The organism is Streptosporangium sp. NBC_01755, assembly GCF_035917995.1.
GTDB lineage: Bacteria > Actinomycetota > Actinomycetes > Streptosporangiales > Streptosporangiaceae > Streptosporangium.
In genome coordinates this window covers 1,321,805-1,376,612 of sequence record NZ_CP109131.1, presented here as the reverse complement: position 1 = coordinate 1,376,612, position 54,808 = coordinate 1,321,805, and the positions used below count along the sequence as shown (strand labels likewise).

Below are 54,808 nucleotides of genomic sequence, written 5' to 3'. Positions count from 1 at the left end.
TACGCCTCCGCTGATGGCCTGACCGCGAAGCGCGCCTTCGCCCGGGACGTTCAGCAGTGGTGCGCGCCCCGCAAGATCAAGGTCACGCAGCAGCAGGTGTTCAACTTCCTCGGACACATCGGGCTGATCATTCGCTCGGCTGGCAGCGAGCACGACCAAGCCACCGCCCAGGCGATCAAGGACCTGCGAGCGGAAAACGCGACCAAGAAGGTCGAGATGCCTGACGGCACGATCCTCAAGGTCAAGTACGGCAAGCTCACGTCCAAGGGCGAGAAGTACGCGTGGGACCGGATCTACAAGGCGATCGGTGAGCACGGCACCTTGGACCTTGACGTGATCAAGGGTGTAGTCGTTGTTCGCTGATCGGCTCAACGCTTTCTGACGTCAGGAAGCGTGCAGGTAGGGACCATTTCGTTGCTGTCAACGGAATGGTCCCGCCCACGCTCTTCGGCTCGCTCCGTTGTCCACGGGGGAGCGAGCCGAGCAACACCCGGGCGGGCGGCTTCGGCCTCCTCATTCGAGACGCGGCCTCCTGGGCCGCCCGCCTGGCACCACCACCGAACCCATGGAGCTTCATGACACCCGAGGGCACCGCCGGAGACGATGACTGGAACTGGCCGGATCGCGATTAATCCTTCCTCCGGCCGCCGCCGACCTGCTCACGGAGACCGACCCTGCCCAGATCACGGCGTGCGCCCACTGCGCACACGACCTTTGACCGGGAGGGCCAGTGCCTCTCACGCCTGAGCAGCACGAAGCGGATGCTCAGCTTCGCGCCGCGATCGAAGCGGTCGTGCGGGCGTTCGAGTTGGCGCCAGACCATGAGCTGATCACGGACTACGTCGTCGCCGGGGTCGCTGTGTCGATGGCTGATGAGCATGAGGGTGAGACGCAGATGTTCTGCGCGATGCCCGGCGGGAGCCTCCCGCACTACAAGGTCCTCGGGCTGCTGCGGCAGGCGCAGATCTTCTACGAGAACGACATCTGACCCCCGACCCCCTGGAGATCTCCATGAGCCAGCGTGTTCCCCAGGTGAGCGACCTCGTTCACTACACGTCGTACGGCACGCCCAATGGCGAGTACCCGAGCGTCTGCCGCGCTGCCGTGGTCACTGAGGTGCCCCCGCATTCCGTCGGCGTGGGCGAGGCCGACGGCTGGACCGTCAGTCTGTGCGTGCTCAACCCCGAGGGCATGTTCTTCAACCGCGCTGTTCAGCAGTCCGATGGCGCGGAGACTCCCGGTTCGCCCGAGTGCCCCAATGCCTGGTCGCACGGCAACCCGTTCCGCTACTGCGCATGCGGGTGGATCGAGGCGTCGCACCGTGGCGGCACCTGGCATTGGCCTGAGCGCGTCTGACCTTCCCCCTTCCCGTCCCCCAGGGAGTACGCCCATGACCGCCGAGAGCCCGATCGTCGCGTTCCTTAAGGCGCGCTGGGACGAGATCAGTCCTGATGACGTCCATCACCGCCACGAGTGCGACTTCCGCCAACTGGAGTTCTTCGGGGACTGTAGCTGTCGAGTCCCAGAGTTAACCCGCCGCGACATCGAGTCCAAGCGGCGCCTTTTGGAGGACATGGTTCCGGTCCTCGATGACCTCGAAGATCTCACCGGGAGCGAAGGCCAAGCCGCCCGCCACCCTCGTCGGCCCGGCGAGCACCTGTCGGAGGACCGGGAAGCCACCCTCTACTTCCTCAAACTGCTCGCCCGCCCGTTCTTCGATCACTCGGACTTCGACCCGGCATGGGGCACCGACTGATTGTCGGCGCCCACCCCTAGCTTTCCCTCTCGCGCTCCGCCCGCCTTCGCCTCTGCCAGTACGTCTCTGGCACGAGGTTGAGATCTTGGTCGAAGACCCACTGCCCGTCTGGTGCGGGTTCTGGCTGATACCCGGATCCAAAGTCTCGGAGAAGGCTCACCCCGTCTCCGGCAGGCTCCTGCTCGCCGATGCCGTCCGCGTCGAGATCGCTCATGCCCTCATCATCGCCCAGAGCCGCGCTCCTGACCTGACCACCACCTGAAGGGCCGTCCACCGGACGGCCCTTTCCGTATGCCCGTAGGAGGTTTCGCCATGCCGTTCAACATCGCGGCGAAGAACGTCATGCTCGATGCCCTCGACGAGTCCGCAACCCAGATAACGCACATCGGCGCCCACACGGTCACGGATCCCGGAACAGGCGCCGACGCCAACTCTGGTGAGGCCACGGGCGGCTCCTACGCCCGCCAGGCCGTCACCTGGGCTGCTGCCTCCGGGGGGCAGAAGTCGAACTCCGGCGCCCTGTCCATCCCGGTCCCCGCGGGCAGCTATGCGTTCCTGACGTTCTGGAATGCCTCGACGGCGAACTCCGGCAACTACCGCGGCTACGCCCCCATCAACTCCACGGTGAAGGGCTTCGGAACGGTCGACACGGCGGGCATCACCTCCGACGCCATCCAATCCGCCGGCCACGGCCTCGCCGACGGCGACCGCGTCATGGTGTTCAACGTCCTCGGCGAGAGCCTCCCAACCGGGCTGACCGAGGGCACCATCTACTACGTCGTGTCCGCCACAACCGACACGTTCGACGTGTCCGCCACCCTGGGTGGCTCCTCCGTCAACGTGACGGGGCAGGGCGAGCTGTTCTTCCAGAAGGTCATCCCAGAGACGTTTGGCGCGGACGGCACCATCACCGTCGCCATCGACGCCCTGGTGCTCGACAACACTGGCATCTAGCGCCACCCCCATCACCAGCCACACCACACCCTCGAAGGACGCTCTGTGTCGTTGCCGCGCATCCGCCGCCTCGCCATCGCCGCCGTACTGGTGCTCATCGTCTCCGCCGTCGCCTCGCCGAGCCCCGCTCGCGCGGACTCGGAGTGCCCGCCGCCGACCGTCACCGTGGCCACGCCCGGCCAGCTCGCCGCCGCGCTGGCCGCCGCCCAGCCGGGCGACGTGATCAGCGTGGAGGATGGCACCTACGACGGGAACTGGACCGCGACCACCCCGGGCACGGCTGAGGAGCCGATCTGGCTGTGCGGGTCCTCGGCGGCTGTCCTCACCAACGACGGGATCACCGGCGGGTACGGGCTGCACCTGGACGGTGCGGATTGGTGGCACCTGTACGGCTTCACGGTCGCCGACGCGCAGAAGGGCGTCATCGTCGACGCCGCCGAGCAGGTGACCGTTGAGGGGCTGACCGTCCACGGTGTCGGCGACGAAGGCATCCACCTGCGCACCCACACCGTCGACAGCCTCGTCACCGGCAACACGATCCACGACACCGGGAACCGCAGGGAAAAGTTCGGCGAGGGCGTCTACATCGGCAGTTCGGACGCGAACTGGGGTGTGCTGACCGGCGGGCAGCCCGACCGCTCCGACCGCAACACCATCGTCGGCAACACGATCTACGACACGACCGCCGAAGCGATCGACATCAAGGAGGGCACGTCGGACGGCGTCGTGTCCGGCAACGTCATGGACGGGGCCGGCCAGACCGAGGAAGGCGCCGACTCATGGGTGGATGCCAAAGGCAACAGCTGGACCATCGTCGGCAACACCGGCACCCACAGCCTGCTCAACGGATATGAAACCCACCACCGCAACCTCACCAAGAACGGGCTCGGCAACTGGGGCCTGAACAACGTCTTCACCGGCAACGTCGCCGACGTGCAGGGGCCGGGCCGCGGCTTCTACGTCCACGACCCCTCCACCACCGGAAACGTCGTGCACTGCGACAACACAGTCACAGGTGCGGCACTCGGGTACGCCAATCTCACCTGCGCTCCCTGACCCTTCGCTAGGAGCCGGTCGGAGTGGTTGCGCCCGCGACCTGAGGTGTGAGGGGGCATGACGTGGCCGCCCCTACCTTCCGCGCCGCAGGCCTCGGCGGCACCTCCACCACCACCTCCACAACGATCGCCAAACCGCCCGGGACCGCCACCGGCGACACCCTGTACGCCCTGGTCGGCAACGGCGGCGCCTCGACCGCGCCGACCACGGTGCCGTCCGGGTGGGAGCTCGTCGCCTCTGGCTCGATCTCGACGACGTTCTGGGCGGGCGTCTATGAGCACAAGGTCACCGACGGCACCACCGAGCCATCGGGCTACACCTGGTCAGGGTTCACGGACTCGTGCGCCGGGTCGATGGTCGGCGTCATCGGCGCCGACACCACCACTCCGGTCCACGCCTCCCGCGCCCAGGCCACCGCCGACGGCCACCCTGCCTGCGCGAGCATCACGACCACGGCGGCGGACTGCCTGATCGTCGCCGCCGTGGCCACCGACGACAACCAGCTCGTGGGCGACGTGTCGTGGGCGTGCGCCACCAACCCCACCAGCCTGACCGAGCGCACGGACCTGCTGTCGTCCGGCGGAGCCGACGCTGCGTCCGCCATCGCCACCGCCCCCCAAACCGTCACCGGGGCGACCGGGAATTTCACGGCGACGCTGGCCGGGTCACGCGACAACGTGTCGTTCCTCCTCGCGATCCAGCCTCCTCAGGCCGGCGGTGGCGGGACCGCTGTCACCGCCTCCGCCCGGTCGGCCGCCACGACGTCCGCCACGGTGGCCAAAACCGTCAGCGCCACCACGGCCTGCTCCGCCGCCGCCGCGGCGGCCGTCGCCGTATCCAAGACCGTCAACGTCACCGCGGTCTGCTCAGCAGGTACGGTCGGCCGCGCCTCGGCGTCCAAGAGCGTCCCCGCGGCGGGGGCGAGCACGACGGCCGTCGTAACGTCCGTTGTAGCCGCCAAGCAGGCGCCGGCCACCGGCGCGAGCACGGCTACGGCGACAGCGACGGCGACAGCGGCGAAGTCGGCCCCCGCGTCCAGCCGGTCCGTTGCGGCGACCGGGGCGTCTTCGTCGGCCACCAAGAGCGCGACCGCGGCGGGCGCCGCCACCTCGACCGCGACTGCCCACGCATCGGCGTCGAAGTCAGCCACCGGCACAGGCGTCGCCTCCACCCTGGCGCTCCCCTACGGCACGGCAGCCAAGTCAGCGCCCACGTCTGGGGCGTCCTATACGGCGGCGTGGGCGTACTACTCCCAAGTCGACTCCAGATCCGTCACCGCATCCTGCACCGCAGCCGTACACGCGTACGGGGCCGCGTCCAAGACGGCCACCGCGTCCGGGATGTCCCCGACCGCCGCATGGGCATACGGAACCGCCGGGAAGACCATCCCGGCGACCGGAACCTGCTTCGCCCCGCCTGCCGCCTACTCCACCACGGCCAAGACCGCCCACGCCGCACCGCGCACCTACGTCGCCGCCGCGGCCAGGAGCGTCACAGTCAAGCATGCAGCTGCTACGGGCTCCTGCTACGGCCTGGCCTACGGCCACCATTCGCAGATCATCAGCCGCCCTGTGACCGCCTGGTGCTGCACTCTGAGCGCGCCCACCGCGCAGGCGGCCAAGACCCTCCCTGCCACCAGCCGGGCCCACACAATCCCGTACAGCCACGCCACGGCCGCACACCTGGCCGCAGCCCACGCCACCGCCACCGCCACGCCCTGGGCGGCCGGCAGCACCGGCAAGACCGCCTCGGCCACCAGCCGGGCCGTCCTGGCCGTAGCCGCCGCGGCGACCGCGCGCCGGGTCTCACATGCGACCGGCACCAGCTACGTCCTCGCTTTCGCCCGCGCCGTCCTCGCTAACCCCGACGAGGGCAACGGTGACATCACCATCCGCCTCGGCGCATCCCGCCGAGCCTGGTCTACGGCCACCTCACGCAGGGCATGGGCTGGCCGCTCGACTCGCGGTTGGTCCGCCGACAGTCAGTAAGGGGGAGCGGTGGCGATCGAGCACTACCCGCGTGAGACGTCGGAGTATCTGCCCGTCGTCGTCGACGGAGACGAAGACCTCAACACGCTGGTGGTGGAGATGTCCGTCGTCGCGTACGGGATCCGCCCCACGATGTGGGTGTCCGCCCAGTGGGATGTCGACGACGACGGCGCGACGATTGCGAAGGTGAAGATCGGGCCGGGCAGCTCGTTCGACTTCAGTGCGTCGCCGGGCACGAAGGTGCCGTGGGTGCGGGTCACCACCTCCGACGAGGTGCCCGTCCTTGAGGGCGATCCGATCCAGATCACTTGATCTGGGCTCCTCGATACCCCATTTCGTCACTCTCGGTATAACTTCTAACGGGCGGGATAAACCGAGGTGGCTACCGTCCGTAGTTTTGCCAGCAAACGGAGATCAGCATGAGCATCCCCGACATCTTCACGCTCCTCGCGCTCGTCCTCTTCGGCGCCGCTTCCGTCGTCGCTGTCATCCATAAGTCGTGGGTCGCCGCGCTGTTCTGCGCTGGGGTGTTCTGCCTCGTTCTCGCGGGCGCCGGTCTCATCGACACCTAGGACTGCTGATCGCCGGGGATTTGGTTCTTCGTAGATTGCTGAGCTATAGCCCGGCGAAGCGGCCCCATCGTCGAGCGCCTGAGATCTGCTCGCACCACGCAACCGCATCGCTCCACCAGAAGCTCAAGAAGCTCCGAATAGTTGGGCAGACCTTCCAGTCGCCCCCGAGTGCCCACGAATTGCATGATGGCGCGGCGAAGACCCCTATCGGTCACTCGTACAGCCAACCGTGAAATCTCGTCGTTGAGCTCCCCCTCTTCCTGTTCCCGCACCATGAAAGAGCGCCGATCTTGCCGCTCGTGCGGATTCATCATGGTGTCCAGATTGTGCGCCGACCGCATCCGGCTGAACACCACGATCAACTCCTCGCACGCTGCGACCGCTGCTTCACGCCGCCGCAGCCGGGCTTGAGCCCGCGCCGCGTACATCTGACCGAGCAGCCCGCCGATCGTCGCGAGCACACCGCCGATGATCACACCAATCAGTTCTGCTGACACGTCTCCACTATCCGCCGCACAGCAGAACACGCCAGCCGAATGAGGCGTTTGCCTCATCAAGAACCCTCCGGCCAGCTACCGGAGGTAGAGGACCCCGAGCCTTCCCGGACCCGGGGTCCTCGCCCATCCGGGAGACCTCATGAATCAGCGCAAGCTCAGCATCTTCGGCGGACCCCGCCAGCTCGGGACGCCTCATGAACGATGAGAACCTCCAAGCTGAGATCGCCCGCCTCCGAGCCGGTGAAGCCGACACCCCGCCCCCCGAGGGCACCACACCAACCCCCGCCCAATGGATCCGCCTTTGGAACGACCTCCCAGCAGAGCAGCGTCTCAAGTGGGCGGAACGCATCCTCGGCAATGCCGAACAGGCAAGCCGTTGTTTCCTCATGAACCACGACGTCGAGATAGAGGAACTTCACGAGCGCCTCGAAGTGGCCTCACGCCGTCTGACGGATGCGCGCCCCAAGCCCACCTCGAAGTCCAAGCGGGCAGCGGTCACGGGTGAACCGCGTATGTTCGCCAACGAGATCCAAGCCATCCTCAACGACTTGGGGCTGACCCACGTCGTCGCGAAGATAAGCGCCACCACACGCCCCGAGCCTGACTCTCACAACGCCATGGTCTTCCTCTCCGACCAGGCCACAGAGGACACCACCAATCAGCTGGTAGGCGCCTTCACGGAACGAGGCTGGGCCGCATCTCCCACCCGCAGCAACACGAAGATCTACGTCTACGTCCGGCGCGTACCGGATGAGATCTCTGCCCCATCCGGGGAGACGCCGTGACCTCCACCTCCGACGATCTCCGCAGTGACGTCGAGACAACACGCGCTGCGATGAACGATCTACTGATCTCGCTTCGGGCAACCGGCTGCATCGAGGACGAATCTGCCGCGTCTGCCTCGGATCACACCTTCCCGACACGGCCATCAACCACCCGGTGCACCCATGACAGTGCCGTTCCGGTCCGCTCGGTCGTTGATGACGCACTCCTCGCCGCACTCTGTCCCGACTGTGGCGAGCAGCTACCCGCAGAGTGGCTCACCTGCGAGCACCTCTACGAATCCGGTGTGGACATCACTGGTCTCGGCGAGATCCCTGGCCGAAGATCCTGCAACGAGTGCGGCGTCACCTACTGGCCACCACCACACCGCCCCTCGACGGACACACACGACGGGGAGGCCAAGCCATGACGACCACCCCCGGCGATCCCTCGACCAAGGGAACCGCCAAGGCCAAAGGAACACGCGGCGGCACACGTGGCGGCAGAGGGCGCTTCGAGCGCAGCCTAGAAACCGCCACTCGGGATGCCGAAGCCGCACGTCTCCGTACCCGTGGTCTCACGTACCGGCAGATCGCTGACGAGCTCGGTATGGCAGGCCCAGGCAAGGCGCACGAAGCCGTTCGCCGAGTGCTCGCGGAGACGACGCAAGAAGCCGCCGACGATCTCCGCATGGTCGAGCTGGAGCGTCTCGACGAGATGTATCAGGCGGCACTGAAGGTGCTGGAGACCGAGCATTACGCCGTTTCACACGGCCGCGTGATCTACCTGGAAGAGGGCGGTCCGCCGCTCACAGACGACGGGCCAGTTCTCGCGGCCATCGACCGCCTGCTGAAGGTTCAGGAGCGACGGGCGAAGCTGCTCGGCCTGGACGCGCCGACGAAGGCCAACGTCACTGTCTCGGACGCGATCACCACAGAAATCGAGCGCCTCGCCGCCCAGCTCGGCATCGCCGACGAGGCGCCGGAGATGTCGGAGACGTAACCCCCCGCGAGGTGCCCATGACCGTTGCGACATTGCCTCGCGGCTGGCAGGACTGGCCGGTGGCTGCGCAAGAGCGACTGCTGGCGGCTCTGCGGAACGCGGCGCTGAACAAGCTGGGCCATCTCAGGCCGCGGTGGGGAACGCCGGGCGAGCTGGCGAAGGCGCTTGACCCCAAGACCAGGCAGACCCCCGCTCTTGACCTGATCGACGCCGAACTGGTCCGGCTGCTCGATACCCCTGATGGCCGGCTGGTCATCTCCATGCCGCCCCAGGAAGGAAAATCCCAGAGGGTCTCCCGCCGGTTCCCTCTCTGGGCCCTCACCCAGCGCCCCGACACCCGCATCGCCATCGCGTCCTACGAGCACGGTGTGGCCCGCCGGTGGGGCCGTGCGATCCGTGACGACATCACCGTCCACGGCGCCGAGCTCGGCCTGACGGTCCGCGATGACCTGTCCGCTCAGCACGAGTGGCAACTCGCCGGCCAAGAGGGCGGCGTTTATGCGGCAGGCATTGGCGGGGCTCTGACTGGCCGCCCGGTTGACCTGATGCTCATTGATGATCCGATCAAGGACCGCGCTCAGGCTGACTCGCCGACCTACCGGGAACGGGCGTGGGACTGGTGGACTGACGTCGCCGCGACCCGCCTTGCCCCCGGCGCTCCCGTGGTCTTGATTCTCACGCGCTGGCACGAAGACGACCTCGCCGGTCGTCTCCTCGCCGCAGAGGACGGCCAGCTGTGGCGGGTCGTGAACATCCCCGCCCAGGCCGACCACGACCCGGCCAAGGGGGAGACAGACCCGCTCGGCCGCGCGCCGGGCGAGTTCATGGTTTCCGCCCGGGGCCGCACCAAGAAGCAGTGGGAAGCCATCAAGGTCCGCTCCGGATCCCGCACTTGGGCGAGCCTCTACCAGGGCCGCCCCGCCCCGGCGGCCGGCGATATCTTCTTGCGCGAGTGGTGGCAGGAGTACCACGGGCAGCGGTGGATCGTCCGCCCTGACGGCTCTCACTGGGTTGCGGGCGCTGATGAGGTTGCCATGTCGTGGGACATGGCGTTCAAAGCCACCGACGGCTCTGACTACGTCGTCGGCCAGGTGTGGGCCAGGTACGGGCTGGAGCTGTTCCTTCTCGACCAGGTCCACGCCCGACTGTCGTTCACCGAGACCTGTGCTGAACTCCGGCAAATGGCCGCGAAGTGGCCGCAAGCGTCCGCGAAGTACGTGGAAGACAAAGCCAACGGCACCGCGGTCATCAACTCGCTGTCCCGCCAGGTGCCCGGCCTGATCCCGGTCGAGCCTGACGGGTCGAAGGAGTCGCGGGCCCGCGCGGTCACCCCGTTCATCGAGGGCGGCTCCGTCTACCTGCCAAGTCCGGAGGTCGCGCCGTGGATCGGCGACTTTCTCCAGGAGCACAGCGGGTTTCCGAACGGCTCCCACGATGACCAGGTGGACGCCTGCACGCAGGCGATCAACCGGATGCTGCTCGCCCCGATCCTGTCCGGCTTGCTGATCATCGATTCCGATGACCTCGATGATGGCCTGGGCGGATACGAGATATCTCCGTATTAGCTGCTTGAGGAGGCGTTGTGGGCTTTGCCGCCTCCCTGCGAGAGTCGTTCACCGCTCCGGTCCGGGAAACCTGGTACCGGGCTACCGGGCGGGCTGAGCAAGCGGAGATCCTTCGGCAGGAACGCGCCACTGTGGAGCACCTGCAGGAGTCGATAGCTGACCTCGAAAACCGGATGAACGAGCCAGGCTGGCAGCACCTGACCTCGATGGCTGACCAGGAGTTCTCCCGTGAGGGGTTGCGGCAGATCACCGCCGTAGTCCGGGTCATGGCCTTGAAGAACACCCTGATCAAGCGGGGTCTCGCGCTGCGCACGGCGTACGTGTGGGGCCAGGGCGTGCAGATCAGCGCGAGGGCCAATGGTAAGCAGCGCAAGGGCAAAGCTGTCCGCGCTGGCCAGGACGTCAACGCGGTCGTACAGGAGTTCCTCGCCGACGACGGCAACCGGCGGACCCTCACGGGCAGCCAAGCGTCCGAGGAGAACGAGCGGGCACTCGGCACCGATGGAAACCTGTTCTTTGCCCTGTTCACCTTGCCGGTGACAGGGAAGGTGCGGGCTCGGTCGATCCCCTGGGATGAGATCGCCGACGTCATCACCAACCCGCGTGACAGCAGCGAGGTCTGGTTCTACAAGCGGGTCTGGTACGAGTCCGCTGCCGATGAGATCCTCGGCGGCTACTCGGCGAACCTGCGCACCGCCTACTATCCGGCGCTCGGCTACCGGCCTGCCCACCGCCCGAAGGCCGTCCCAGGGCAGCTCGGCGGCGACGCCACCATCTACTGGGACGCACCGGTCTACCACGTCAAGGTCGGCGGTCTGAAGGGCTGGAAGTACGGGGTTCCCGACGCGTATGCGGCGATCGACTGGGCTCAGGCGTACAAGGAGTTTTTGACCGACTGGGCAAGGCTGATCAAATCCTTGTCCCGTTTCGCGTGGAAGCTCACCTCGAAGGGCAGCAGGCAGGCCGCGGCCCGGTCCCGCATCGCTGCTGGACCCGCCGCCGACCGGTATTCGGGGGAGCCGCAGCACGCCGGCGCGACCGCACTCATGACGCCCGACATGGCGTTGGAGGCCGTGCCTAAGAGCGGTGCCACGATCGACTCCGACTCGGGTCGGCCGCTCGCCGCGATGGTCGCCGCTGGCCTGGATGTGCCGGTGACGATGTTGCTCGGCGATCCCGGCACCACCGGAGCCCGAGCGACCGCGGAGACACTCGACACGCCGACTGAGCGCACCATGGAGCTCCGCCGCGGCGTGTGGACCGAGATGTACCGGGCGATCCTCACCTACGTCATCCACGAAGCCGTGCGAGCACCCAAGGGAGCGCTGAAAGGCGCGATCACCCGAGACGAGACCGGCCGCGAAACCATCACCCTGGACGGCGACACCGAGCAGACCCTCGAAATCTCGTGGCCCGACATCGACGACGTCGACGTCACCGTCTTAGTGAAGGCCATCACCGAAGCAGACGGCCCCCAGTACCTGCCGCCGCTCGTCGTGGCGCGTCTCCTGCTGGAGGCGTTGGGGGTGGAGGACATCGACGAGATCCTCGACGAATTGACGACAGAGGACGGGGCCTTCATTCCGCCAGGGGAGAGCGCCGGGCAAGCCGCGGTGGACGCATTCCGCAACGGCGGAGATCCGGCGGCGCTCCTCGCGGGCGAATCCCCTGATGAGGTCGTCGACGAGGAACCCGTAGACGAAGAGCTGGAACCAGCCGAGGCGTAGGCGGGGGTGGTCATGCCGATCACTTCCGACACCATCCGCCTGGTTGAGGAGATGCGGCGCGCGGTCGGCTCGATCCTCGCCGACGTCACCAGATCCCTGGTGCAAGCCTGGGTGAGGGCCTGGGACCAGATGGCGTTAGAGGTCGCCGCGGGCATCACCGAGCTTCTCCAAGTAGGGGAGGGCGGGTGGCCGTCCCGCCGGCAGGTCGAGCAGACCGCCCGCGCCATGTCCGCCCTCGACGTCATCGCCGCCGCTCTGACCCGTCTCGCTGACCTGGTCCGCACCCAAACCGTGGCCGGCGCCCAGGATGCGGCTCGTATCGCACTGGATGGCCAGGGTGACCTGATCGCCTCCCAACTGCCGTACGGGTCGACGCTTGCGGCAGCAGCCCGGTATCGCAGGCAGCTGCCCGACACGATCGACGCGATCGTGCGCCGCACAGCGGAGCAGATCAACGCCAAGCATTGGCCACTCGCCGACGAGGCCACCAAGCGGATGAAGCAGGAGTTGATCCGTGGCGTCGTCGTGGGGGACAACCCGCGCACCGCGGCAGCCAGGATGCTCCGCAACTTGGAAGGCGAGTTCAACGGTGGCCTCACGAGAGCCTTGAACTTGGCCCGCACCGAGATCATCGACAGCCACCGCCGAGCCGCTGAGATCGGCCAGGAAGACCACGCCGCCGTCCTGGACGGCTGGATCTGGCATGCGGAACTTAATGCCAGCCGCGGCAGGACGTGTCCAGCTTGCATTGCCCTGCACGGAACCATGCATCCGCTGTCGGAACCAGGCCCATACGGGCACCAGCAGTGCCTAGTCGCGGGCGCCTTGGTGTCGGGGCCCCGGGCGCTTGCGTCCACTACGCGTTGGCATAGCGGAGAGGTCGTCGACATTCAGACCGTTGGAGGTCGACTCCTTACCGTCACCCCAAATCACCCGGTACTGACCACGGATGGATGGATCCCGGCGGGTGAGATCCGCGAAGGCTGCGATGTAGTCTGCGGCCTCGGCCTTGAGGGGCCAGCGCTGAGTGACAACCCACATGATCACCAGGTTCCAGCCCTGATCGAGGATGTAGCGGAATCGCTCGGCGGATCTGGCCCGGTGGACGCCATATGCATGCCAACCGCCGCCGAAGATTTCCACGGCGACGGAGCCGGTAGCGATGTCCACGTTGTACGGACCCACGGCCTTCTGGGGCGTGACCTCGCAACCGCGATCGGTCAGAAGTTCGGCCAGGTGGCGTTCTGTGGGCGTCACGAACACCTGATGGCGTTCGCGCGTGGCGGCGCTCTTGGCCTTCCGCTCGAAGGTCATGGGGACACCGCGCGTGGCGGCGTGGGCAGCGCGTATGAGGCGGGCATTTTCCTCCGGCGTGCGCTTGGAGGCCAGGAGTCGGTTGGCGTCTTTGATGGATCGCAGTTCGACTCCAGCGTTGACAAGCCGCAGCTCGATCGCTCTGCGGGATACGTCGAAGGCTTGGGCGAGAGCGTTGACGGACTCGCCGTCCTGATACCGCCGAACGATCTCAGATGTTGGGAGGTCGGATCGAGCGAGCAGTCCGGCGCTAGTCCTTCGGGCCCTGAAGGCGTTGGTCTGCTCTCGCGTTCGCCATTGGCCGCACTCGACGAGGATGGCCTTGAGTCGGGACTGGCTGGTCCCGTGCCGAGCGGCGACAGCCTCAGCGCCTTCGCCGGCGAGGTAGTCAGCGACCGCGTTCTCGATGTCCGCCGCAGAAGCTTTAGGGGGCATGTCTACAATCTCCAGACTTCGACCGGCTGGTACCTGGCGAACGGGATCGTAGTACATAACTGCCGATGCTCACGGACTCCTAAGACAAAGGGTTGGGCCGACCTCGGCTTCGACATCGACGAGCCCGACGATCACATCCCCACCGGGCCGGAGGTATTCGCCGGGCTGTCCCGGGCTGAGCAGCTCGCCATCATGGGGCCTCGCCGCTTGGAACTCCTCGACTCCGGCGCCATCGACTGGGCCGACCTTCCGCAGCTACGCACCACCTCCGGGTGGCGTGACTCCTACGGGGCGAGACCTGTCCGCGACCTGGAACGCATCGCCAAACAACGACGTACCTGACCTGCCAGAAAACCTCCGCCGCATATCGGCTCACCAGGGAGGGAGTGTCGACATGTACGAGGGTCATAGCCTCGTTGAGGCGTGGGACCTGGTGGAGCGCATCTGGCGCGAGGATCTGCACCCCAGAGCGAAGGACGGAAAGTTCGGGTCGGGCGGGTCGTCGCCCAGTGCCGGCGCGGCCAAGCCTTCGGCGTCGGCGTCGGCGTCGGCGAAGACGACCGGCGGTAAGGCTGCCACGCCCACGGCGGCCAAGCCCGCCGCCGCTAAGGCCGCTGCCAGCAAGCCCGCCCCCGCAGCGAAGAAAACTCCTGCGGCGAAGCCGACACCCGTTGCGAAGAAGGCGCCTGCGGTCAAGAAGGCGCCTGCTGTGAAGGCCGCCTCTCCGGCAGCGAAAGACCAGGCGTGGCTGGACAACCACTACGGGGAATGGCGGGGCTCCCTCACCCCAGCGCAGCGTAAGGCTCTTAGCGGCTACCAGGACGCCGACTACGCACTGATGAACGCCGAGCTGCGCAGCAAAGGCAAGAACGGCGTCAAGGACGACAAGTACAGCGCCGACGAGATGGCCCGCGCCGCCCGAGCGAACCGGCAACTCAACGACGCTCTACGTAAGGCTCCGCCGACAACTGAGCCGATGACGGTGCACCGGACGATGACCGCGGCTATGGCTGCTGGTCTCAAGCCGGGCGACGTGATGGGAGACAAGGGCCACGTGTCCACGTCCCTCACGCCGAAGAAGACGTCCAAGGGCGCGACGGTGGAGGTCACCCTCCCTGCTGGCACGAAGGCCGCGGTGGGGAACGGCGGAGAGATGATTCTCCCGGCGTCAGGCAAGTACCGCGTCGTCTCCGTAGAGGACAACAACGGCGTCCCGCATGTGCGGATGGAGTTCGTGCCGCACGGATCCAAGGCCGCATCCAAGGCTGACGCGACTGACTCGGCGCCGAAGACTCCGGCTACGAAGGCACCGGCAGCGAAGACAGCGGCCAAGAATGCCCCGGATGCTCCGTCTAAGCCGAAAGCCGCCGATTCCAAAGCGGCCCCGAAGCCACCCGAGGCGCCTGAAGCACCAGCACAGGCATCCCCCGGGGAGCCACGCCGGCCCGGCATGCGTGACGCCACCCGCCACACCACGAGCCTTGAGGGCACCGACTGGCTCAACGAGCGGATGGGGTCGCCGAAGAAGAAGCCGTTCACCGCTGCTGATCGGGCAGCGGTGAAAAACTACACCGGCGAAAACTACCGGGCCATCAACTTCGCTCTGCGTAACCCCGACGAAAAGCGCGACCCTGACGTTCAGGCCCGTATCGACGGCATCGACGCGGCCATGGCGAAGTCCGTGGTGCCTGAGGACGTCATCGTGCACCGCGGCGTCGGCGCCGACTACGTGAAGCGGCTCGGCGCTGATACCAAGGACCCTGCCAGCATGCGCGCCCTGATCGGCAAAGTGGCCAGCGAGGACGCCTACGTCTCCACCTCGGCGGGCGGCAAAGCGGCTTTTGACGACAAGCCGATCAGGTTGATGCTACGTGTCCCTGAGGGGCATCACGCGATCAACGCCATGCCGATCAGCCGGTACCCAGACGAGCGGGAACTGCTCCTCGACCGCAATACCTCCTGGGTCGTGCACGACGTGTACGAGTCCGGCGGCAAATGGCATATGGAAGTCGAAGTCGTCCCCGCCGGCTGGCAGTCTGAGGCAGACTGGAAGCCCGACCCGGCCGGTGACGCCGCAGCTGGATACGCGCCTGGCGCCGAATGGGGGATCCCCTCGGCTCCCGCCCCGTCCGTCGGGGACGTGGACTTCGGTGACTTGTCTGGTGGCGATCTCACCGCCGAGGACTATGCCGATTACGCCAACTACCTCGCCAGCGGCGGCGATGAGGAGCAGCTCTGATATGGCAAGGGAAAAGGATGAGCATCCGCGGTGGGGTGACGACGCCCTGTCTGGGCGCGTCACTCATGTGCCGAGCACCTACGACTACCAGGCGGCTGGCCCGGTCCGCCGGGCCGTGTTGAACACTCCTGGCGGCAACCCGCTGGGTCATGTGTGGACCGATGACCTGAAGGCGGCGGGATTCGAGCCCGCCGAGGTGGCCGGAGCCGCCGGGCGCAAGGCGGGTAGCGCTGTGTGGGCGATCCACCGCGACGCCTACCGGGACAAGACGCCCGCCTCCGACCTGCTCAACCCGGAGCTGTACAAGGCCGTCGGCAAGCTTCAGGAGCCGACCACAGAGCAGCCCGACGCCTAACCTTCACCGCACCACCGAAAGCCCCGAGCCGCTACCGGCCGGGGCTTTCGCATTTCCGCATGCCTTCGCGCCCACCTGATTGGAGCTGAGCCCGTGGTTGACCGATTCGCGTGGGGCGCGGGCGAGCTCATCCCCGGCGACGACCTCGACGACGAGGCGGACGTGCAGGAGGGCCGCCACTCGGCGCCGTGGCGTGAGGACCTGTACCACCGAGACGACCACGGCAAGTTCAGCTCCGGCGGAGGCGGATCATCCGCTGCCGGCTCTGGCCAGCCCAGCGTAAGCAGCTCAGCGGCCCGCGGTATGCCTGACACCATCGCCTCCTCGAAAGTCACCCTCTCCGGAGGTGGCGCCGCGACCCTAGCTCGGCACGCCGACGGCGGCTTGTCCATCGGTGACGGCACCCACTCTTCCAAGCCCCTCACCACCCAACAGAGCAAGAAGCTTCTCGACACCTTGGCTGTCGCCGATGACTGGGATTCCGGGGACAGCGAAAACCTGCCAGGTGTCGGCCGCATCACGAGGGAGCGCGGCGGCTACCAGTTGGATCTCGATGACGGCCCATCCCTGAAGCTTTCCGGGCGAGACGTCACCCGCATGGAGACGGCGAACGACCAGCTCGGCAAGTCTTCCCGGCTGGACACGGGCAACGGCGACCTCGACGTTTTCAGCGACGGCAAGAAGATCGGCTTCCGCCACCTGGGCGACGACGGTCACCCGGTCGAGGTGACGTTCAACCGCTCCTCCGCCAACAAGATCAGCCGAGTCGTCGATGGGTTCATCGACGACATCGACGATCCCGACACACCCACCAAAGCCACCTACACCAAGGACGTCACCACCAACGCTGGCAAGGTCCGCGTCACCATGCACGGCAACTGGGGAGGCACCAACCTAGGCGATCGACTCACGGTCATGCCGGTCGATGGGGACGACTGGGGCATCGTCGTGGACGGCCCCCAACAGCAGGATTGGGGGAACGCAATGAGCAAGCTCCTCGACGAAGCCGAACTCGCAACCGCGTGCAACCTCGCCGAGCAGGTACCTCTTGCCGAAGCCGCTGGCGGGGAAACGCCGAAGAGGCGCCGTTTCCGTGCCCGTCTGATCGCCGGAGACGTCCAAGGATCGTGCGGCTACTACCCGGCGGGCATGCTCCGCCAGCACGCCGCTGTGTTCCGCGAGGGCCTTCCGGTCTACCTCGACCACCCCGGAGTCACCGAAGCGTACGAACGCCCCGAGCGGTCCGTGCGTGACCTCGCCGGGCGCCTCGCTACCCCCGCCACCTACCAGGGCGACGGTTTGTACGCCGACGTCGAGGTGTACCCGCATTGGGCGCCGGTCATCGAGGCCATGGCCGACGACATCGGCATGTCGATCCGGGCTACCGGCACCGTCGAGGCCAGTACCCAGCAGGGCATTCGCGGACCGATCGTCACATCGCTGACCGAAGCGACCTCCGTCGACTTCGTGACCACGCCAGGAGCAGGAGGCCGCATCGTGGCACTACTGGAGTCCGCCCGAGCCGCAGGGAACTTGGCCCCGCCGTTCAAGAAGAAAGGCGAGGACGAGGACGAGGAGCCGGAGGACCTCGAAGACGAGGACGACGAAACCAGCGAAGACGACGACGAGGACTCCAAGAAGAAGGACGGGAAGAAGCTGCCGGCCTTCCTCAAGGCGAAGTTCGCGGCCAAGGAGTCCGACCTCGCCGAGGCCGCGACCGTCGGCACCTGGTTCGAGTCCCGCATCCACCTCGGGTTCACCGAGATGGCCGACGAGATGTTCGGCGGCGGTCTCCTCACCCGGGCCGAGCGGATCGGCTTGTCGTCCGCGATCGGTGAGGCCCTCGCCGCGTTCAACAGCCGCGTCGAGGCTGACCATCCGCACCTGTACCAGCGCGACCTTTGGGCGGACCCCGCCAAGGACGCGGACACCACCATCACGAAGGGAGCCCCGATGAGTGAGGGCACCAACAGCGAGCAGGCGCCCCCGGAGCGGGGCGCCAACGTCACCGAAGCGGCTCGCGATACCGCTCTTGCCGAGGCGCTGGCTGAGGCGCAGAGGGCCTCGATCGCGTTCGCCGAGGCGCAGGCCGACGCTGCCCAGCGCATCAAGGTGCTGGAGGAGAAGCTCGCCCAGGGCGACGCCGAGCGGCTGCGTCTGGCCAACGCCCAGACCGCTCGCCTGCGCTGCGAGGAGGCGCTGAAGACCTCCGGTCTGCACGCCGCCTCCTACGCCCGTGTCACCGAGTCGGTCGTGCGGGACCTGCCGACCGATACCACCGGCGCCCTCGACACTGTCAAGCTCGGCGAGGCCATCACCGCGGCCATCAAGGACGAGGCGACCTACGTCGCCGCGCTCGCGGAGGCTTCCGGCGCGGGCATTCCCCGTGGCCTGGGCGCCACCTCCGAGCGTGAACTGTCCGAAGCCGACGTCGACAAGGCGCTCGCCAACGTCTTCACCAGCATCGGCATGCACGAGCCGGCCGCTCTGACGGCTGCGCAGGGAAGGGGCTGACCCAGCATGGCTACCAACATCATCTTCGACGAGGGTGTGCAGCTTCAGCTCGCCGCCACCGACCCGACCACGCCCGTATCGGGCGACCCTGTCCTGGTCGGGCAGCTTCCCGGTGTGGCACTCACCAACGAGGGCAGCGACGGCCTGACCACCATCAAGACCGACGGCGTGGCCACCCTGTCCGTAAAGGGCGTCGACGGCTCCGGCAACTCCACCGTCTCGGCCGGCGACATCATCTACTACGTCACCGGCGACACCCCGAAGCTGTCGAAGAAGGCCACGGGGGTGCGCTTCGGCTACGCCCTTGAGGGTGTCACCAGTGCGGCGACCGCGACCATCCGGGTGAAGATCGGCTACTAGCCCGCCCGGGCGCCCCGTAGCGGGCGCGCCCACTCCTCTTCTTTCAGCCCCCGAGCCACACGGCCGGGGGCTTTCGCATGCCCCGGCGCGGAGCGCCTGAGAGCAAGGAACAACGATGCAGCTCCTCGACCTGATCGAGACCTACAACGCCCAGGACGCCACCGCCGAGCGGCTGTACGCCCGCGAGGGCCGCCGGGTCCGCGGCGGACGCAACACCCCCAACTACAAGCAGTCCCTCCTGGAGGCGGCCCGCCTGTACGAGGGCGTCGTCAACGGCCGAATCCCCGGGTGGCGGCTCCAGGAGGCCATGACCACCTCCGACTTCTCCTTCCTGTTCGGTGACATCATCGACCGGCAGATGCTGGCCGCCTACCAGCACACCGCCGTCATGTGGCGCAACGTCGCCCGCCGCGGCGTCGTCCGCGACTTTCGGGCCGTCGACAGGTTCACCCTCGATGGCGGTGAGGCGATCCTGTCGGAGGTCAAGCAGGCCACCGAGTACCCGGCCGCGGCTGTGCAGGACGGCCGCTACCAGTACTCGGTCAAGAAGTACGGCAAGCGGCTCCCGTTCAGCTGGGAGTCGTTCATCAACGACGACCTGGGGGCGCTGCGGGACCTGCCGACCCGCCTCGCGAACTCGGCCCGGTTCTCGGAGGAGAAGTTCTTCACGTCCCTGTTCGCGTCCTCGACGGGCCCGAACTCGACGTTCTTCTCCGTCGGCAACGCCAACCTGGTCACCGGTGCGCCCGCCCTGTCCGTTGAGGGCATCACCAGCGGATTCAACACGCTGGCTGCTCAGGTCGACACCGACGGCAACCCGATCTACGTCAACGCGGTGTGGCTCGTGGTCCCGCCCGCGCTGGAGATCACCGCGATGAACATCGTCAACGCCACCGAAATCGTCGCTGCCGACGGCGGCGGCGACGGCACCGGCAACAACCAGTTGAGGGTGACGAACTGGATGCGGAACCGCGTCCAGATCCTCGTCGATCCGTGGCTGCCGATCGTGGACACCACCACCGGCAACAGCGCGTGGTATCTGTTCGCTGACCCGGGGGTGGGCCGGCCCGCGATGGAGATCGGTTTCCTCGCAGGCCACGAAACCCCCGAGCTGTTCATGAAGTCCCCGAACGCCACCCGGGTCGGCGGTGGCCTCATCGACCCGATGGACGGAGACTTCGACACCGACAGCGTGGACCACAAGGTTCGCCACACTTTCGGCGGAACGCTGATGGACCCGAAGAGCGCGGTCGCCTCGCTGGGCACGGCGTGACCGAACGTCCCCTGCCGGGGCCGATCAACGGGACCGAACGGTACCTCGCCGCAATCCACGCACGGCTTGGGGAGGTCCTGGACCGTCTCCCCGAGCCGCCAACCGCACCGCAGGAGCTGGCTCCCGAGGTTGGGCCGGAAACGGTCGAGCTGCGGGAGCCCGCTACCCCGGCCGAAGAGCCTGCAGGCGAGGCGCTGGCAGAACCGGCCACACCTGCCCGGACCAGTACCGCGCGTAAGCGCTCAACCAGGAAGGGCGGCACCTGATGGGTAGCACCGCCAAGGGCGTGGCCGGCGGCCTCGCCACACTCAACGCCTCAGGCCGCATCCCGGCATCGCAGAGAATGCTGGTCACCACGGCGACGCTGGACTTCGCGTCCATCGCCGCTGGCGCGGTGGGCACACTCACCGCCACTGTGACCGGCGCTGCCACTGGCGACTTCGCCCTCGCCTCCCCACCTGGCAACCTGACTGCGGGCCTGGTCCACTCCGCGTTCGTCAGCGCGGCGAACACGGTGACGATCCGCATCATCAACGGCACCGCTGGCGCGATCGATCCGGCGTCGGCGACGTGGGGGATCGCAGTCATCCCCGCCACGTAGGAGGTGCGCTGTGGCGATCGACTACAGCACTGACGTCGGCATGGTCCGGCTCCTCGTCGCTGATACTGACCCTGCCAGCCAACTGCTGCTCGACCCGCAGATCGAGGCGTTCCTCGCGATGGAGGGCTCGGTCAAACGCGCTGCAGCTCAGGCGCTGGACGTGATCGCTTCCTCGGAGGCGCTCGTGTCCAAGGTGATCTCGATGAACGGGCTGAGCATCGACGGCACGAAGGTCGCCGCGGAGCTCCGGTCAAGGGCATCGGAGCTCCGCCGACAGGTCGACGACGGAGACGGCGACGACTCCGTGGGCTTCGACATCGTCGACTTCGACCGGCACACCGGCTACCTCGGCTACGTCCCGTAGAGGGGAGGCGCTCGTGTCTCCTCTCGCAGGACATAGCCCGATCCCCGCCCGCTGGTCTGAGCATCACCGCCGCACCGCGGTAGGCACTCTGACCGGTACCTGCCGCATCACCCGACCCGGCGGTGAGGGCGTCCTCGACGACGACGGCGTCTGGCACCCGCCCACGTCGACCGTGGTCTACGTCGGGCCGTGCCGTATCACCGCACCCGCCGGTATCAGCAACCCCGTCGTCGGGGACCAGCCGACCGGCGTCACTGACTACCAGGTCGCGATTCGGTGGGACGTGGCGGAGATCCTCGAACACGACATCGTCGAGGTCCTCACCGCCAAAGACCCGCAACTGCCAGGCCGGAAGTTCGAGGTGAAAGACACCTTGGGCGGCGGCGGAACCGAGCAGTGGGAGCGCGTTCTCACCTGCACTCAGGACATCACCAACCGGGAGGTGCGGTGAGCGACTGGGACACCTCTGAGCTAGATGACCTCATCGGTGACTTCGCCAAAGCGGGGCCGAAAGCAGAAGCCTCGACGAGGGTCGTGGTCGCGAAGGTCGCGTTCGACACCGTAGCTGGAGGCCAGGACCGAGTCGCTGTCGATACCGGCAACCTGAAGAACTCGATCGGCCAGGACTTCGACGACGACGGCATGGGCTTCGAAGCAGGGCCCACAGCGAACTACGGGGCTGCGGTGGAGTTCGGCTCCGATCCGCATGTCATTAGGGCTCGGAACAAGAAGGCGTTGTTCTGGCCTGGTGCTGAGCACCCGGTGAAGCAGGTCAACCATCCCGGTAGCGCGCCGCAACCCTACATGCGGCCGGCGTTCGAGGCGGCCATCCGGTCCGTCGACAAGGTGATGGGGCAGGTTGGGAAGAAGGCCATCACATGACCATCCCCATCGCCCCGACCGCGCCGCACACTGACGCCGTGGTAGCCGCGATCGCCGCGATCCCCATGCCAGTGGAGCGGGCGAAGAAACCCGCAGGCGGAGGATGGCAAGGCGACCCCGGCACCTCCGACTACGTGCCCTACGCCGTCGTCTATCCCTCCCCAGGGGTGCCGGACGGCAACGAGGCCGAACCGCTGGAGTACCTCGACTACTCGGCGCAGATCAACATCTGGGGCATCACCGAACCCCAGGCCGAACGGGTCGCCGACCTCGTCCGCGCAGCCCTCATCGGCCGGCGCCTGACCGTGGCAGGCCGCTCCACGTACCGGGTCCAAACACCCGGCGGGCCACCCATTCGGCGCGACGACTCGGTGCAGCCCTCCACATACCTGGCGGTCGTTGAGATCGCGTTCCGCTCCCAACCCGCTTAACGCCCACTTCGTCTAGCCCGCCACCTTTCGGTGACCGGGCTCTTTGGCATTCCTGGAGGAGCCCGAAATGGCTACCCGTACAGCACAGGCGATCGTCGTAGGCGGTCTGACTGCCACCTATTACGCGGCGACCGCGACGACCGGAGACAAGGTCAAGGCTGCGCCGAGGACGTGGATCACCGTCAAGAACGGATCCGTCTCCCCGATCACCGTAACCCTTAGCGGCGTCGGCCAGACCAGTTACGGCGTGGACCTGCCCGACAAGGCCATCACTGTTGCCGCCTCCGGTGAGGTCGACATCCCGATCCTGCCCGAGTACGGCGACCCGGAAGACGGCGGGCTGGCCACTTTCGTCTGCTCGTCGGTGACCACGGTGACCTTCGCGGTTCGGAGGGTCTGATGGCCATCCGAAAGGTCGCTGTCCGGTCCAAGACATCCGGGCTCGTCACGGAGGTCGCTCCGCAGACGCTGCGCTACTTCCCCGATTACGAGCTTGTCGATGCGCCCTCTCCCACGCCGGTCGTCGAGCCGCCTGTACCCGTCACGCCGGACAAGAGCGCACCCAAGCGCCCGGCCACCACCTCAACAGAAAAGGAATAGGCCATGTCTGGCGCCGACCTTTTGGGCGACGGTAACGTCAAAGTTACGTACCTCCTGACGCTTTCGTCTGTTTCGAGCCCGCCTGCGAGTGAACTCAACGCGGGCGTGGACCTGCAGGAATACATCACCAAAGACGGCCTCGGTATCGAGCCAGACCAGTCACCGGTGGACAACACCAGCCTGGCCAGTCGTAGCGAGACGGAGCGAGCAGGCACGTCCAAGTTCGCCATCGAGCTCACCTGCAAGCGGAAGCTCCTCTCGATCAACGACGTCGCCTATAACACCTTGGTTCCCGGGCAGGACGGCTACCTTGCGGTCCGACGGAACCTGCCGCACGAGGACGCTTGGGCGGCTGGGCAGGACGCGGAGATCCACCCGATCCAGAACGGCATCAGGCGCAGCCAGCCGCCGGTGCTCAACGAAGCCCAGAAGTTCATGATCAAGCTGTTCAACCACACTGACAGCGACACGGACGCGGTGGTCGCGTAGCCATGGCCAGCATCGACGACATTCTCGGGCAGATGAAACTGCCCGAGCGGATCTACAACCTGTGTGTCCGGGCAGACCTGCGCGCGGAGTGGGAGCAGGCGGAGAAGGCTCTCGCTGTTGCGGAGGCGGAGTCGCGCGACTCCCTCGCTGGCCTGTCCGCCGCGGGGAAGTCTCTGGCGAAGCAGCTCCGCGACCTCGAAGCGGAGATGGAGAAGTACGTGGCTCCGCTCCGGCTGCGGGCACTCACACACCGGGGACTGTCGGACCTTCAGGCCGCGCACCCGCCGCGGGAAGACAAGGATGAGTCGACGTTCAACGTCGACACATTCGGAGTCGGTCTCCTCTCGGCGTGCGCCGTTGATCCCGTGATGAGCGAGGAGAAAGCGGGCCAGCTCATCGACGGTCTCACGCATGGCCAGTGGGACGACTTGTTCAACACCTTGTGGTCGCTCAACCGGTCCTCGGTGGACGTCCCAAAATCCAGGAGAGCCTCCGCAACTCTCCTCAGCACGAAGAAGAAGTAAGCCTCGCCGCAGCGTACGGTGTGCCTCGGTCGATCCTCCTCGGCCGGCAGCGCACCAGCGTCACGACGTACGAGTACGACGACAAGGACCGCCTAGTCCGCTCGGTCACCGTGCATGACGCGGAATGGGCCGAAGAGGATCTCGCCTACGCTCAGGCGAAGCACCGCAACGACATAGACAAATGCCCTGGCGGTTGCGGACTGCCCTTGTCAGAAACGACCGACCCGGACAACGAGGGCGCGTACGAGTCGCCGCTCCCGGTGCGCTGCCATGCGTGTACTCCGATGGGGCACCGCCAGCAGGAGTACCGGGAATCGCCGTCTGGCCTGCTATTCCGCGTCATGAAGCGCATCAAGCACGCCGTGTCTAACCCGCGATCTGGTTAATGACAATCGCCGCTGCGATCGCCGCGATCCCCAGCCCGAACGCGGTGATCGACACGACCATGTTGTTCGCCTTGCGGAGCGCTACCCGGGTGATCGCGACGAGAGCCACGATCACCGTCACGATGCCGAGCATCCCGCCCAGGCTGGCGATGGGCGGGATGAGAGCACAGATCAGGGCGAGGCCGCCGATTGTTACCGCTGCTACGCCGACCCTGTTACGGGATCCCGAAGCGGCAGTCGCCTCAGTCACCGGCCGGCGGCGACTTCGCGTACTGGGCTGAGTAAACGACGGGCCCTGCGGCGTGTCGGGCGGATAGCTCATTGGGACTCCTATCGCTGGGGTGACGGGGCGTAGGACGCCCTGCACTTCCTGTTGGTTGGCACCGTCTCACGACATCACCTGACGCACCCGAATATTCCGCCCTTTTGGGCTCCTTCCATAGGAGGTGAGTCCGACGGCGGATCGTTCGGTTACCGTCCGGCTTTCGGCCGATGTCAAGCCGTTCATCACCGCGATGGCCAAGGCCGAAGCGGCAGCGAAGAAGCTCCGCGATGGGCTCGGCGACTCGTGGGAGCCGTTCGGGAAGGAGACACAGAAACAGCGCACCCGCGCGCCACGGCAGGCCGAAGAGGTCGCTGGTGCTTTCACGAGGTCCTTCTCTCGCAGCCTGGAATCGGCGTTCAAGGCGCTTCCCAAGGCCGAGATCACCGCAGACTCCACTGACGCCCAGATCAAGCTCGGCTCGCTCCGGCAGGCCATGCAAGACCTGTCCGGAAAGACAATCGGCGTCGATATCAACGCCGCTTCCGCGCTCGGCGAGCTGCGGGCGATTCAGGGCGAGCTGGATCGACTCGGCACCTCGGCGGACATTGACGTCCGCGCTGACGCTTCTGCAGCTCTGGCTCAACTTCAGTCCGTCCAGCGGGAAGTCGACCGGCTCGGCGGGGAAACCGCCCGAGTTAACGTCGATGCCGACACGGGCGGCGCGCTGTCGCGGCTCGCCGCCGTGGGCGCAGAGGTGTCCCGTCTGAATGGGCGCAACGCCCGCGTGCGTGTGACCGCTGACGTGTCCAGCGCGCTCACGGGGATTGCCATGGTGGGCGCCGCTCTTGCGTCCCTTCCAGCAGCAACGTCGATCGCGGTGGGCGTGGGCGCGCTCGGCTCCGCGTTCACCGCGGCGGGTATCGGCGCGGCTGGCTTTGCCGCCGTTGCCGTACCGGGCATGACCCGAGTCAACGAAGCCCTGGCCGCGCAGGAGAGCGCGGCGAAGGCGGCCGGTGGCGCTACGGGTGGGGCTGGCCAATCTGCCGCTCAAGCAGCTCAGCAGATGCTTCAGATGGAAGCCGCGCAGAAGCGGCTGAAGGACGCTCAAGTCGACGCTCGGCAGGCTCAACGGGACCTCACCGCGGCATGGGAGGAAGGCCGCCGCTCCCTGCAGGACCTGAACTTCAACCTGGACCAGTCGATCTTGTCGCAGGAGGACGCCGCTCTTGCCGTACGGGAGGCCGCTCAGCGGCTGGCAGAGGTCAACGCCGACCCGAACGCCGACCAGCTGGATCGGGAGCGCGCCGAGCTGTCCTACCGCCAGGCGTTGCAGCGGTCCGAAGAGCAGGAAGTCAAAACTGCTCGCGCCCGCAAGGACACCGCCGCAGCGAACAAGGCAGGGGTCAAGGGCACCGAGGAGTATACGAGCGCCCAGGAGAACCTGAAGGACGCACAGGCCGAGGTCGCCGAAGCCGAGCAGCAGCTCAAGCTGCTGCGCCTTCAGCAGCAGGAGGCCATGGCCGGTGCAGGTGGTTCGGCTGGCGGACTGGCTGACGCGTTCGCCAAGTTGAGCAAGCAGGAGAAGACCCTCGCCGGGGATGTGAAGGCCTTCAATAAGGCCTACCTCGACTGGCAGCGCGACCTTCAGCCCGACGTGTTCCCCGTCATCTCCAAGGGCTTGGACCTGCTCACCGTCGGCATGAACAAGGCGACACCGCTGATCAGGACCAGCGCGGGTGCTTTCGGTGAGCTGATCGACAAGACCAAGGAAGGCCTCGAAGGGGAACAGTGGACGTCCTTCTTCTATGACCTGACCACGCAGGCGCCTCGCGCCATCGAAGGCCTCGGTACTGCCGCCGGGAACGTAGCTGGTGGTCTGGCTGGGATCATCCAAGCCTTCCTGCCGTACACGGGCGACCTGATGACCTGGATCGAGAACGTCAGCCAGGAGTTCGAGGACTGGGGACAGGGCCTCCAGACCTCGGAAGGCTTCAAGAGCTTCGTCGCCTACGCGCAAGAAAACTTGCCGAAGGTCGGAGAGGTTGTCGGAAATCTCGGCATCGCCATCGGGAAGATCCTCGAAGCTGGTGCCGGCCCCGGAGCTGGCGCTCTCGACTTCCTCGTCACCTTGTCGGAGAAGCTTGCGGGAATGAGCCCGGAGCAGGTCGAGGCCATCGCTAAGGGGGTCGCGGCGATCTTCGCCGCGATCAAGCTCGGCACGAGCCTCCAAGTTGGCGCGTTTGTGCTGCTTGCCGAGGTGCTCGGCCAGATGTCGCCTGGCCAGATCCAGGGCGTCGCCCTCGCTATCGCCGGTTTGGTCGTCGCAGTCAAGGGCTACCAGGCAGCCAGCGCGGCCATCGGCTTCTGGAAGAGCCTCGGCGGTGGGATCGGCGCGGCAGGTGACGCAGCCAATGGGGCGAAGGGCAAGTTCGCGGCCCTCGGCAAAGCTGCGCTGGGTATCGGCGTCAGCGTGGTCGCACTGGAAGGCGTTGGTAGCGCGATCAACTCCTTGGCAGGTCAGTCCAAGGGTGCAGACAAACTAACTCTGGCGCTGACTGAGCTGGGCCAAACCGGTAAGTGGGCTGGGGACCTCAGCGACCAGTGGGCGGGAGGCTTCCATTCCGCTGATGAGGCTGCGGCGCTGTTCCGCGACGGACTGAAGGAATTGCAGGACCCGAGCCTATTCCAGACAGTGGTTGAGCATCCGTTCACTGAGCTCTCCGCAGTGCTGCCAGGCATTGACTCGGCAGTCGACCGGGTGGAGCAAAAGTTCTCCGACATGGACGCCACCCTCGCGGGGATGGTTTCCTCGGGGAACCTCGATGGCGCTAACGCGGCGTTCGCTCGACTGAAGGATGAAGCGGTCAAGGCGGGTGTGCCCGTCGAGAAGCTACAGGAGCTTTTCCCCACGTATGCGCAGGCGGTACGCGTGGCGGGCACAGCCTCATCCGAGGCGGCGGTCGGTATCGATGCGGCCAAGCAGGGCCTCGATGGGTTCCAGTCCTCCCTGGACACCTTCAACGCCACGACTGACGCAGCCAAGGCAATCCGGGAGATGGACCTCGCCTACCAGTCCGCGAAAAAGGCGGTTGACGCTTCGGCGGTCGGGCTCGAAATTCACAAGGCGAAGACGGATGAACAGCGGGATGCTGCGATTCTGGCCCGGGACGCTTTCTCTGGCTATATCGAGAAGGTTGACGGCATTGGGAGGGCTCAGCAGGTCGCGGGCAAGAACACTGCGGACAGCACCCTGTCGATCGCTGAGCAACTACCGAAGTTGTTTGATCTGGCGGGCTCCTCCAAGGAGGCCCAGGCCCGTGTCTACGATCTGGCCAAGAACTTCGGCATCAGCCGGGAGATGGCAGACAAGGCGCGCACTGGCTCTAAGGAATTCAAGGAGGAACTGGAGCGGCTCAAGGACAAAAAGGTCAAGATCGAGCTGGAGACCAAGGAGGCGCTCGAAAAGGCTTACGCCTTTGCGAAGCAGCTCCTCGGCATCAAGCTGGAACTCCCTATAGGCATCCGGGCGCCAGCAACGCCGAAGGCCTATGGCGGCATCTCGCACGCTGACGGCCGGCAGTACATGGCGTCCGGAGGTATCCGTTCGGTGGGGTCGAACCCGGCGGCGATGATTGCCCGTTCCCCGGCGCTGATCTCCGGTCGAGGCGGCCCTGACGTGGTGTTTGGTGAGGCGGGCTGGGAAGCTTTCATCCCGCTCGATCCTGGCAAGCGGGGCCGCGGCTTGCAGGTCCTTGGTGAGGCCGCATCCGCGATGGGCATGGCTGTGGTGCCGCAGCAGACCGCGGTCAATACTGCAGGCGGCTCCATGGCCGGCGGGGGCGGTATTCCGCTCCCGGCTGGTGGGGCGATGGTGACCGTGACCGGTATTGGTGCGCTTCGCTCCTCCCTGGACACCACGACCATGGACCTGACCGCTGGTCTCGGCGGGGCCACGTCCACCCTGGACGCGACTCTCGGAGACGCCGGCACCCTCACCCAGTCGCTGGCCGGTGTGGGGGAGGTCGCCGGGCATCTCGCTGGTGAGGTGACCGGGTGGGGTGAGGTCATCGCTGTGCAGGTGCCTCCGCTGACGGATGCGGTGACCTTGCTGGGTGAGGCGATCTCCGCCGCGGCGTCCGCCGCCGACGCCAAGGGCAACGCGGGGTCCAAGGGCGACGAGCGCAGCCCCCGCGGTGGGAGCTCATCCAAGGGGTCGACCGGATCCAAGGGCGATGAGCGCTCGCCCCGCGGCGGGACGGCGCTGTCTGCGGTCAGGAGCACGCAAGCGTTGAAGCAGCCGCCGCCGACTGAGATCAAGGGGGCAGCCAGGGGTACGGCCGGGGTGGCGATGTCGGGCGGCAGCGTCAACTGGTCGCGCGTGTCCAAGCCAGTTCAGTCGTCCCCGTCGTGGTCGTCCAGCGGGTCCAGTGCGGCGCCCAGTGGTCAGGCCGGGCAGGGCGGTTCGTCTGGCGGGTCGTCGGGCGGTGGCCCGCTGGTCGCGCTCAACGGCATGACGGTCCGCTCCGAAGCCGACATTGATCAGTTCGCGGCCCAGGTCGCGATGCGTATTTCAGGGCGCGGCTAACCGCCCCTTCACGAGCAGGAGGGGCGGTTTCGCCATGCCTTGGGATCCCGATGTCGATGGCCCGTTCGGGGCGTGGCTACGCGGCGGTGCTCCGCTCGGCGAGGGCCGCACCGCGGACGTGGTTGTGGGTGATCGCACGTGGGTGACCCGCGACCAGGTGGTGGAGGGCCGAACCGAGGACGGCACCCGCTGGCAGCGGCGTCGTGACCAGCTCGGCAACGACGTCATCCGTGAAACCGCCCGCGGGCGTGAACGCCAGCACGTCAACATCAACTTGCCTTAGGAGACGCTGTGGCGCTCACGCGTGATGCCGTGTTCGTGGACCCTCAGGTCCAGCTGCACAACGGCAACCTCACCCTCGACCTGGGAGACACCACCCCGGGAGTGTTCGTGGGGGCTTTGTGGACGGGGTCGGTGACCCCGAACTTTTCCCAGACCTCCCCGGCCTATGGGGCGGCTCCATGGGACGCCGGGGAGTCCTCTGGGCCTGGCTACTCGGCGGGCGGCCAGGCCATCGAGGTGGTGTCGTTCGCCGAGCTGGTGAGCACGCCCGGCAAGTCGGGGTGGCTGATCAACCCGCTGGAGTGGACGGAAACCACCCTCACCGCTGAAGGGCTGCTGATCTACCGGGCCAGCGACGATCTGGCTCTGCTACTGCGTTACTTCGGCCAGCAGTACACCACCGCCGACGGAGTATTTTCAATCACTCCACATACGGATGGGATTTGGCGTCGAGCCCACCTGGGGCAGGTCGCCTAGTGACATACGGAAGGCCCGGAGGGATGTCCTCCGGGCCTTTGCATGCACCCCTCTTTTCGTCTTTTCGACCCCGCCAGCGTGCGGGGTTTTCGCATGTAAGGGGGCCGATTGTGGCCAAGGCTGGATACAGCGTCGTTACCGGCGCCGCCGTTTCTCTCGTCGCGAGTACCGCTAAGAGCGTGCTCGGCATCAAGTCAGGGGAGGCGTTCGGCCTCGACCTGAAGAAGGTGTGGTGGGGGTTCACCGGTGTGGATGCCACGGACGCCTCCGTCGTCTGCGAGCTGTGCTACTGCACGTGGGCCACCAACGCGCCCGGCACCAACTCCACCTCCGTGACCCCAGCTCAGGTGTACGGGCGAACCATTGCGCACGGCGTCACGGCCGCCCGGAACTGGACGACCGAGCCGACCGTCCTGACCGTCATCGGGGAGATCCCACTGTCGCCGAACGGCGGCACCCTCCTGTACGACATCCCGCTCGGCGACACCCCTGACTGCGCCCCCGACCACGGGTTCGTGCTGCGCTTCACCGCCGTTGACACGGTCAGTGTGAGGGCGACCATGTTTTTCGAGCGGGCATAGGTGCCTGCCGCATTGCGGGCGGTGGCGACGGGCACCCTCAATGCCACCGGCTCAGGCAACATCACCAAACCGGCGGGCACGGCGGCAGACGACATCCTGATCGCGTTCCACAGCACGGACGAGGGCACGCTGGCCAATATGGGCACCCCTACCGGGGGCGCCACCTGGCAGTCACTGGCTACCCGCGGCAGCGGCGGCAGCTTCGACCTACGAAGCAAAGTGTGGTGGAAAGTCGCAGGCGGCTCCGAGCCGGCGAACTACACCTTCACGCAAAACTCGGCCGGTCGAGGATGTGTGGCGATCGCGGCCATTGTCGGAGCGGACATCACGACGCCGGTGGTTGCGCAGACCGGCAACGACGCCTTCTCCGCGACCGCCCCCACCCCGGGCATTACCCCGGCAGGATCCAGCGACCTGGAGCTGCGGTGGGCTGCCGCCTACCCCGACTTTGAGGCCGGCACCTGGACGCCGCCGCCGGGGTACAGCGAGGAAAGCGACCAGCAGGCCGGTGGAAACACCATGGCGTCCCTGGCGGTCAAGGCTCTCACCTCGAACGTGGCGACGGGCACAGTCAACTTCACCGCCAGTTTGACGGTCGGTTACCGGCACGGGATCACCGTCGCCGTCGCCTCCCTCCCGGCCCCTGCAGGGCGCCGCGCTGTGCTGTCCACCGCTGCTGTCCACCGCGCCGCGTCCTGGTAAGAGAGGCGGTGGCCGGTGGCTCGTCTAGGCCGCAGCAGACCAAACCGTCCGGTGGTCGTCAAGGGCCGCTACACGCTGCAGGTCAACCTGTACCTGGCGGCGTTCGAGACCGCAGACGAGTTCCCGCCGCTGCAGGTGGTCACCCCAAACGCGAACCTGTACCTGGCGGCGTTCGAGACCGCAGACGAGTTCCCGCCGCTGACCTTGGCCTATGGGCAGAACTTCACCCTGGCGGCGTTCGAAACCGAAGATGAGTTCCCGACTCTCGTAGCCGCTGTGCCACCTTTGCCCGGCGACCAGATCACCCAGCCGGGACAGGTCGAGTGGGCTCTCACCACCCTGTGGGGAGCTGGCACAGACATCGGCGTGCTGGTGCCGGTCGACGGATGGCGGAGTCTGCCGGGCATCGACAACCTCAACGTGTCCAGACCCGCTCAGCATGGGGCGTGGGACGGGCGGAAACTCGCCCAGCAGCGCCTGGTTACGATCCGCCTGCAACCCAACTCGGCCACGGATCCGACGCTGATCGATGATCTGCTGACGCAGATCGACGCCGTCACCGGCCTCCCCGAGGACGAAACGCCGCTGCCGCTGGTCATCCGCGGGCACGGGGATCCGCAGCTTGCGTACGGCCAGGTCATTGACCGCGCCGTGTCCATGGACGGCGACTACAACGCTGGTCTGCCGACGGTGTCGGTGCTGATCGCGTGCGCGGACCCGCGCCGCTACGCCCTGGCACGCACGGGTGTGGATGTCCCGGTCGGGGTCGTCACAGCCTTGGCCAACGCGGGCAACATCTCAACCCACCCAGTCATCAGGTTGGACGGGCCGGCCACGAACCCGACCTTGGCGAACTCCGCGACGGGCCGCACCCTGGCGTTCTCGCTGACCCTCGCCGACGGGGAACGGCTGCTGATCGAGACGGCGGATGGTAACGCGACCGTGGGCGGCGTCAGCGTCATGTCCACCCTGACCGGCGCCTCAGCCCCGGTGAGCGATTTCGTGCTGGCGCGAGGCAGCAACCCGATCACCTACACCACCGGCTCTGGCGGCGGCCGAGGGGCCGTCTTCCTGTACCGGGACGCCTGGATCTGACCTGCGACGACCCGATTGGGGGTGAGTCGTGGCGATCAGTGTGCGCTCTCAGTCGATCGGCTCCGCAACCGCGCCCACCATCAGCGTGACGAAACCGTCCGGGGTTGTCGAGGGCGATGTGTTGATCGCCGTCTACTTCGGCGACTCGGGCCTGTCCGGGGTGTCCGCGAGCGGCTGGACAACGATGGCCAGCCGCAACCCTGACGATGAGCTTGCGACTCGGGTGTGGCGGCGCACCGCCACCGGCGGCGAGGGCACGAATTTCAGCTTCTCCCAGCCGGTCAACGCTGACGGCATCGTCCACATCATCTGTGTCCGGGACGCCTCCACCACCATCCCCCCCAAGGTCGCTACCGTGATCACGTTCGCCGGCGAAGTGGTGACCCCGCCGGTCACCGCAGCTTCGGCCACGCACCTGGAGATCCGTGCGGGAGCCATCACCGGCGGCATCACCGGCACCGTCACCTGGACGCCGCCGCCGGGGTACGCGCTGCGCGGCAGCCGGCAAAGCGGTGACCTGCTCACGTCCGCGGCGGCGTCCAAGCAGATCGCCTCCAGCACGTCGACCGGCGCGAAGTCCTTCACGCTCTCCCTTCCGGCGGGGGAGCGGTACGGGGTCGGCGTCTCAATCAGCCTCGCAGAGGGCGACGCGGGGCCTGCCCCGGAGCCGCCTCCGCCGTTCACACCGGGCCGCGGATCCGCTCTGTACCGGTATGTGCTGCGCAGGTGGGACGGCACCTACCTGGACGACCTGGATCTGCGAGGCGTCAGCCTCGACAAGCGCATCCTCCAGCCGGGCACGTTCAGCGCGACGATCCCGATCCCGTCCCGCAAAGTCGCCGCCCGGGTCGCCCGGGTCATCCCCCGCGATGAGGAAGGCGTGGGCGGCATCACGGACCTGTCCATCGGCCCCGGCGTCATCACGTGTGAGGTCTACCGGGGCGGGGTCTGCTGGGGCGAGTACTGGATCACCGCCACGCAGCTGTCCCGGTCCCGCCGCGGCACTCCGGCGATCCAATTGCGCGGATCCACGATGGATGCCTACCTGCTGCATGTTGAGCTTCAGGAGGCGCTGGAGTTCGTCTCCGAGGACCAGATCGATATCGCCCGCAGCCTGCTGCAGCACATGCAGGGGCAGCCGCACGCCAGCCTCAACCTCGCCCTCCAGAGCGGCAGCTCGGGCGTGCCCCAGGACCGCGCCTACGCCGCGAACGAGGCCACCTACGGGCAACGGCTGACCGAGCTCGCACAGGTCGAGTCCGGCTTCGAATGGGCCATCAACATCGTCGCCGGACCCGCCGGGTTGGAGCGGCACTGGGTGTGGGGCTACCCCACGCTCGGATCGGATGCGGTCGCCCATGTGTTCGTTGACAGCCCGAACGGCGGCGACATCCTTGAGCTGGGTGAGCAGGTCGACGCGCTGCGTGGCGCCACCTCGTGGCGTGCCCGCGGAAGCAGCATCTCAACTGACGCCTCGACCAGCAGTGTGCCGCTCATGTCCGACCCCCATGTGGCGGAGGCGCATCTCGCGGCGGGCTGGCCGCGCATCGACCGCACCCTCACCTACTCGTCGGTCACTGAGCTGCAGACTTTGGAGGACTACGCGGCGTACTGGGCGGCGACCGCGCCGGGCGCTTTGCGCGTGGACTCCATCACCGTCGCCTTGGGCGCTGAGCCGACGTTCACCCCCAACAGCCTGGGCGATCAGGCTCGGATCTTTCTGAACAACGAATGGCACCTCCCGCACAGCCGGGTACGGCGCATCATCGGCATCGGCGTTACCCCGACCTCCCGCGAGTCCGGCAAGGAAGAAGCCGACTTGATTTTCGAAGGAATCGAGGTGACCGGTGGATAAGTTTCCCGGCGACCTGTCCGCTGAGATTCGCCAGCTGCGCGCCGAGGTGGACGAGCTCCGCGCTCTGCTTCGCCAGCAGTCGCCGCTCACGTCGGCGTCTGCGGGTTGGAAGATCGGCAACATGGCATCGCCGCCCACCCCCACCGGTGGCGGGCACCTGTTCGCGTCCGGCGGCGACCCGTATTGGAAGGACAGTGGCGGCGTAGTACACGAGCTGATCACCCCGCCGTTCCCGCAGGGCGTAGCAGTGGCGAATCCCGCGAACACGTTGACGAATGCCACCGGCACCTACATCCAGGGGCAGGCGCAGACCGTGGTCGACAGCGTTGAGTCACTGTTCATCGCGCACAACGCGCTGGTGGCGTCTCTGCGTGCAGCACCCCTCATCGCCACCTAAGACGTGCCGTCCGGCGGATCCGGCCATTTTTCGCCATCTGCCCTCTTTGGAAACGGAGCCCCTGTGTGACCGACATTCTTGCCATCTGCGTGGCCTTAGCCGTCCTGGCCGGTGGTGGCGCCGTCGTCTTCAAGTTCCTCGCCCTCATCAAGAAAGGCCACGACGCCTTGGACGACTGGAAGGGCGAACCGGCCCGCCCCGGGGTTCCGGCCCGTCCTGGGGTGATGGCCCGGCTGGAGGCCATAGAGGCGCAGCTCCTGCCAAACGGTGGCCATAGCGCCCGTGACGCGGTGGACCGTGTCGAGCGGTCCGTGCAGCGCGTGGAGAACACGCTCGCCGTCACTCTCGACCAGCGCAGAGAGGATTGACCATGGACATCATCCCCCGCAAGAAGTGGGGTGCTCGTCCGCCCCGCAGCCGCTACACCGTCACCTGGGGGCAGCGGACCGAGTTCTTCGTCCACCACAGCGCCGGGCCGAAGACGCAGAGCATCCAGGCCATCCAGAACTTCCACCTCGACGGCAACGGCTGGTCCGACATCGGTTACGGGCACCTCGTCGACGAGAACGGCGTCATCTATGAGGGCCGCGGCTGGTGTGTCGTCGGCGCGCACTGTCCCGGCCACAACACATCCGGCGAGTCGGTTGCCTACATCGGCAACAACAACCCCACCGAGGCGGCGAAGCGGTCGATCCGCTGGCTGTACGGGGAGGCGTGCCGCCGGGCCGGGCGCAAGCTCAAGCTTCTCGGTCACGGCGAGCGATACGCCACCAGCTGCCCTGGGTCGAAGTTGCAGGCCTGGGTGGACGCTGGGATGCCCATCGACGCCGCCCCGCCGAAACCGCCGGCCAAGCCGAAGCCCGTCCCGAACTCTACGGAGGTCATGGTGAAGAAGCTGCCCACCCTGAAGCTCGGCGACGGCAAGGACGACAAGGACCCGATTCGCTGGCACGTGAAGACGCTGCACTACCTGCTGCTGGCCCGCGACTACGGAGGATTGGACGGGCTCAACGACACCGTGTTCTCCGAAGAGCACGAGAACGGTGTGAAGGGCATCCAGGACGCCGCCGGGAAGAAGCCGACAGGCATTGTCGACAAGGACACCTGGGCTTTGCTGCTCCGCGTCGCCTGACCATGGACGTCCTACACGCCTTGTTGTGGCCGTACCTGGCTCGGGTGGCTGCTCTGTGGCCTGACACGCCGGAGCCCGGTGAGGACGACGGGCCTCTCCCTGGACTCATCGACGAGTCCAACTGATCTTGGTGTTGCAAAACCGGTGATAATATCGCCGGTTTTTTCACACCTGCCCCTGACCTGCGGAATGAATGATATTCCGCGAAAGTTCACACCTCACTGCTGAGCCCTGCGCCTCCTGGCTGGGGCTTTTTTTCATGCCCGGATCCGGGCTCTTCACTTCCCGCCGCCCGGCGGGCTGACCCCCAGGAGGGGCGAATGAACGTAGGCAAGTACGCGAAGACCGTCGTAGCGGCACTGTTCGCTGCGGTCTTCATCGCGAAGGGCGCGGTCGATGACGGCGTCTATACGCCGCAGGAGTGGGTGGACACCGTTCTCGCGGTGCTGACCGCGCTCGGAGTGTGGGCCGTGCCGAACGCGCAGAAGTCGGACTCGCCCCAGCGGTAGTCTGTCCGTCCCGAGCGCCCGGGAGTGCTCGGGGTTTTCGCTTCCTGTCGTCCTCAGGGACTGGCGGGGTTCGGGGTGGCGGCAGTCCCGGGTTGATCGCCGGAGGCTAGGACCGTCTAAGCACACCCGGAGGGCTGACTGCTCCGTACGGCGGTCGGCTCAAAAAGAGATGAGGCTTCCGGGGAGGACCCGGTAGCCTCATCTCTATCCGTTGAGGGCCGCACCTCCTCCAGTCCCGCGCGGGGGAGATCGGCGTGTCTAGGAGCGGGACTCCGGCACCCTAAGCCTCAACGGACACTACGGGGTCGAGTCGCCTTCGGGCCGCTCGGCCCCTTTTCGACTTCGCAGGAGGTCAGCGTGAGAGAGCGGCGTCAATGCGACCACGGCTGCGACGGGTGCATCCTGCGCCCGCATCCTGCTTGCGCGGTGTCCTGCCACAGCTGGGCTGCTCACGTCGATACCTGGTCGTTCCCGGCGTGGTACGGGCAAGCCGATGCGTGAGAGGGGCATTGCGTGAGCGAGCAGGACCCGCGCCTGTCGGAGCTACGGCGGACCATGCTGGATGCCGGGCTGGATCTCGTCTGGGAGATCCGCCTGCCGTCACCGTTGGACGACCCGTCTGATTGTCGTCACGGCTGCAACGGCGATTGCCTCGTCTCGGGGTCCGAGGTGTGCAGCTTCGTCTGCCACGGCCCGGTAGTTTGAGCACCCCTCGCGTCAGCGAATTGAACTGATCAAACTCCGGCCTCTGTTCGCCCCCTCGTCCCCGGACGAGGGGGCGTTCTTTATGTGTGACGCCTTTTCGTGACATGCCCCATTTTGCCTTCGCGGATTGTTCCTTCCTGCCACTCTGGTTGGGCCGCGCCACGGCTTCCCCTTCCTCCCCTGGAGTTCTCTCATGCGTCTCCGTACGCCTCTCGCTATCGCGGCCACCGCGATCCTCGCGGTCGGCCTGTCCAGCGTCACCACCGCCTCAGCCGCGCAGACCTCGGCCGCTGACCTCATCTACGCGTGCAAGGCCAAGAGCACCGGCTACGTGCGGCTCGTTAACGCCACCACCAAGTGCAAGCCGACCGAGGTCAAGGTGTGGTGGACCAAGCAGGCCACCCAGGGGCAGAGCACGGTGGCCGGCCCCGGCCCGCAGGGGGAGACCGGCCCGCGAGGCCCTCAGGGCCCGCAGGGTGAGCGGGGCCTGACCGGCCCGCAGGGGCCGATTGGGAAGACCGGCCCGGAAGGCCCCGCTGGTAAGCCCGGCGCTCCGGGAGAGGCCGGTAAGCCCGGCGCTGACGGCAAGGACGGAGCCGACGGCGCCCCCGGTAAGGACGGCGCCGGCCTCGACGGGCCGTTCGTCCTCGACATCAACGGGGTGCAGTCCCTGTGCAAGTGGGACGGCTCGGTCAAGGGCTACCCGAGGCTGAAGTGCAAGCTCGGCGTTCCCAACCCGGCGCCGACTCCGACCGCCACCCCGACGTCTACCTCCACCCCGCAGCCGACGCAGACCATGGCCCCGTAGCCCGCACACACGAGAGCGCCGCCACCCCCAGACGGGGGTGGCGGCGCTCTTTCGCGTTGTACGGCTACCGCTCGGGCGGGACTCGGCCGCGCTCCACGAGCTGCTGAGCACGTGAGCGGGACACGCCGAGGGCGTCGCCGATCGCGGCGTAGGACATGCCGCCGGGCGACGACATGGCAGCCACTGCCCGGTAGCGCTCCTGTGCGATCCGGCCCACGAGCGCGTCGTACAGCACCAGGTCCTTGGTCAGGAGGGTGTAGCGGATGAGCGGGTCAGGCTCATCGAGGGCGTCGCTGATCGCGGTGTCGAGCAGCGCTTCGACGTCGGCGGGGTCGGCCTCGTAGCCCTGGGTGTCGGTCACGCGTTCTCCTCGATCGAGTAGGGCAGTAGGGTGCCGTCTACGTCCTCCATAAGGGTGAGGACAGCGTCGGCGATGAGGGGTTCGCCGTCTCCGCCGACCGTCTCCAGGAGGCGGCCCTCGACGCGGTAGACGGGGCGGTCGCACAGCAGCATCTCTACGGTGGCGGCGGACTCCTCGTTGGGGAGGATGAGGCTGAGCTCGCCCCAGTTGTTGAGGATGGCCTTGTAGACCGAGACGCCGGGCTCGTAGTCGTCGGCGTCGAAGTTGTAGCTGCGGCCTTCGGGGCAGTCGCCGAACCTCACGTAGATCTGCATAGCCATCACTATGCACTACGGAAGGATGGTTTGCATAGGGATAGGTATGCAACAGGTTGGAGCCCCAGGGCTGGAGGGCCGTAGGATCTCCCCGCAACCTCGGGGACTGGAGCACGATGGCCTACGACTTTCCGCCTGACCTGATCGAAGCTCAGCGCGCCTACGACGAGGTACACGCCCGCGTAGAGCAGATCACGGACGCTCCGCCGCCATCGCAGGAGACGACCGCCCGAGCCTGAACACGCGAACGCCCCGCCTGGTCTTCGGACCGGCGGGGCGCCTTCACGTGGTTTATGCGTCTGGTTCGGGCCCTCGGTAGGAAGCGGCCCGGAAAAGTACGGCGAACGTCCTCGGGCCGTGCCGCTGGTCGAGCCAGGCCGACAGCGGGGCCAGGCGTCCGCTGATCATCGAGGACACGATGACGGTGTGGAGCTCATCGACTTCGCTGCCTCCGACCTCGGCCAGGAAGACGCTGTAGCGGTTGTTCACGCCGCGCGTGTAGGAGCCCAGCGAGGCCAGAAAGTCCCGCCTGCCGGCCGTCCGCTGCTCGGCCGGGGCCTGATGGAGGGGGAGACGCGCCAGGTCGGCATCGGTGAGACGTCCGGTGACGTCGCGGAACGCGAAGCGGTCGACTCCGTCCGGCTCGGTGACGCCTGCTCGCTGGGCCGCCTGCCGGGCGATGGCCGAGGCCTCCCGGTCGGTGGCGCCCTCCATCACCACCCCGAGGTTCCGGGTCGAGATGGACCCGGCCGGGTCGGGAGCCGAGTAGGTGCGGCCGTCCTCGCCGCGGCTGTTAATGCCGTACCGGGTGCGGACGAGCTCACCATGCCGCAGCCTGTATTCGCGGTAGGAGCCGTAGTGCAGGCAGTCGTGGGCGTAGGCCCGCAGCAGGTCCAACGCCACCAGCTCCGGAGCCGCCACGGCCTGGTCCAGGCGGCCGTAGCGGGTGACCACGGCCCCCATCTGCAGGTGCCGGTACCCCTGCCCGGCGTGGTGGAAGCCGCCGAAGACGCCGGCCCGGGTGGAGCGGACGCCGACCCATACCCGGTCGGTCGGCAGGAGCCGGTGCAGGCCCAGCTTTTCGTACCGGTCGGCCAAGATGGCTGCGCCGGTGTAGAAGACCTGCAGGGCGTCGCTGCCGAGGTCGGCCAGCACCCAGGGCAACAGCGAGAACACCACGTTCGGGTGCGCTTGGTCGAGGCCGGCGGTCGCCCGCTGGGCGGCGAGCCGCTCGGTGAGCGCCACACGGTCGGCGGGGGAGCCGGCCAGGTGTTCGTTGGGGGTCAGGAGTCCAAGGGCTACTCCTGCTTGTCGTGGATCAGGAGCCGATGCGACTCCTGGATGCCGTCGGGCAGATTGAACGGTGTGAACCATCTCGCCTCCAGGATCTCCATTGAGTCGACGCGGAGGGTTCCGCCGGTGACCAAGGCTTCGTATGCGATCTCGACCCGCAGCTGGTAGCCGCTTTTGATGTGGGCGAGCTTGCCGACCTGAACGTCCAGGCCGGTTTCTTCGCGTACTTCGCGAACGATCGTGTCCTCGAAGCGTTCCCCCTTGTTGGCGTAGCCGGTGGGCAGACCCCACTGGCGGTGTTCCGGCCACAGCCGGTGCCGAAGGAGGAGCACGTTGCCGTCAGAGTCACGGACGATGCCGGTGACGCCGATCATGAACTTGGCGTGGCTGACCCACAGGATGCGCCATTGGAGTGGGCCTGCCAGGGCACGCCAAACCCGGGTAATGAGGTGCTTCACGGGGTCTCCTGGTGGTTGGGCGCCGGGGTGTGGCGCCGTTCCTGTTCACCTTGGCGGACCAGGGGACGGTCTTCCACAGGAATGGGGGACGTTGGATGCGTGTCTTGCCTGCTGGTTTGGCGTGCTGGCTTCAGGGTGCGGCGCGGTGGTGGCCGTCATCAATGCCAGTGATGGCGAATATTGTCAGCTGACAATGTTCGAGGTGACGTTTGGGTTACTGTCGATTGCAGGTTGTTGCGCCGGAGGGTTGCGATGGGTGTTGAGCGAACACAACGAGCCGCGCTTTTGAGGCAGGCCAAAACTGTCAGCCTCACATGCAGGGACCGCGGGATGAAAGCGCCGGACATATGCGCCGAAATCCTCAAAAAAGTTCCTGAGATGCTGCCGTTGGAGGCGTGGCGCCTGGCACACGGGTGGAGTCGCGCTCGCGCGATCGAGGAGATCGCGGCCCTGTACGCCGAAGACGGGCTGGAAAGACCGGACGTCAATACGGTGATGTTGTGCAAATGGGAGCACGGTCAAGGAAAGCCGGGGTCCGTGTACAGCGAGGTTTTGTGCCGGTTGTACGGGGTTTCTGCTGAACGTCTGGGATTGCCGACACCGAAACGCCGTAATAGGAACTTCGGCGACGATGAGAGAGAGGATCCTATGGAGCGCAGGACATTGATCAAAGCGGCGGGAGTGGCGGGGGTCGCTGTCCCGCTGCATCTACTGCTGGACCTTGAAGCCGCTCTCGCGGTTCCTGTCGAATCCAGCCGCCCCGCGGCACTCGCTGAAATCCAGCAGCGTCTGCAGGCTGCGCGAGGCCAGTTCGATATCAGCGCGCTCGCGCCGCTATTGGCCGAGTTCCCTGCTCTGCTGTCGGCTGCTCTCGACACCGCCAAGCGGGTGGACACCCCAGCGGGGTGGGCGACGTTGGCTTCCTGCTACAACCTCGCCGCCGATGTTTTGAACAAGGTGGGCCGCAAGGACACGGGACTCCGCACCGCTGACCATGGGGTGTTGTACGCGCAACGGTCTGAGGATGCGGTGGCCCAGGGCGCGTCCGCTCGGGCGATGGGGATGATGCTCCGTACGACCGGGCAGCATGACGCGGCCACGCGGGTGGTGGAGCGGGCCGCTGACACCCTGGAGGTGATGGGGCTACGCAAGGCACCGCAGCTGGGCACGTACCTGCGGCTGATGTGTACTTCCGCCTACACGGCGAGCCAGGCGGATGATCGGGAGGAGGCGTTTGCGCGGCTCGCGGAGGCTGAGCGGGCCGCTGAGCGTCTGGTTGCGTTGACGGGCAAACCGGAAGCCGAGCCGTTCACGCGGATGTACCGGATGAACATCCACTATTCACTCGGTGACGCGGGGGCGGCGCTGCAGGTGGGCAAGGATCTGCGGCCGGAGATGTATCCGACGCCGGAGCGCAGGGGACGGTTGCACACCGACCTGGCGCGGGCCTGGTGGATGCGGGGCCGGCCGGAGGAGACGGCGAGCGCGCTGCTTGAGGCTTATAGGGAGGCGCCGAGCGAGGTGCGTGACCGGCCCAAGATCCGGCGGATCGCTGACGACCTCACTGCTGTGCATCCCCGAGTGGCTGGGGTTCGGGAACTCGCAACCGCGCTGGCCGGAAGGCGCCCCCTGCCTTAGCGTCTTTCCTGCCATGAACCAGGTCGGCCTCGCGTCTGCGGGGATGAGCCCCGCCGCTTTCCGAAGCGGCGGGGCTCTCACGTTGCTCGGGCCCCGACTCCCCTCGCCGGAGCCGGGACCAACTCTCAGACGCCTCGCGAGGCTCACGGGTTACCGGCCATAACAGGACGGCATGGACACGGGCCGCCTCTAGAGCGGGATTCGGTCTTCATGACCTGTCGGCCCTGGGTGGTAGGCATATGGGGAGCTGTACGACAAACCCCGGCGGCGGTGGATGAGACCGCCCCGGGAGTGGCCAACCCTATATAGGAGAGTTGACATGCCCGAAAATACCATTGCCGTCCCCGGTCACCCCGAGTCAGGGTCCCCGTTCGACGCGATCCGCCATGAGGACGAGAACGGCGAGCACTGGCTCGCTCGTGAACTCCAGGTCGTCATGGGCTACGGGAAGTGGGAGAACTTCGAAGCGGTGATCGACCGGGCGATCCGCTCGGCGGAGAACACCGCCACCTACTCCGAGCAGGCGTTTTCCCGCCTCTGGGAACCCGTAGTGACCAGCGGGAATGCGCCGAACACCCATCGGGGCAACTATCGACTGAGCCGCTACGCCGCCTACCTCGTTGCCATGAACGGCGACCCCAACAAGCCTCAGGTCGCCGCCGCTCAGTCCTACTTCGCGATCAAGACCCGCGAGGCCGAGAACGCCACCAGCAAGCCCATGACCGAGATCGAGATGGCACGCAAGTATCTCGCCGTCTTGGAGCGGGAGCAGGAGCTCAGCCGGGAGTTGGAGGTCGCTAAGCCCAAGGCCGGCAAGTGGGACGCCTACTGCAACTCCGAGGGCCTGATCGGCATGACCGAGCTGGCCGACATCCTGCGCACCACGGTCAAGCCGCTGACGAATTGGCTGGTCGAGATCAGCCTGTTCCGCCGTCAGGTATCCCAGGGCGGTGGCGGCCGGAACCTGCCGCGGGCAACGAGTCAGCGCTCCGGGCACTTCGAGGTGAAGACCGAGACGAAGAACGGCTTCGTCTTCCCTGTTGCTTACGCCACGCCGCGGGGCGTGGACTTGGTGGTGGACCTGTGGGGCCGTCAGCCTCTGCCGTAAGTCGTTAGACGCGCGAGCCCTTGCCAGGGAACGGGCGGGGGCTCGTCGTTGTTTTCAGGGCTACTCCTGCTCGCCCCGCATGATGGCCGCCGCATCCTTCCGCGTCCCACCCGCAGCGAGGGCGAGCCGGGCCAGGGCGGCGTCACGGTCGAGGCGGGTCAGCGCGCTGATCGCGGCGCTCAGCTCGGTGTCCATGCCGCCATGCTGGCCCCGGCCGCTGATCGTTCGCAGGCAGACACAGCAACGCCCCCACCCGAGGGCAGGGGCGCCAGCCGTACAGGGTCAGGCCGCGGCCTTCTTGCCGCCCGCATTGACGGCCTCCTTGAACTCCAGGCCCGGCTTGAACTTCGGCCCCCAGCTCTCGGCGACGTCGATCTGAGCACCCGTGCTCGGGTTGCGGGCGGTGCGGGCCGGCTTGTGCACCATCTCAAAGGCACCGAACCCCGTGATCGAGACCTTGTCACCACTCGCGACGGTGGTCTGGATCGTGTCGAGCACCGCGTTCACGGCTTCGGTGGCCGTCTTCTTGTCGCCCACCCGATCCGCGATGGCGTCGACGAGTTCCTTCTTGTTCACAGCTTCTCCTGTGTTGACCGTGTTAACAGACTCTGTTGTGTGAATAGTGTGAATATCGCATACCAGCTGTGAATGCCGTAATCGAAAATCCGAACCATCGGCCTGTGAGTAGGTGTACGGAACTGTTCGACTGCGGACAGGTGGACGCCGGCGGCGCCCGCTCACGCCGCCGCCCCGTACCGAGCCCTCTGCGCCAGGATCCGCCGCCGCTCCCGCTCTGACAGCCCGCCCCAGATGCCGAACCGCTCGTGATTCTCCAGCGCATACTCCAAGCACTGCGATCGGACTTCACAGCCGCGGCACACCTGCTTACCCTCCCGGGTGGGCCCGCCTTTCTCGGGGAACCAGAGTTCTGGGTCGCCGATCTCGCCGCAGCGTCCGCGCTCCTGCCAGCCGGGAACGGATATCGGGTCGTCGTACTGGCGGGGCGGCCAGAGGCGGGGAGTCATCAGCGACCGCTCTTCTCGCCGCAGCGCCCGCCGCCACAGTTGTGGAGCCCGCACGCTGAGCACAGGTCGGTGCGCTCGGCGAGGACCGGCCGACCGTTCCTCTGGCCGGCGCGCTTCCAGAGGCGGGCGTCCACGGGTCCGGCCTGAGCAACCTCGCGGCCGGTTTGCTTGTCGGTGATGGTGTACTTCTTGGGCTTCCCAGACATGTGACTCTCCGTTACTTGTGGGTGTCCGCTGGGATATCCAACGGATCTTGAAAGTGATGTCCGCGGGAATGTCCAACGGACGTCCCTACGCGCCCCCGCGCGTGCACGCACGTGTGGAGCCCCCTCCCCGGGGGTCAGCGGGGGAGGGGAGGGGTAGCCGCCGGAAGGGGTCACGATCCGTCACCCCGACGGCGGGCCGTGAGGACCCGTTCGGCCTCCCGGACCCCCTCCAGGAGCGCCTCGGGGGTACAGGAGAGCCGGTATACGCCCCTGCTTGGGGAGGTGACCAGCCCCGCCCCCACCCAGGTAGGAAGCCTGTCCATGGCCCACGACCGGCCTTTGCCCCTCCCCTTCGCCGCGGCCAGCAGCTCATGGGTTCGCGCTTCTCCCCTGGCGGTCAGGACGGCGCACATCGCGGCCAGCGCCGCCGCCGTTCCCTGCGTCGCGCTCCCCTGCGCTGAACTTCCCTGCGGCTCGTCGATCCGTTCGGACACGACGAGCCGGCGCGGACTTCCCGCCGCGGCGACACGCAACGGTTGGACATCGCGCGCCGCTTCGGCCATGCGGCGCTGAGTGGGGGAGCAGTAGGGAAGCACGTCTACCGGCAGTCGCCCCCACCGGTCACTCCACCCCGGCAATCCTTCAGCGGTCGACGCCTCCAAGTCGGGGGCGATCTCCTCGTGGTCCTTCGCGGACTGCGTCAGGATCGCCTCGGTCACCTCCGGAGCGTCCAGTCGCCGCGGGTACTCCTCGCCGGCCAACGTCAGGTAGGACGAGCCGATGGGGAGTTGGGTGGCGTTGACGTGCCGCCAGTCGGCCAGCGTGAACTGGGCGTCTTCTTTCTTCCGCACCCGGTAGCAGGCGTTGTGGGAGTCGAACAGGGCGCGCAGGTCCGTTCGGATCGCGTTCTCCGACAGGTACTGGGCTGCGCCTTCCATGCCGACACCGAGGGCTCGCCCCTGCTGGGCGATGAGAAGGGCTGCGTCGACCGCGCGCCGGTCACGGACGCGTTTGCCCCAGATGGGGGCGAACTCGTCGACGAGGATGATGATCGCCGGATGCTCCGGGGTGGGGGGGAGGACGCCGTTGTGCTCTGGCTTTAGGAGCGCGCCGCGCCGTCTGATGATCTCAGCGGCGGCTTCCAGCAGCAGCGTGGCCTCGGCTTCGGTGGTGGCCAGCCACGCCGTTCGCGGCAGGAACCCGCGCAGTGACGCCGCCCGGCTCTTCAGGTCGATGACCAGGTACAGGGTGGACAGGCAGGGGGCGCCGTTGGCTGCGATCATCCGCAGATGGTTTGACTTCGCCGATCCTGGAGCGCCCTGGTACAGGCCGCGGGTCATGCCGACGCCGGGCAGGTAGACGGGTACGAACACGTCGTGGCCGTCTTCGTCGACACCCCACCACTGGGCGTTCAAGATCGCCCCCGACGCCTTGTCCGGGTCCCAGACGACGTCTCGGCGGACAATCGCCCGGCGGTCTTGGTAGGCGAGCACCACCCGGTCAGCGGCGTTGTGGTCGGGGTCCTGGCGGATCTCGATGGAGTCCTTCGGCCAGCCCATCCCTGACCAGATCTTCTCCCGCTCACCCGCCAGAAGGGACTCGGTGACGTTGAGGGGAAGACGCAGGTGAAACAGCACCCGGCCTCCGGCCTGCATGCTGATCGAGGTGACGGTCACGCCGCTCATGCCGAGCCCCGCCAGGACGGCGGGCAGTTGGCGTGACCAGTTGCGGACGCGGGCACGCAGGCGCCGCCACGCCTTCGACGTGGGGTTAAGGAGCCACGTCCCGGCCGCGATGAGGGTCCACACGAGCCAGGCGCGCTGCACGTGGATCGTCGGCCCGAACACGGTTGCGGCGGTTGCCCATACCCCCCAGGTGGCGGTCGCGCCAGCCAAGGCGTCGCGGTGCTCGGGTTGCACTCCGCGGCGGTCGAGCTGGATCCGGACCCCGGCGATGCCCGCGGCGAACACTGCCGCGGTTGCCCACCACGGCGCCCCTGTTATGTGGCCTGCGGAACCGATCGTGAGAGCGGACAGCGCCAGGCCGACCGGGGCGAGCTGGTCTCGGTGCGGACACACCAGGCGACGCCACACCCACCGGCCGGCCCGGAACGTGTGCACCGCAGCGCGACACATGTCCCGGAGGGCGTCCAGCACCGCAGACGACTCCACCGGGGCGGGCGCCGGGGCTGGCTGGGTGTCGTGCTTCAAGAGGTGGTTCCTTGCTTGGCGTTCAGGCGGGCGCGGGCGGCATCTACGGCGCGCTGACTGGGCTTGGTGCGGTGGTAATGGACTGCCGCCCTCAGGACGGCGAAGACCACCGCGGCGACACAGAGCGCGGTGACGAGCACAGGGACGATGAAGAACATGAGGTCCTCAGCAGGGGAAGGAAGCGCCGTCACGGTAGGAGCCATCCAGGACCGGGTCCGGCGCAACGATCGGTGTCATCTGCCCGGGCGGGCAGGACGCTGCGAGCGCGATGTCCGGACCCGGCGGTGGTGACGGCCAGCTTGACGATGAGCAGCACGGCGGCGTCCATGACGGTCTCCAGGGGGGGGAGGGAAAGATCAGTTGGGGGTGGTTGCCGAAGAGCCGTTCGGTGACGAGGCGGCGGAGGCCGGTTCGGTGACCGCCCGGCGCGGGGCCAGGACCGTGCCGTCATGCTGGAAGGTGTAGCCCTGGGCGGTCATTCGCTCCTGCACTGCGGCGAGCCGATTGCGAGCCCATCCGACGCTGTGCTTGTACTTGTCGGCCACCTCGCGCTGGGACGGCTTTCGCCCGGCACCGTTCTTGCCGCGGCACCTGGCGCGGATCCACTCCTCGGCGGCGCCGTTGTCCAGCTCAGCGGCACTGTCGCGGTCGTCAGGGTGGTTGCCGTCGCGGTCACCATCCTGGTCACTTTCGGCGACCGTTTCCGCGACCGGTTCGGCGACCGGAACGGGGTGCTCGGCGTGGTCGTCTTCCTGGTTTGTCTCCGGTCGCGGTTCCGGTCGCGACCACGGCTTGAGAGAGGCGAGCCAGGAACGGCCCTCCGGTGACGGAGGCAGTACCTGCCCGGTGGCGTCGATCAGACTCGGGTAGGCGGCGGCACCGGTCACCGGAGTGGTCGCTGGTGTGACGTGACCGCCGGTGATGTACGCGGCCATGCTCGTGACCGCGGCGGAGACCTCCGGGTCATGCTCACGCTCGATCGCCGCGGTCCACTCGCTCAGCGCGCCGGCCAGCTTGACCGCTTCGCTGTTCTTCGCGGCGCCGGTCACCGCGGGGTGGTCGAGGTGCGCCCACGCCGCGACCGGGGGCAGTTGCATGAGGCTCGGCGCACTGTAGGCGGTGGTGACCCCGTCGAGGAGCGACCGCTGCAGTGCCTCGTCGCGGGCGAGCACGGTGTGTTGCATGGCGGCGTCGAGGGCGCCCTCCAGGCGGGTCATGGCGCGGCGCATCTTCCAGCCGGTCTTGCCTGCCTGCTCCAACGCGCGGGCCTTCTTCGCGGCCAGCGCGACCTTGGTGAGGCGCCGTTGAGCGTCGACCTCCTCCGCGGTACGGTCCCGGCTCTCCGCCACGCCGAGGCGGACCAGCACCCGCTCGGGGGTGATGCGCCAGTGGATGCGCTTACGGCCGGTGGCGCGGTGCCGCTCGATCGCCATGCCCCGCTCCCACAGCCAGGCGGCCACGAGAGGGGCGGCGAGGCGGAACACGGCCTCGGGGATGCTGCGGGCGTCCATGCACGACAGCACCGCCGACAGGCACGTGAGGACCCACACGGCCAGGCCGTCGATACCCGCCGAGAAGTTCTCCCGCATGTTGCGGCGGGCACGGACGGCGCTGGTGAACATGGCGACTTCGATGAAGGCGAAGAGCAGCAGCCGTAGCGGGCCGTCGAAGCCGAGGATGTCGCCGGCGAACCGCCACATTCCCTGAGCGGACACGCCCGTCGCGATAGCGGCAGCAACCCAGGTGAGGAGATCCTCGCCCGGGGTCTTGCTGGTCTTTGCCTTACGGATGAGCGCCTTGGCGCCCTTGCGGAGCTCCCAGAGGGCGAAAAGCGTGGCGATGACGCCGAGGCCGATCACGAGAGCGGCCACGACGTCGGGCACCCATGACGGGATCGGCGGCAGGTAATCGGCCATGTCCTAGGGCTCCTTGGGGCGGCAATGGGGATCGTTCTTGTCGCCACAGATTGACACAGATTAGTGTCGATCTGCAAGCAATTTCGTGGTGTTATTGTTGCCACAAGAATACATGATCTAAAGGAGTCGCCGTATGATCCCTTGTACACACGACGCGGGGAGTACAGCAGTGGCCAGGCCGAAGACGGGTACAACGCCAATCCGGCGCGTCCGCCTCGGTGACGAGATCTGGGAGCAGGTCGAACGGGCTGCGGGCGAAGACGACACCACCAACACCGCGATCGTCAAAGAGGCGTTGGCCGACTACTTCGCCAAGAGGGCTCGGCAGAAGCGCGCGAGGCGCCTCGCGGAAGCGCAGGCCGACGACAGCCGCGACCCGGCGTAACCCATCGCAGCATGCGCCCTCACTTCAGAGGGCTATTCGAGCATGCGCGCCTCAACGCGAAACGGGCCCGTCCGGTGTGCAACCACCAGCGGGCCCTTGACCAACGCCTGTGTGCCAGGAGTGAGTCATCAGCACCGTACATGCCATACCCGTGCCCGTGTCCAGATTCCGCGAGGGGCACATTCGGGTATCTCGTCTGAGCGTCGCGGCGCTCGACTCTGCACTGCCGGACTTGTCGTGATCCGTCCCGATGACGAGGACAAGCCCTTCGTGGCCCGCTGGAACACCTTCATCAGGATCCTCCTTGTGGAACCCTCGGTGAAGCTCGTCGCCCGCACGGTCATGGACTACGCGGACTTCCACGACGGAACCTCCTGCTTCCCCAGCAACGAACGCATCGAGCGCGACACCGGGCTGGGGGACAAGACGATCCGCAACGCGTGGGCGCTCCTGCGCGCGGCTGGGCTCGCTGAGCGGGTCTCTCACGCCGTCGCGCACCAACGGCTGGCCGACGAGTACGAACTGGCCATCCCGGAGTACTGGAAGGGGCTGCCGATCCTCGGGCCGAACGGCCGTAAGTTCGTATGCCTGAACTGCGGAAAGCAGATCAACCCGCAAGGCAGCGGGGAGGTCACCCGGGACGGGAAAGCGACGTGGAGCCTCTGGAAGGCCGTGTTCTGCCCGCAGCCGAGGAAGGTCAAGGGGCGATCGGACGTCTCCTGCTACCACGAGTGGAACCGGCAGCAGGAGGAGGCGGGCAAGCGGCCTTGGCCTGCGCAGGGGGCCGACGCGTGGAAGCTGTTCCGCCAGTCCCGTGGAGACGACTGGTGACACCGGTAGTGACTACCGGTGCCGGTAATCAGTTCCGCAGTACCGGTAATCACTACCTGCACGTACCGGTACTCATTACCGCGAGCACCGGTAGTGAGTACCGGCCACCATCCCATAGACAACAACCCATGTGATCAACCCATGTCATCGTCTCCGCGCTGACGCGCGGCGCGACTGACGACCAGACAACTTCATCGACGAGACACACGAAGGCGCCCCGCTCCGATGTGGAGCGGGGCGCCTTCGTGTGTCTACTCTCTGTCCTTGCCGGGACAGATCTTGTGTTCCGGATCCCACCAGATGGGATAGAACACCCGCGGAACCTCGTCCGAGATGACGCCCCACAACCGCTCCGGACCGCTCAACCGGAATCGGAACATCTCGTCAAACTCGTCCAGCTGTAGCTGGTCGAACCTTGATCGCGCGTCTGGAGCCAGGTGATCGACGGGGACGTGCTTGTGCTTGGATCCGCGCCGCCGTTGGCCGCCCGTGATCTGGCCACGGATCTCTTTCCAGCTCAGCCGCTCCATCTCCGACAGGAACGCGACGATTCGTTCGGTCGTTTCGCCGTCGATCATCCGCCAGGACCATGCTCCTTCGTACTCGCGATCGAGGAGCGAAAGCCTCCAGAGCGGGTGCTGATAGTCAGCTCCGTCCCCGTTGGCTGCCATGGACAGCAGCCGTTTCGGGATGCTTCCTTTGCCTACCCCGGCGGCAAGACCAGGCGTGACGGGTACGTCTCTGCCGCTGTACGTGGATCCGGGGACAGGCTTGTGCTTAGCCTTCTGCGCCATCGACGGAACTGGCGATCATCGCTTCGAAGAACTCGGCAACATCAGCATCCGAGAGCGGTTCGGTGCTGCGCTGCATCGGCCCGACGCTGGCCCGCTGGCGCGCGCACACCCACGGCCTTTCCTGATGCGTCATCGTCGACAGTTGGCTCGCGGTGAACTCGCCATAGGACGACAGAACAAGGTCAACAGACTCTCGCTCGCCCTCGTCCAAAGCCTCGGGGTTGCCATCGATGTCGCCGGCCTGCAGGTGAAGCCGCCCGCGGTGCTTGGCGTACAGGACCGGCGAGACGGGGCCGTTGGCCCAAGCCTCGAAGCGCTCAGGAAACAGCGGACGCTCTTCCCACGCGAGGTGATAGCCGTAGGAGTAGTAGCAGAGCTTCTGCAGCTTCATGGCCGTCATCGGCCCGATCTTGTCGAGGATGTAGGCCGCTACGTCCTTCACGTTCGCCATGCCCCCACCTCCTCGTCGCTCTCTTAGATTATGTTCCCTGTGGGTGGGGGGAGGTAGCACCAGGTCTCCTTGCCTTTGGGTAACGAAAACGTGGACGTTGCTTGCCCCTGGGCGAGCCCTCGACGATGGCACATCGCAGGCGCCCCGCTCCGAGATGGAGCGGGGCGCCTTGTCGCGTCCAGAAGCCCTACACGGGCACAGAGTCCTTGCCATCGTCGACCAGCTCGACCGTGGTCTCGTGCTTGCAGAGGTGGAACGTCATCGTCCGCCTGCGCACCCGCAGGAGCTCCAGCAGCATCCCGAGCTCGGAGTGCTCGTTTACGAGGCAGTCGTTGTCGGTCATGGCGTAGCCGGGCGCGACCCTGCCGCCAGTGGTGACCTGAAGGAATGTCATGCGAGTCGGCCAGTCGGCGAGGTCTTCAGGCGGGACAACGACGTTGACGTTGCCACCGAGGAGCGCGATGCGCTTCATTACCGACTTCAGGGTGTCGTCCAGGAAGCTGACGAGGATGGCAGACTCCTCACCGTCGCGAAGCGGTGGGAGAGCACCTCGGAAGTCTCGTACCCGAAGCAGTCGCAGCACGTCACGCGTCATCCGCATGCGGGTTTTTTCCCTAGCGTCCACGTTGCCACCTCCTCCTGTGTTCTTCCCACTTCTCGGTCATCACATCAAGAGCCTCTTCGTATCCGTCTTCAATGTCTTCCTGGCTCCTGATGATACGGAGAACGCGTCTACCGGTCCTGATATTGCCTTGGCGGTACTGGTGGATGTGGACTTCGCCGTGCCGGGTGTCGAGTTCGGCGACCATCTCACCCTCCCGCCCATCATGGGTCATATGGATCATCGCGAACCCCAAGAGACGGTCACGATCGTCCATCTCCAAGCGGCTGATCAGCAAGTCGTTGTTCGGGAGGAGAGCCCTGTAGGAGTGGTTGAAGGATGTTCCGGGTTCTGGAGTGCCCCACAGAAAGGAGCCTTCGGGGGGCTTGGCGGCGAGGTGCTCATACTTGTCGGACAACGGCGCTCTCCATCGGACGTCGTCGGGCGGGGGTCGCCTGGAGCCTCTGTCCGGGTACAGGGGGAGGCGGGAAGATCCAGGGTAACCGCGACGGAGAGCTACCGAATGGTAACCGTTAAGGATCTACGGTGTACGTCACCGGGACGATGAAGGCCCCGCCGCCCGGTGAGATGGGCGGCGGGGCCTCGGTGTGCCCGGCCGGGCCGCAGTGGGTGAATCCCTTCCCGGCCGGGAGCTTGGGGGTCTTCTGCGTTCAGGGGGTGGGCTGGTCGGCGGCCTCGCGGAGGAGCTCGTCGACGAGAAGCTGCAACATGCCGGGGTTCCGCTCCGCCCAGAGGAGGAAGTCCTGGAGCAAGGCTTCGGCCTGCTCGGGGAAGCCGAACGGGTTGGGCGGGGCGGTGTCCCACTCGCCGTCCGGGCCCATCCGGTAGACAACGACGGCGTCATCGTCGTTGCCGAGCACTCGCTGGATGGAGCGCAGGCGCCGGGCGAGGCTATCGGCTTCGATCTCGCTGTCGGGGCTGGTGGCCACGACAGGGTGCTGGCTGTGGCTGGGCGTCCAACGGACGCCGTATTGGAGCTTTGTGGCCTGGTCGTCGATGAGGGGGTCCGCGCTGTCCGGGCTCGCGGTGGCGTGCTGCTCGTTGGGGGTGCTGCTCATCGGGTTCCTCCAGGCGGGTCGTCGTTGTGGTGGCCCCGCCGCGTGGGGAGACGGCGGGGCCGGGGCCGGCGGGCGACCAAACTTTCGCCTGCCGGAGGTTGTTTGGGTCCTCGCCCGGGAGAGAAGTGGGCGAGGACCCCGGCCCGGCGGCATGTGCCGGGCCGTCCCCGGGAGGTTGACGCCAGCCCGCGCCTCTCAACCGGGGGTTTTGCACCGGCCGCCACCACCTCAGGGCAGGGGCGGCCGGGGGTCAGGTGTTGTAGCCGCCGCACCGGTCGATCAGCGTCGCCTGCTTGGCCAACTGCTCGGTGAACTCCTCATAGGAGGGGGTGGAGAGGCTGGCTACCACGCCAGCGGCGGCTTGCGCGCTAGTGATGGGAGGGGTGCGGTCCGCGCGCCAGTGGCCGTCATACGTGGTGCTCCACCCGGGGTAGGTGGTCTCCAGTACGCGGAGGATTTCGGTGATGTCCGCTGCCTGCTGGATGAGCTTCGCCTGTTCAGCGAACCGTTGGGACAGCTTGGCGGGCGTGTCGGCGTCCACCGTGCGAGAACAGCCGACCACGTCTTCGACCCCGGCGATCGGCTTGTGCCGGGTGGCCCACCACCGTCCGGCGTCGCTACGCATGATCTGCCAGATGTCGCCGAACTCCTGGGCGAGCAGGTCGAGGGCGGTTACCTCGGTGTCGGCGGTCATGACGACACCTCGCCGCCGCCCCTCCGGACATGCCCCAGCTTGTGGAGACATGTCCGGAGGTGGCCAGTGGACCCGCCGGCAGACGATGTGCCGGGGGTGCACACTGAGAGCGCGACGGCCGACCCTGTGGCGAGGGAGTGGTGTACCCGGCCGCCGCGCCCGCTCTGGGAATTGCAGATTATCCGCGCCGTGTAGTGCCCGGGCATGCCCGGGCATAGCCGGTTCCGAAAGGGCATGCTAGAGCATGATCCCCTACGGTCCATTCCATGATCGAGTTCGACCCGGACCGGACCGTATGGGCGCAGGTCTACGACCTCCTGCGCGAACGGATTGAGGGGGGCGTCTACAAAGAGCGGTTGCCGATTCCGAGCATCGCGCACCTGGAGCAGGAGCTCGGGATTGCCCGGCAGACCGTGCGCAAGGTCATCGGCAAGCTCGCCGATGACGGGCTGGTGCGGGTGATCGGCGGCAAGGGCACGTTCGTGCGCCCCCGCGAGGACTGGCAGCAGCCGGAGGAAGAGTAGCGTCACGCTGTCTCCCGGAGCTGCTCCTGGGCCGCGAGCTGCCCCGCGAGGTCTTCGAGTGTGTCGGCGTCCAAGCTTGCCGTGATGCCGAGGTCGCGCTGGGCGGGGCTGATGGCGCCGGTGCGGAGCGCCCACCAGCGGCCGGCGCCGGACTGGAAAATGGTCCAGGCGGGGTAGAGCGTGCGTAATTCAGTTACGCGGTCGTTCGTGAGGAGCATCATGGGGTGCCTCACTTCATGTGATCGGGTGTTCTCATCATGCGGCTTCCCGGAAAAACTTTCAAGGGCACAGTTTCAATGACACAATTGTCGGATTCGCACCACCGTAGGCCAGCCGTATGATGCGCTCACTCAGCGCACACAGGAGGACACGCGATGACCGGCAGCCCCACCGTCAAACTGCGACGCCTCAGCGCCGAGCTCGTTCGCTTGCGTAAAGATGCAGGGCTAACCGTTGAAGAGGTGACTACCCGCCTCGGGTGGTCCAACGGGCGCCTCACGAAATGGGAACTCAACCAGTGGGTGCGACCCGACGTCGTGCTCATTCGCGCTCTGCTGGACCTGTATGGCGTCACCGACGAGCAGGTTCGCAACGCGATCCTCGACCTCGCCCGCCAGTCCCGCGAGAAGGGATGGTGGGCCAAGTACAACGACGTCTTTCGCGGCTCACTGCCCGGCTTCGAGGCAGAGGCGACCCAGATCCGCACCTATGAGGCCTTGTTCGTCCCCGGCCTGCTTCAGACCGCCGATTACGCCGCCGCCGTGTTTCGGGCCGGCCAGGTGCTGGACGATGCCTCTGTGAAACGGCGCGTCGAGGTCAGGATCGTCCGGCAGGACGTCCTCAAGCGCGAGCGGCCACCGGAGCTGTATGCCTTGATCGAC

The 54,808-nt window shown here is 66.9% G+C and carries 69 protein-coding genes (2 of these 69 cut by a window edge); 49 read left to right on the top strand and 20 right to left on the bottom strand.

Features of this window, described 5'->3' with window-relative positions; all coding sequences use genetic code 11:
* The 10 genes from OG884_RS05900 to OG884_RS05855 form a co-directional block, all read left to right on the top strand.
* Window positions 1–363: the 3' portion of a phage antirepressor KilAC domain-containing protein gene (locus OG884_RS05900; RefSeq protein ID WP_326642922.1), read on the top strand. Its footprint begins 603 nt before the window's first position; 363 of the gene's 966 nt are visible here — the last part of the coding sequence; its start codon lies off the left edge, out of view; its stop codon occupies window positions 361–363.
* Window positions 364–730: 367 nt separating this feature from the next.
* Window positions 731–988: a hypothetical protein gene (locus OG884_RS05895; RefSeq protein WP_326642921.1), complete on the top strand. Its 258-nt coding sequence runs from the start codon at window positions 731–733 to the stop codon at window positions 986–988.
* 23 nt (window positions 989–1,011) lie between these two features.
* Complete coding sequence (locus tag OG884_RS05890; protein ID WP_326642919.1) at window positions 1,012–1,356, top strand: hypothetical protein; 345 nt, start codon at window positions 1,012–1,014, stop codon at window positions 1,354–1,356.
* A 34-nt stretch (window positions 1,357–1,390) separates the two neighbouring features.
* Complete coding sequence (locus tag OG884_RS05885; protein WP_326642916.1) at window positions 1,391–1,756, top strand: DUF6221 family protein; 366 nt, start codon at window positions 1,391–1,393, stop codon at window positions 1,754–1,756.
* A gap of 85 nt (window positions 1,757–1,841) precedes the next feature.
* Window positions 1,842–2,018, top strand: a complete 177-nt coding sequence (locus OG884_RS05880; protein ID WP_326642915.1) for a hypothetical protein — start codon at window positions 1,842–1,844, stop codon at window positions 2,016–2,018.
* Window positions 2,019–2,068: 50 nt separating this feature from the next.
* A complete protein-coding gene (locus OG884_RS05875; protein WP_326642913.1) occupies window positions 2,069–2,710 on the top strand; it encodes a phage tail fiber protein in 642 nt (213 codons plus the stop codon).
* Window positions 2,711–2,755: 45 nt separating this feature from the next.
* Complete coding sequence (locus OG884_RS05870) at window positions 2,756–3,766, top strand: right-handed parallel beta-helix repeat-containing protein (protein WP_326642911.1); 1,011 nt, start codon at window positions 2,756–2,758, stop codon at window positions 3,764–3,766.
* Between the two features lie 62 nt (window positions 3,767–3,828).
* Entirely contained in the window at window positions 3,829–5,754 is a 1,926-nt protein-coding gene (locus OG884_RS05865) for a hypothetical protein (RefSeq protein WP_326642909.1), read from the top strand.
* Between the two features lie 9 nt (window positions 5,755–5,763).
* On the top strand, window positions 5,764–6,066 hold the full coding sequence (locus OG884_RS05860; RefSeq protein ID WP_326642907.1) for a hypothetical protein: 303 nt from the start codon (window positions 5,764–5,766) through the stop codon (window positions 6,064–6,066).
* Between the two features lie 107 nt (window positions 6,067–6,173).
* Entirely contained in the window at window positions 6,174–6,326 is a 153-nt protein-coding gene (locus OG884_RS05855) for a hypothetical protein (RefSeq protein ID WP_326642906.1), read from the top strand.
* Here OG884_RS05855 and OG884_RS05850 read toward each other — a convergent pair.
* On the bottom strand, window positions 6,323–6,823 hold the full coding sequence (locus OG884_RS05850) for a hypothetical protein (protein ID WP_326642904.1): 501 nt from the start codon (window positions 6,821–6,823) through the stop codon (window positions 6,323–6,325). The two genes, OG884_RS05855 and OG884_RS05850, sit on opposite strands and share 4 nt — an antisense overlap.
* Before the next feature lie 194 nt (window positions 6,824–7,017).
* Here OG884_RS05850 and OG884_RS05845 point away from each other — a divergent pair, with 194 nt between their 5' ends.
* From OG884_RS05845 to OG884_RS05755, 19 genes are all read left to right on the top strand, one after another.
* On the top strand, window positions 7,018–7,608 hold the full coding sequence (locus tag OG884_RS05845; protein WP_326642902.1) for a hypothetical protein: 591 nt from the start codon (window positions 7,018–7,020) through the stop codon (window positions 7,606–7,608).
* 403 nt (window positions 7,609–8,011) lie between these two features.
* On the top strand, window positions 8,012–8,587 hold the full coding sequence (locus OG884_RS05840) for a hypothetical protein (protein WP_326642900.1): 576 nt from the start codon (window positions 8,012–8,014) through the stop codon (window positions 8,585–8,587).
* A 17-nt stretch (window positions 8,588–8,604) separates the two neighbouring features.
* Entirely contained in the window at window positions 8,605–10,152 is a 1,548-nt protein-coding gene (terL, locus tag OG884_RS05835; protein ID WP_326642898.1) for a phage terminase large subunit, read from the top strand.
* Between the two features lie 17 nt (window positions 10,153–10,169).
* Window positions 10,170–11,879 carry a hypothetical protein gene (locus tag OG884_RS05830; protein ID WP_326642894.1) on the top strand — a complete coding sequence of 570 codons (1,710 nt, stop codon included), beginning with the start codon at window positions 10,170–10,172 and terminating at the stop codon, window positions 11,877–11,879.
* Window positions 11,880–11,891: 12 nt separating this feature from the next.
* Window positions 11,892–13,970: a hypothetical protein gene (locus tag OG884_RS05825; protein ID WP_326642892.1), complete on the top strand. Its 2,079-nt coding sequence runs from the start codon at window positions 11,892–11,894 to the stop codon at window positions 13,968–13,970.
* Window positions 13,971–14,022: 52 nt separating this feature from the next.
* The gene (locus OG884_RS05820) at window positions 14,023–15,867 is read left to right on the top strand and encodes an ADP-ribosyltransferase (RefSeq protein ID WP_326642890.1); all 1,845 of its coding nucleotides are present in this window, start codon (window positions 14,023–14,025) and stop codon (window positions 15,865–15,867) included.
* 1 nt (window position 15,868) lies between these two features.
* The gene (locus OG884_RS05815) at window positions 15,869–16,222 is read left to right on the top strand and encodes a hypothetical protein (RefSeq protein WP_326642888.1); all 354 of its coding nucleotides are present in this window, start codon (window positions 15,869–15,871) and stop codon (window positions 16,220–16,222) included.
* Between the two features lie 93 nt (window positions 16,223–16,315).
* A complete protein-coding gene (locus OG884_RS05810) occupies window positions 16,316–18,736 on the top strand; it encodes a hypothetical protein (protein ID WP_326642886.1) in 2,421 nt (806 codons plus the stop codon).
* Between the two features lie 6 nt (window positions 18,737–18,742).
* Window positions 18,743–19,096: a DUF2190 family protein gene (locus tag OG884_RS05805; protein WP_326642884.1), complete on the top strand. Its 354-nt coding sequence runs from the start codon at window positions 18,743–18,745 to the stop codon at window positions 19,094–19,096.
* A 115-nt stretch (window positions 19,097–19,211) separates the two neighbouring features.
* Window positions 19,212–20,369, top strand: a complete 1,158-nt coding sequence (locus OG884_RS05800) for a phage major capsid protein (protein ID WP_326642882.1) — start codon at window positions 19,212–19,214, stop codon at window positions 20,367–20,369.
* Between the two features lie 265 nt (window positions 20,370–20,634).
* The gene (locus OG884_RS05795) at window positions 20,635–20,970 is read left to right on the top strand and encodes a hypothetical protein (protein WP_326642880.1); all 336 of its coding nucleotides are present in this window, start codon (window positions 20,635–20,637) and stop codon (window positions 20,968–20,970) included.
* Between the two features lie 10 nt (window positions 20,971–20,980).
* Window positions 20,981–21,334 (top strand): hypothetical protein, encoded by a 354-nt coding sequence (locus OG884_RS05790; protein ID WP_326642877.1) that lies wholly within the window; start codon window positions 20,981–20,983, stop codon window positions 21,332–21,334.
* Between the two features lie 13 nt (window positions 21,335–21,347).
* Window positions 21,348–21,785, top strand: coding sequence for a DUF6093 family protein (locus OG884_RS05785; protein WP_326642875.1), 438 nt, complete (start codon window positions 21,348–21,350; stop codon window positions 21,783–21,785).
* Complete coding sequence (locus OG884_RS05780) at window positions 21,782–22,216, top strand: HK97-gp10 family putative phage morphogenesis protein (RefSeq protein WP_326642873.1); 435 nt, start codon at window positions 21,782–21,784, stop codon at window positions 22,214–22,216. The genes OG884_RS05785 and OG884_RS05780 overlap by 4 nt, the downstream gene beginning before the upstream one ends.
* Window positions 22,213–22,647 carry a tail completion protein gp17 gene (gene gp17 / locus OG884_RS05775; protein ID WP_326642871.1) on the top strand — a complete coding sequence of 145 codons (435 nt, stop codon included), beginning with the start codon at window positions 22,213–22,215 and terminating at the stop codon, window positions 22,645–22,647. Before OG884_RS05780 ends, gp17 begins: the two co-directional genes overlap by 4 nt.
* 67 nt (window positions 22,648–22,714) lie before the next feature.
* On the top strand, window positions 22,715–23,047 hold the full coding sequence (locus tag OG884_RS05770) for a hypothetical protein (protein ID WP_326642869.1): 333 nt from the start codon (window positions 22,715–22,717) through the stop codon (window positions 23,045–23,047).
* Complete coding sequence (locus tag OG884_RS05765; protein WP_326642867.1) at window positions 23,047–23,247, top strand: hypothetical protein; 201 nt, start codon at window positions 23,047–23,049, stop codon at window positions 23,245–23,247. The genes OG884_RS05770 and OG884_RS05765 overlap by 1 nt, the downstream gene beginning before the upstream one ends.
* A gap of 3 nt (window positions 23,248–23,250) precedes the next feature.
* Window positions 23,251–23,736, top strand: coding sequence for a phage tail tube protein (locus OG884_RS05760; RefSeq protein WP_326642865.1), 486 nt, complete (start codon window positions 23,251–23,253; stop codon window positions 23,734–23,736).
* 2 nt (window positions 23,737–23,738) lie between these two features.
* Window positions 23,739–24,260, top strand: a complete 522-nt coding sequence (locus OG884_RS05755; RefSeq protein WP_326642863.1) for a hypothetical protein — start codon at window positions 23,739–23,741, stop codon at window positions 24,258–24,260.
* A 366-nt stretch (window positions 24,261–24,626) separates the two neighbouring features.
* Here OG884_RS05755 and OG884_RS05750 read toward each other — a convergent pair whose 3' ends face one another.
* Window positions 24,627–24,968 (bottom strand): hypothetical protein, encoded by a 342-nt coding sequence (locus OG884_RS05750; RefSeq protein ID WP_326642861.1) that lies wholly within the window; start codon window positions 24,966–24,968, stop codon window positions 24,627–24,629.
* A 124-nt stretch (window positions 24,969–25,092) separates the two neighbouring features.
* On the opposite strand from OG884_RS05750, the gene OG884_RS05745 reads away from it, so the two are divergent.
* The 13 genes from OG884_RS05745 (at window position 25,093) to OG884_RS05685 (ending at window position 38,039) form a co-directional block, all read left to right on the top strand.
* On the top strand, window positions 25,093–29,496 hold the full coding sequence (locus tag OG884_RS05745) for a hypothetical protein (RefSeq protein WP_326642859.1): 4,404 nt from the start codon (window positions 25,093–25,095) through the stop codon (window positions 29,494–29,496).
* Window positions 29,497–29,530: 34 nt separating this feature from the next.
* Complete coding sequence (locus OG884_RS05740; protein WP_326642857.1) at window positions 29,531–29,779, top strand: hypothetical protein; 249 nt, start codon at window positions 29,531–29,533, stop codon at window positions 29,777–29,779.
* A gap of 8 nt (window positions 29,780–29,787) precedes the next feature.
* A complete protein-coding gene (locus OG884_RS05735) occupies window positions 29,788–30,255 on the top strand; it encodes a hypothetical protein (protein ID WP_326642855.1) in 468 nt (155 codons plus the stop codon).
* 110 nt (window positions 30,256–30,365) lie between these two features.
* On the top strand, window positions 30,366–30,836 hold the full coding sequence (locus OG884_RS05730) for a hypothetical protein (protein ID WP_326642853.1): 471 nt from the start codon (window positions 30,366–30,368) through the stop codon (window positions 30,834–30,836).
* Window positions 30,837–31,538, top strand: coding sequence for a hypothetical protein (locus OG884_RS05725; RefSeq protein ID WP_326642851.1), 702 nt, complete (start codon window positions 30,837–30,839; stop codon window positions 31,536–31,538).
* A gap of 15 nt (window positions 31,539–31,553) precedes the next feature.
* On the top strand, window positions 31,554–32,633 hold the full coding sequence (locus tag OG884_RS05720; protein ID WP_326642849.1) for a phage distal tail protein: 1,080 nt from the start codon (window positions 31,554–31,556) through the stop codon (window positions 32,631–32,633).
* 28 nt (window positions 32,634–32,661) lie between these two features.
* Complete coding sequence (locus OG884_RS05715) at window positions 32,662–34,488, top strand: hypothetical protein (RefSeq protein ID WP_326642847.1); 1,827 nt, start codon at window positions 32,662–32,664, stop codon at window positions 34,486–34,488.
* A complete protein-coding gene (locus OG884_RS05710) occupies window positions 34,481–34,885 on the top strand; it encodes a hypothetical protein (protein ID WP_326642846.1) in 405 nt (134 codons plus the stop codon). The genes OG884_RS05715 and OG884_RS05710 overlap by 8 nt, the downstream gene beginning before the upstream one ends.
* A 65-nt stretch (window positions 34,886–34,950) precedes the next feature.
* A complete protein-coding gene (locus OG884_RS05705; protein WP_326642845.1) occupies window positions 34,951–35,253 on the top strand; it encodes a hypothetical protein in 303 nt (100 codons plus the stop codon).
* 2 nt (window positions 35,254–35,255) lie between these two features.
* The gene (locus OG884_RS05700; RefSeq protein WP_326642843.1) at window positions 35,256–36,017 is read left to right on the top strand and encodes a peptidoglycan recognition protein family protein; all 762 of its coding nucleotides are present in this window, start codon (window positions 35,256–35,258) and stop codon (window positions 36,015–36,017) included.
* Between the two features lie 320 nt (window positions 36,018–36,337).
* A complete protein-coding gene (locus OG884_RS05695) occupies window positions 36,338–36,526 on the top strand; it encodes a hypothetical protein (protein ID WP_326642841.1) in 189 nt (62 codons plus the stop codon).
* Between the two features lie 513 nt (window positions 36,527–37,039).
* Entirely contained in the window at window positions 37,040–37,231 is a 192-nt protein-coding gene (locus OG884_RS05690; RefSeq protein WP_326642839.1) for a hypothetical protein, read from the top strand.
* A 193-nt stretch (window positions 37,232–37,424) separates the two neighbouring features.
* Window positions 37,425–38,039, top strand: a complete 615-nt coding sequence (locus OG884_RS05685) for a hypothetical protein (protein ID WP_326642837.1) — start codon at window positions 37,425–37,427, stop codon at window positions 38,037–38,039.
* A 64-nt stretch (window positions 38,040–38,103) separates the two neighbouring features.
* Here OG884_RS05685 and OG884_RS05680 read toward each other — a convergent pair whose 3' ends face one another.
* Window positions 38,104–38,400, bottom strand: coding sequence for a hypothetical protein (locus OG884_RS05680; protein ID WP_326642835.1), 297 nt, complete (start codon window positions 38,398–38,400; stop codon window positions 38,104–38,106).
* Window positions 38,397–38,714 carry a hypothetical protein gene (locus OG884_RS05675; protein ID WP_326642833.1) on the bottom strand — a complete coding sequence of 106 codons (318 nt, stop codon included), beginning with the start codon at window positions 38,712–38,714 and terminating at the stop codon, window positions 38,397–38,399. Before OG884_RS05675 ends, OG884_RS05680 begins: the two co-directional genes overlap by 4 nt.
* Window positions 38,715–38,830: 116 nt before the next feature.
* Between OG884_RS05675 and OG884_RS05670 the strand changes: the two genes are divergently transcribed.
* On the top strand, window positions 38,831–38,953 hold the full coding sequence (locus OG884_RS05670; protein ID WP_326642832.1) for a hypothetical protein: 123 nt from the start codon (window positions 38,831–38,833) through the stop codon (window positions 38,951–38,953).
* Window positions 38,954–39,005: 52 nt separating this feature from the next.
* Here the strand turns inward: OG884_RS05670 and OG884_RS05665 are convergent, their stop codons facing one another.
* Both OG884_RS05665 and OG884_RS05660 read right to left on the bottom strand, forming a co-directional pair.
* Window positions 39,006–39,959 carry a hypothetical protein gene (locus OG884_RS05665; RefSeq protein ID WP_326642830.1) on the bottom strand — a complete coding sequence of 318 codons (954 nt, stop codon included), beginning with the start codon at window positions 39,957–39,959 and terminating at the stop codon, window positions 39,006–39,008.
* Window positions 39,960–40,012: 53 nt separating this feature from the next.
* Window positions 40,013–40,465, bottom strand: a complete 453-nt coding sequence (locus tag OG884_RS05660; RefSeq protein WP_326642828.1) for an NUDIX domain-containing protein — start codon at window positions 40,463–40,465, stop codon at window positions 40,013–40,015.
* A gap of 330 nt (window positions 40,466–40,795) precedes the next feature.
* On the opposite strand from OG884_RS05660, the gene OG884_RS05655 reads away from it, so the two are divergent.
* Both OG884_RS05655 and OG884_RS05650 read left to right on the top strand, forming a co-directional pair.
* On the top strand, window positions 40,796–42,103 hold the full coding sequence (locus OG884_RS05655) for a hypothetical protein (protein ID WP_326642826.1): 1,308 nt from the start codon (window positions 40,796–40,798) through the stop codon (window positions 42,101–42,103).
* Window positions 42,104–42,422: 319 nt separating this feature from the next.
* Window positions 42,423–43,211, top strand: coding sequence for a phage antirepressor KilAC domain-containing protein (locus OG884_RS05650; RefSeq protein ID WP_326642823.1), 789 nt, complete (start codon window positions 42,423–42,425; stop codon window positions 43,209–43,211).
* 60 nt (window positions 43,212–43,271) lie between these two features.
* Here the strand turns inward: OG884_RS05650 and OG884_RS05645 are convergent, their stop codons facing one another.
* The 7 genes from OG884_RS05645 to OG884_RS05615 form a co-directional block, all read right to left on the bottom strand.
* Complete coding sequence (locus OG884_RS05645; protein ID WP_326642821.1) at window positions 43,272–43,406, bottom strand: hypothetical protein; 135 nt, start codon at window positions 43,404–43,406, stop codon at window positions 43,272–43,274.
* A gap of 87 nt (window positions 43,407–43,493) precedes the next feature.
* On the bottom strand, window positions 43,494–43,787 hold the full coding sequence (locus tag OG884_RS05640; protein WP_326642819.1) for an HU family DNA-binding protein: 294 nt from the start codon (window positions 43,785–43,787) through the stop codon (window positions 43,494–43,496).
* A 161-nt stretch (window positions 43,788–43,948) separates the two neighbouring features.
* Entirely contained in the window at window positions 43,949–44,236 is a 288-nt protein-coding gene (locus tag OG884_RS05635; protein ID WP_326642817.1) for a WhiB family transcriptional regulator, read from the bottom strand.
* Complete coding sequence (locus OG884_RS05630; RefSeq protein ID WP_326642815.1) at window positions 44,236–44,442, bottom strand: hypothetical protein; 207 nt, start codon at window positions 44,440–44,442, stop codon at window positions 44,236–44,238. The genes OG884_RS05635 and OG884_RS05630 overlap by 1 nt, the downstream gene beginning before the upstream one ends.
* 170 nt (window positions 44,443–44,612) lie before the next feature.
* Window positions 44,613–46,652, bottom strand: coding sequence for a hypothetical protein (locus OG884_RS05625; RefSeq protein ID WP_326642813.1), 2,040 nt, complete (start codon window positions 46,650–46,652; stop codon window positions 44,613–44,615).
* Window positions 46,649–46,810 (bottom strand): hypothetical protein, encoded by a 162-nt coding sequence (locus OG884_RS05620; protein WP_326642811.1) that lies wholly within the window; start codon window positions 46,808–46,810, stop codon window positions 46,649–46,651. Before OG884_RS05620 ends, OG884_RS05625 begins: the two co-directional genes overlap by 4 nt.
* Window positions 46,811–47,008: 198 nt before the next feature.
* Window positions 47,009–48,568 (bottom strand): hypothetical protein, encoded by a 1,560-nt coding sequence (locus OG884_RS05615; protein ID WP_326642809.1) that lies wholly within the window; start codon window positions 48,566–48,568, stop codon window positions 47,009–47,011.
* A gap of 133 nt (window positions 48,569–48,701) precedes the next feature.
* Here OG884_RS05615 and OG884_RS05610 point away from each other — a divergent pair, with 133 nt between their 5' ends.
* Together OG884_RS05610 and OG884_RS05605 are read left to right on the top strand one after the other, a co-directional pair.
* The gene (locus OG884_RS05610) at window positions 48,702–48,953 is read left to right on the top strand and encodes a hypothetical protein (RefSeq protein ID WP_326642806.1); all 252 of its coding nucleotides are present in this window, start codon (window positions 48,702–48,704) and stop codon (window positions 48,951–48,953) included.
* Window positions 48,954–49,190: 237 nt separating this feature from the next.
* Window positions 49,191–49,784: a helix-turn-helix domain-containing protein gene (locus OG884_RS05605; protein ID WP_326642804.1), complete on the top strand. Its 594-nt coding sequence runs from the start codon at window positions 49,191–49,193 to the stop codon at window positions 49,782–49,784.
* 251 nt (window positions 49,785–50,035) lie between these two features.
* Here the strand turns inward: OG884_RS05605 and OG884_RS05600 are convergent, their stop codons facing one another.
* The 6 genes from OG884_RS05600 to OG884_RS05575 all read right to left on the bottom strand — a co-directional run bounded on the left by OG884_RS05600 (window position 50,036) and on the right by OG884_RS05575 (window position 53,403).
* Window positions 50,036–50,578 (bottom strand): hypothetical protein, encoded by a 543-nt coding sequence (locus tag OG884_RS05600; RefSeq protein WP_326642803.1) that lies wholly within the window; start codon window positions 50,576–50,578, stop codon window positions 50,036–50,038.
* Window positions 50,562–51,029 carry a Panacea domain-containing protein gene (locus OG884_RS05595; protein ID WP_326642802.1) on the bottom strand — a complete coding sequence of 156 codons (468 nt, stop codon included), beginning with the start codon at window positions 51,027–51,029 and terminating at the stop codon, window positions 50,562–50,564. Before OG884_RS05595 ends, OG884_RS05600 begins: the two co-directional genes overlap by 17 nt.
* A 187-nt stretch (window positions 51,030–51,216) precedes the next feature.
* The gene (locus OG884_RS05590; protein WP_326642801.1) at window positions 51,217–51,630 is read right to left on the bottom strand and encodes a hypothetical protein; all 414 of its coding nucleotides are present in this window, start codon (window positions 51,628–51,630) and stop codon (window positions 51,217–51,219) included.
* 13 nt (window positions 51,631–51,643) lie between these two features.
* Window positions 51,644–52,048: a hypothetical protein gene (locus tag OG884_RS05585; protein WP_326642799.1), complete on the bottom strand. Its 405-nt coding sequence runs from the start codon at window positions 52,046–52,048 to the stop codon at window positions 51,644–51,646.
* A 253-nt stretch (window positions 52,049–52,301) separates the two neighbouring features.
* Complete coding sequence (locus OG884_RS05580) at window positions 52,302–52,709, bottom strand: hypothetical protein (protein ID WP_326642797.1); 408 nt, start codon at window positions 52,707–52,709, stop codon at window positions 52,302–52,304.
* A 250-nt stretch (window positions 52,710–52,959) separates the two neighbouring features.
* The gene (locus tag OG884_RS05575; protein WP_326642795.1) at window positions 52,960–53,403 is read right to left on the bottom strand and encodes a hypothetical protein; all 444 of its coding nucleotides are present in this window, start codon (window positions 53,401–53,403) and stop codon (window positions 52,960–52,962) included.
* Window positions 53,404–53,669: 266 nt separating this feature from the next.
* Between OG884_RS05575 and OG884_RS05570 the strand changes: the two genes are divergently transcribed.
* Window positions 53,670–53,927 (top strand): winged helix-turn-helix domain-containing protein, encoded by a 258-nt coding sequence (locus OG884_RS05570; protein WP_326642793.1) that lies wholly within the window; start codon window positions 53,670–53,672, stop codon window positions 53,925–53,927.
* 2 nt (window positions 53,928–53,929) lie between these two features.
* Here the strand turns inward: OG884_RS05570 and OG884_RS05565 are convergent, their stop codons facing one another.
* Window positions 53,930–54,148: a hypothetical protein gene (locus tag OG884_RS05565; RefSeq protein WP_326642791.1), complete on the bottom strand. Its 219-nt coding sequence runs from the start codon at window positions 54,146–54,148 to the stop codon at window positions 53,930–53,932.
* 153 nt (window positions 54,149–54,301) lie between these two features.
* Between OG884_RS05565 and OG884_RS05560 the strand changes: the two genes are divergently transcribed.
* A protein-coding gene (locus OG884_RS05560) for a helix-turn-helix domain-containing protein (protein ID WP_326642789.1) crosses the window boundary here: on the top strand, window positions 54,302–54,808 show its 5' portion. Its footprint extends 363 nt past the window's final position; 507 of the gene's 870 nt are visible here — the first part of the coding sequence; it begins with the start codon at window positions 54,302–54,304; its stop codon lies off the right edge, out of view.

What these genes read in the sequence shown, in the direction of transcription:
- OG884_RS05840 (WP_326642900.1), top strand. Translation starts at nt 8,012, where the DNA reads ATGACGACCACCCCCGGCGATCCCTCGACCAAGGGAACCGCCAAGGCC.
- OG884_RS05570 (WP_326642793.1), top strand. Translation starts at nt 53,670, where the DNA reads ATGATCGAGTTCGACCCGGACCGGACCGTATGGGCGCAGGTCTACGAC.
- OG884_RS05565 (WP_326642791.1), bottom strand. Translation starts at nt 54,148, where the DNA reads ATGATGCTCCTCACGAACGACCGCGTAACTGAATTACGCACGCTCTAC.
- OG884_RS05580 (WP_326642797.1), bottom strand. Translation starts at nt 52,709, where the DNA reads ATGAGCAGCACCCCCAACGAGCAGCACGCCACCGCGAGCCCGGACAGC.
- gp17 (WP_326642871.1), top strand. Translation starts at nt 22,213, where the DNA reads ATGACCATCCCCATCGCCCCGACCGCGCCGCACACTGACGCCGTGGTA.
- OG884_RS05795 (WP_326642880.1), top strand. Translation starts at nt 20,635, where the DNA reads ATGGGTAGCACCGCCAAGGGCGTGGCCGGCGGCCTCGCCACACTCAAC.
- OG884_RS05750 (WP_326642861.1), bottom strand. Translation starts at nt 24,968, where the DNA reads ATGAGCTATCCGCCCGACACGCCGCAGGGCCCGTCGTTTACTCAGCCC.
- OG884_RS05685 (WP_326642837.1), top strand. Translation starts at nt 37,425, where the DNA reads ATGCGTCTCCGTACGCCTCTCGCTATCGCGGCCACCGCGATCCTCGCG.
- OG884_RS05630 (WP_326642815.1), bottom strand. Translation starts at nt 44,442, where the DNA reads ATGTCTGGGAAGCCCAAGAAGTACACCATCACCGACAAGCAAACCGGC.
- OG884_RS05875 (WP_326642913.1), top strand. Translation starts at nt 2,069, where the DNA reads ATGCCGTTCAACATCGCGGCGAAGAACGTCATGCTCGATGCCCTCGAC.
- OG884_RS05765 (WP_326642867.1), top strand. Translation starts at nt 23,047, where the DNA reads ATGGCCATCCGAAAGGTCGCTGTCCGGTCCAAGACATCCGGGCTCGTC.
- OG884_RS05675 (WP_326642833.1), bottom strand. Translation starts at nt 38,714, where the DNA reads ATGCAGATCTACGTGAGGTTCGGCGACTGCCCCGAAGGCCGCAGCTAC.
- OG884_RS05620 (WP_326642811.1), bottom strand. Translation starts at nt 46,810, where the DNA reads ATGTTCTTCATCGTCCCTGTGCTCGTCACCGCGCTCTGTGTCGCCGCG.
- OG884_RS05755 (WP_326642863.1), top strand. Translation starts at nt 23,739, where the DNA reads ATGGCCAGCATCGACGACATTCTCGGGCAGATGAAACTGCCCGAGCGG.
- OG884_RS05595 (WP_326642802.1), bottom strand. Translation starts at nt 51,029, where the DNA reads ATGGCGAACGTGAAGGACGTAGCGGCCTACATCCTCGACAAGATCGGG.
- terL (WP_326642898.1), top strand. Translation starts at nt 8,605, where the DNA reads ATGACCGTTGCGACATTGCCTCGCGGCTGGCAGGACTGGCCGGTGGCT.
- OG884_RS05760 (WP_326642865.1), top strand. Translation starts at nt 23,251, where the DNA reads ATGTCTGGCGCCGACCTTTTGGGCGACGGTAACGTCAAAGTTACGTAC.
- OG884_RS05670 (WP_326642832.1), top strand. Translation starts at nt 38,831, where the DNA reads ATGGCCTACGACTTTCCGCCTGACCTGATCGAAGCTCAGCGCGCCTAC.
- OG884_RS05575 (WP_326642795.1), bottom strand. Translation starts at nt 53,403, where the DNA reads ATGACCGCCGACACCGAGGTAACCGCCCTCGACCTGCTCGCCCAGGAG.
- OG884_RS05615 (WP_326642809.1), bottom strand. Translation starts at nt 48,568, where the DNA reads ATGGCCGATTACCTGCCGCCGATCCCGTCATGGGTGCCCGACGTCGTG.
- OG884_RS05655 (WP_326642826.1), top strand. Translation starts at nt 40,796, where the DNA reads ATGAAAGCGCCGGACATATGCGCCGAAATCCTCAAAAAAGTTCCTGAG.
- OG884_RS05600 (WP_326642803.1), bottom strand. Translation starts at nt 50,578, where the DNA reads ATGGCGCAGAAGGCTAAGCACAAGCCTGTCCCCGGATCCACGTACAGC.
- OG884_RS05650 (WP_326642823.1), top strand. Translation starts at nt 42,423, where the DNA reads ATGCCCGAAAATACCATTGCCGTCCCCGGTCACCCCGAGTCAGGGTCC.
- OG884_RS05635 (WP_326642817.1), bottom strand. Translation starts at nt 44,236, where the DNA reads ATGACTCCCCGCCTCTGGCCGCCCCGCCAGTACGACGACCCGATATCC.
- OG884_RS05820 (WP_326642890.1), top strand. Translation starts at nt 14,023, where the DNA reads ATGTACGAGGGTCATAGCCTCGTTGAGGCGTGGGACCTGGTGGAGCGC.
- OG884_RS05740 (WP_326642857.1), top strand. Translation starts at nt 29,531, where the DNA reads ATGCCTTGGGATCCCGATGTCGATGGCCCGTTCGGGGCGTGGCTACGC.
- OG884_RS05825 (WP_326642892.1), top strand. Translation starts at nt 11,892, where the DNA reads ATGCCGATCACTTCCGACACCATCCGCCTGGTTGAGGAGATGCGGCGC.
- OG884_RS05805 (WP_326642884.1), top strand. Translation starts at nt 18,743, where the DNA reads ATGGCTACCAACATCATCTTCGACGAGGGTGTGCAGCTTCAGCTCGCC.
- OG884_RS05800 (WP_326642882.1), top strand. Translation starts at nt 19,212, where the DNA reads ATGCAGCTCCTCGACCTGATCGAGACCTACAACGCCCAGGACGCCACC.
- OG884_RS05700 (WP_326642843.1), top strand. Translation starts at nt 35,256, where the DNA reads ATGGACATCATCCCCCGCAAGAAGTGGGGTGCTCGTCCGCCCCGCAGC.
- OG884_RS05610 (WP_326642806.1), top strand. Translation starts at nt 48,702, where the DNA reads ATGATCCCTTGTACACACGACGCGGGGAGTACAGCAGTGGCCAGGCCG.
- OG884_RS05590 (WP_326642801.1), bottom strand. Translation starts at nt 51,630, where the DNA reads ATGCGGATGACGCGTGACGTGCTGCGACTGCTTCGGGTACGAGACTTC.
- OG884_RS05695 (WP_326642841.1), top strand. Translation starts at nt 36,338, where the DNA reads ATGAACGTAGGCAAGTACGCGAAGACCGTCGTAGCGGCACTGTTCGCT.
- OG884_RS05890 (WP_326642919.1), top strand. Translation starts at nt 1,012, where the DNA reads ATGAGCCAGCGTGTTCCCCAGGTGAGCGACCTCGTTCACTACACGTCG.
- OG884_RS05815 (WP_326642888.1), top strand. Translation starts at nt 15,869, where the DNA reads ATGGCAAGGGAAAAGGATGAGCATCCGCGGTGGGGTGACGACGCCCTG.
- OG884_RS05845 (WP_326642902.1), top strand. Translation starts at nt 7,018, where the DNA reads ATGAACGATGAGAACCTCCAAGCTGAGATCGCCCGCCTCCGAGCCGGT.
- OG884_RS05770 (WP_326642869.1), top strand. Translation starts at nt 22,715, where the DNA reads ATGGCTACCCGTACAGCACAGGCGATCGTCGTAGGCGGTCTGACTGCC.
- OG884_RS05885 (WP_326642916.1), top strand. Translation starts at nt 1,391, where the DNA reads ATGACCGCCGAGAGCCCGATCGTCGCGTTCCTTAAGGCGCGCTGGGAC.
- OG884_RS05855 (WP_326642906.1), top strand. Translation starts at nt 6,174, where the DNA reads ATGAGCATCCCCGACATCTTCACGCTCCTCGCGCTCGTCCTCTTCGGC.
- OG884_RS05645 (WP_326642821.1), bottom strand. Translation starts at nt 43,406, where the DNA reads ATGGACACCGAGCTGAGCGCCGCGATCAGCGCGCTGACCCGCCTCGAC.